This is a genomic window from Sabulicella glaciei (assembly GCF_026183895.1).
Classification (GTDB): Bacteria; Pseudomonadota; Alphaproteobacteria; order Acetobacterales; family Acetobacteraceae; genus Roseococcus; species Roseococcus glaciei.
Genome location: NZ_JAPFQI010000008.1, coordinates 1 through 55,411 on the forward strand (window position 1 = coordinate 1; position 55,411 = coordinate 55,411).

General features: G+C 70.4%; 53 protein-coding genes (1 of these 53 cut by a window edge). 16 read left to right on the forward strand and 37 right to left on the reverse strand.

Features of this window, described 5'->3' with window-relative positions:
• From OF850_RS11535 to OF850_RS11550, 4 genes are all read right to left on the reverse strand, one after another.
• Positions 1 to 937 (reverse strand): ferredoxin reductase family protein (locus OF850_RS11535; RefSeq protein ID WP_301590257.1); only part of this gene is annotated, 937 nt, incomplete at its 3' end.
• 3 nt (positions 938 to 940) lie between these two features.
• Entirely contained in the window at positions 941 to 1,093 is a 153-nt protein-coding gene (locus OF850_RS11540) for a hypothetical protein (protein WP_301590259.1), read from the reverse strand.
• Between the two features lie 952 nt (positions 1,094 to 2,045).
• Positions 2,046 to 2,900 carry a universal stress protein gene (locus tag OF850_RS11545; RefSeq protein ID WP_301590260.1) on the reverse strand — a complete coding sequence of 285 codons (855 nt, stop codon included), beginning with the start codon at positions 2,898 to 2,900 and terminating at the stop codon, positions 2,046 to 2,048.
• 17 nt (positions 2,901 to 2,917) lie between these two features.
• On the reverse strand, positions 2,918 to 4,396 hold the full coding sequence (locus OF850_RS11550) for a SulP family inorganic anion transporter (protein ID WP_301590261.1): 1,479 nt from the start codon (positions 4,394 to 4,396) through the stop codon (positions 2,918 to 2,920).
• A 1,043-nt stretch (positions 4,397 to 5,439) separates the two neighbouring features.
• Between OF850_RS11550 and OF850_RS11555 the strand changes: the two genes are divergently transcribed.
• The 3 genes from OF850_RS11555 to OF850_RS11565 all read left to right on the forward strand — a co-directional run bounded on the left by OF850_RS11555 (position 5,440) and on the right by OF850_RS11565 (position 10,466).
• On the forward strand, positions 5,440 to 6,456 hold the full coding sequence (locus tag OF850_RS11555; protein ID WP_301590262.1) for a TRAP transporter substrate-binding protein: 1,017 nt from the start codon (positions 5,440 to 5,442) through the stop codon (positions 6,454 to 6,456).
• 8 nt (positions 6,457 to 6,464) lie between these two features.
• Entirely contained in the window at positions 6,465 to 9,137 is a 2,673-nt protein-coding gene (locus OF850_RS11560) for a bifunctional diguanylate cyclase/phosphodiesterase (protein WP_301590263.1), read from the forward strand.
• 306 nt (positions 9,138 to 9,443) lie between these two features.
• Positions 9,444 to 10,466: an amino acid ABC transporter substrate-binding protein gene (locus tag OF850_RS11565; RefSeq protein ID WP_301590264.1), complete on the forward strand. Its 1,023-nt coding sequence runs from the start codon at positions 9,444 to 9,446 to the stop codon at positions 10,464 to 10,466.
• Between the two features lie 167 nt (positions 10,467 to 10,633).
• Here the strand turns inward: OF850_RS11565 and OF850_RS11570 are convergent, their stop codons facing one another.
• The 9 genes from OF850_RS11570 to OF850_RS11610 form a co-directional block, all read right to left on the reverse strand.
• The gene (locus OF850_RS11570; protein WP_301590265.1) at positions 10,634 to 11,602 is read right to left on the reverse strand and encodes a Bug family tripartite tricarboxylate transporter substrate binding protein; all 969 of its coding nucleotides are present in this window, start codon (positions 11,600 to 11,602) and stop codon (positions 10,634 to 10,636) included.
• Between the two features lie 304 nt (positions 11,603 to 11,906).
• The gene (locus OF850_RS11575) at positions 11,907 to 12,560 is read right to left on the reverse strand and encodes a DUF1028 domain-containing protein (RefSeq protein WP_301590266.1); all 654 of its coding nucleotides are present in this window, start codon (positions 12,558 to 12,560) and stop codon (positions 11,907 to 11,909) included.
• A complete protein-coding gene (locus OF850_RS11580) occupies positions 12,557 to 13,636 on the reverse strand; it encodes an ABC transporter ATP-binding protein (RefSeq protein ID WP_301590267.1) in 1,080 nt (359 codons plus the stop codon). The genes OF850_RS11575 and OF850_RS11580 overlap by 4 nt, the downstream gene beginning before the upstream one ends.
• A complete protein-coding gene (locus OF850_RS11585) occupies positions 13,626 to 14,423 on the reverse strand; it encodes an ABC transporter permease (protein WP_301590268.1) in 798 nt (265 codons plus the stop codon). Before OF850_RS11585 ends, OF850_RS11580 begins: the two co-directional genes overlap by 11 nt.
• A complete protein-coding gene (locus OF850_RS11590) occupies positions 14,420 to 15,289 on the reverse strand; it encodes an ABC transporter permease (protein WP_301590269.1) in 870 nt (289 codons plus the stop codon). Before OF850_RS11590 ends, OF850_RS11585 begins: the two co-directional genes overlap by 4 nt.
• Positions 15,290 to 15,292: 3 nt before the next feature.
• The gene (locus tag OF850_RS11595; protein ID WP_301590270.1) at positions 15,293 to 16,336 is read right to left on the reverse strand and encodes an ABC transporter substrate-binding protein; all 1,044 of its coding nucleotides are present in this window, start codon (positions 16,334 to 16,336) and stop codon (positions 15,293 to 15,295) included.
• Between the two features lie 86 nt (positions 16,337 to 16,422).
• Positions 16,423 to 17,409 (reverse strand): Bug family tripartite tricarboxylate transporter substrate binding protein, encoded by a 987-nt coding sequence (locus OF850_RS11600; RefSeq protein ID WP_301590271.1) that lies wholly within the window; start codon positions 17,407 to 17,409, stop codon positions 16,423 to 16,425.
• A 62-nt stretch (positions 17,410 to 17,471) separates the two neighbouring features.
• On the reverse strand, positions 17,472 to 17,885 hold the full coding sequence (locus tag OF850_RS11605; protein WP_301590272.1) for a Rid family hydrolase: 414 nt from the start codon (positions 17,883 to 17,885) through the stop codon (positions 17,472 to 17,474).
• Positions 17,885 to 19,360, reverse strand: a complete 1,476-nt coding sequence (locus tag OF850_RS11610; protein WP_301590273.1) for a 4-hydroxyphenylacetate 3-hydroxylase family protein — start codon at positions 19,358 to 19,360, stop codon at positions 17,885 to 17,887. The genes OF850_RS11605 and OF850_RS11610 overlap by 1 nt, the downstream gene beginning before the upstream one ends.
• A 99-nt stretch (positions 19,361 to 19,459) precedes the next feature.
• Here OF850_RS11610 and OF850_RS11615 point away from each other — a divergent pair, with 99 nt between their 5' ends.
• Positions 19,460 to 20,377, forward strand: coding sequence for a LysR family transcriptional regulator (locus OF850_RS11615; protein WP_301590274.1), 918 nt, complete (start codon positions 19,460 to 19,462; stop codon positions 20,375 to 20,377).
• Here the strand turns inward: OF850_RS11615 and OF850_RS11620 are convergent.
• From OF850_RS11620 to OF850_RS11640, 5 genes are read right to left on the reverse strand one after another with little or no spacing between them, the layout of a single operon-like run.
• Complete coding sequence (locus OF850_RS11620) at positions 20,374 to 21,288, reverse strand: 2-hydroxyacid dehydrogenase (protein ID WP_301590275.1); 915 nt, start codon at positions 21,286 to 21,288, stop codon at positions 20,374 to 20,376. The two genes, OF850_RS11615 and OF850_RS11620, sit on opposite strands and share 4 nt — an antisense overlap.
• Positions 21,285 to 21,722, reverse strand: coding sequence for a type II 3-dehydroquinate dehydratase (locus OF850_RS11625; RefSeq protein WP_301590276.1), 438 nt, complete (start codon positions 21,720 to 21,722; stop codon positions 21,285 to 21,287). Before OF850_RS11625 ends, OF850_RS11620 begins: the two co-directional genes overlap by 4 nt.
• Positions 21,723 to 21,725: 3 nt before the next feature.
• Positions 21,726 to 23,012, reverse strand: coding sequence for a M28 family peptidase (locus tag OF850_RS11630; RefSeq protein ID WP_301590278.1), 1,287 nt, complete (start codon positions 23,010 to 23,012; stop codon positions 21,726 to 21,728).
• On the reverse strand, positions 23,009 to 23,986 hold the full coding sequence (locus tag OF850_RS11635) for a Bug family tripartite tricarboxylate transporter substrate binding protein (protein WP_301590280.1): 978 nt from the start codon (positions 23,984 to 23,986) through the stop codon (positions 23,009 to 23,011). The genes OF850_RS11630 and OF850_RS11635 overlap by 4 nt, the downstream gene beginning before the upstream one ends.
• A gap of 29 nt (positions 23,987 to 24,015) precedes the next feature.
• Positions 24,016 to 25,152 carry a CaiB/BaiF CoA transferase family protein gene (locus OF850_RS11640; RefSeq protein WP_301590282.1) on the reverse strand — a complete coding sequence of 379 codons (1,137 nt, stop codon included), beginning with the start codon at positions 25,150 to 25,152 and terminating at the stop codon, positions 24,016 to 24,018.
• A 130-nt stretch (positions 25,153 to 25,282) separates the two neighbouring features.
• Here OF850_RS11640 and OF850_RS11645 point away from each other — a divergent pair, with 130 nt between their 5' ends.
• The 4 genes from OF850_RS11645 to OF850_RS11660 all read left to right on the forward strand — a co-directional run bounded on the left by OF850_RS11645 (position 25,283) and on the right by OF850_RS11660 (position 31,977).
• Positions 25,283 to 25,768 (forward strand): MarR family winged helix-turn-helix transcriptional regulator, encoded by a 486-nt coding sequence (locus OF850_RS11645; RefSeq protein ID WP_301590283.1) that lies wholly within the window; start codon positions 25,283 to 25,285, stop codon positions 25,766 to 25,768.
• A 2-nt stretch (positions 25,769 to 25,770) separates the two neighbouring features.
• A complete protein-coding gene (mdlC, locus tag OF850_RS11650; RefSeq protein WP_301590285.1) occupies positions 25,771 to 27,384 on the forward strand; it encodes a benzoylformate decarboxylase in 1,614 nt (537 codons plus the stop codon).
• 77 nt (positions 27,385 to 27,461) lie between these two features.
• The gene (locus OF850_RS11655; protein WP_301590287.1) at positions 27,462 to 28,439 is read left to right on the forward strand and encodes a Bug family tripartite tricarboxylate transporter substrate binding protein; all 978 of its coding nucleotides are present in this window, start codon (positions 27,462 to 27,464) and stop codon (positions 28,437 to 28,439) included.
• A gap of 1,171 nt (positions 28,440 to 29,610) precedes the next feature.
• A complete protein-coding gene (locus tag OF850_RS11660; protein WP_301590289.1) occupies positions 29,611 to 31,977 on the forward strand; it encodes a PAS domain S-box protein in 2,367 nt (788 codons plus the stop codon).
• Between the two features lie 6 nt (positions 31,978 to 31,983).
• Here OF850_RS11660 and OF850_RS11665 read toward each other — a convergent pair whose 3' ends face one another.
• From OF850_RS11665 to OF850_RS11725, 13 genes are all read right to left on the reverse strand, one after another.
• Positions 31,984 to 32,442 (reverse strand): hypothetical protein, encoded by a 459-nt coding sequence (locus tag OF850_RS11665; RefSeq protein ID WP_301590291.1) that lies wholly within the window; start codon positions 32,440 to 32,442, stop codon positions 31,984 to 31,986.
• A 3-nt stretch (positions 32,443 to 32,445) separates the two neighbouring features.
• The gene (locus OF850_RS11670; RefSeq protein ID WP_301590293.1) at positions 32,446 to 33,951 is read right to left on the reverse strand and encodes a hypothetical protein; all 1,506 of its coding nucleotides are present in this window, start codon (positions 33,949 to 33,951) and stop codon (positions 32,446 to 32,448) included.
• Positions 33,952 to 33,998: 47 nt separating this feature from the next.
• A complete protein-coding gene (gene serS, locus OF850_RS11675; RefSeq protein WP_301590295.1) occupies positions 33,999 to 35,252 on the reverse strand; it encodes a serine--tRNA ligase in 1,254 nt (417 codons plus the stop codon).
• Positions 35,253 to 35,296: 44 nt separating this feature from the next.
• On the reverse strand, positions 35,297 to 36,094 hold the full coding sequence (tatC, locus tag OF850_RS11680) for a twin-arginine translocase subunit TatC (RefSeq protein ID WP_301590297.1): 798 nt from the start codon (positions 36,092 to 36,094) through the stop codon (positions 35,297 to 35,299).
• A gap of 15 nt (positions 36,095 to 36,109) precedes the next feature.
• Positions 36,110 to 36,667, reverse strand: a complete 558-nt coding sequence (gene tatB / locus OF850_RS11685; RefSeq protein WP_301590299.1) for a Sec-independent protein translocase protein TatB — start codon at positions 36,665 to 36,667, stop codon at positions 36,110 to 36,112.
• 66 nt (positions 36,668 to 36,733) lie between these two features.
• Entirely contained in the window at positions 36,734 to 37,801 is a 1,068-nt protein-coding gene (locus OF850_RS11690; protein ID WP_301590301.1) for an ABC transporter ATP-binding protein, read from the reverse strand.
• Entirely contained in the window at positions 37,798 to 38,376 is a 579-nt protein-coding gene (scpB, locus tag OF850_RS11695; protein ID WP_301590302.1) for an SMC-Scp complex subunit ScpB, read from the reverse strand. The genes OF850_RS11690 and scpB overlap by 4 nt, the downstream gene beginning before the upstream one ends.
• Positions 38,363 to 39,118, reverse strand: coding sequence for a segregation and condensation protein A (locus OF850_RS11700; RefSeq protein WP_301590304.1), 756 nt, complete (start codon positions 39,116 to 39,118; stop codon positions 38,363 to 38,365). Before OF850_RS11700 ends, scpB begins: the two co-directional genes overlap by 14 nt.
• On the reverse strand, positions 39,115 to 39,795 hold the full coding sequence (locus tag OF850_RS11705) for a site-2 protease family protein (RefSeq protein WP_301590306.1): 681 nt from the start codon (positions 39,793 to 39,795) through the stop codon (positions 39,115 to 39,117). The genes OF850_RS11700 and OF850_RS11705 overlap by 4 nt, the downstream gene beginning before the upstream one ends.
• Positions 39,795 to 40,727 (reverse strand): beta-N-acetylhexosaminidase, encoded by a 933-nt coding sequence (gene nagZ / locus OF850_RS11710; RefSeq protein ID WP_301590308.1) that lies wholly within the window; start codon positions 40,725 to 40,727, stop codon positions 39,795 to 39,797. The genes OF850_RS11705 and nagZ overlap by 1 nt, the downstream gene beginning before the upstream one ends.
• Positions 40,724 to 41,458 carry an SPOR domain-containing protein gene (locus tag OF850_RS11715; RefSeq protein WP_301590310.1) on the reverse strand — a complete coding sequence of 245 codons (735 nt, stop codon included), beginning with the start codon at positions 41,456 to 41,458 and terminating at the stop codon, positions 40,724 to 40,726. Before OF850_RS11715 ends, nagZ begins: the two co-directional genes overlap by 4 nt.
• Positions 41,459 to 41,471: 13 nt before the next feature.
• Complete coding sequence (gene argS, locus OF850_RS11720; RefSeq protein ID WP_301590312.1) at positions 41,472 to 43,256, reverse strand: arginine--tRNA ligase; 1,785 nt, start codon at positions 43,254 to 43,256, stop codon at positions 41,472 to 41,474.
• A gap of 50 nt (positions 43,257 to 43,306) precedes the next feature.
• The gene (locus tag OF850_RS11725; RefSeq protein WP_301590314.1) at positions 43,307 to 44,494 is read right to left on the reverse strand and encodes a deoxyguanosinetriphosphate triphosphohydrolase; all 1,188 of its coding nucleotides are present in this window, start codon (positions 44,492 to 44,494) and stop codon (positions 43,307 to 43,309) included.
• On the opposite strand from OF850_RS11725, the gene OF850_RS11730 reads away from it, so the two are divergent.
• Positions 44,493 to 44,840 (forward strand): HesB/IscA family protein, encoded by a 348-nt coding sequence (locus OF850_RS11730; protein ID WP_301590316.1) that lies wholly within the window; start codon positions 44,493 to 44,495, stop codon positions 44,838 to 44,840. The genes OF850_RS11725 and OF850_RS11730 overlap by 2 nt on opposite strands.
• Positions 44,807 to 45,607, forward strand: coding sequence for an exodeoxyribonuclease III (gene xth, locus OF850_RS11735; protein ID WP_302474310.1), 801 nt, complete (start codon positions 44,807 to 44,809; stop codon positions 45,605 to 45,607). The genes OF850_RS11730 and xth overlap by 34 nt, the downstream gene beginning before the upstream one ends.
• A gap of 120 nt (positions 45,608 to 45,727) precedes the next feature.
• Here the strand turns inward: xth and OF850_RS11740 are convergent, their stop codons facing one another.
• From OF850_RS11740 to OF850_RS11755, 4 genes are read right to left on the reverse strand one after another with little or no spacing between them, the layout of a single operon-like run.
• Complete coding sequence (locus tag OF850_RS11740; RefSeq protein ID WP_301590317.1) at positions 45,728 to 45,892, reverse strand: hypothetical protein; 165 nt, start codon at positions 45,890 to 45,892, stop codon at positions 45,728 to 45,730.
• Between the two features lie 45 nt (positions 45,893 to 45,937).
• Complete coding sequence (ltnD, locus tag OF850_RS11745) at positions 45,938 to 46,834, reverse strand: L-threonate dehydrogenase (protein ID WP_301590318.1); 897 nt, start codon at positions 46,832 to 46,834, stop codon at positions 45,938 to 45,940.
• Positions 46,831 to 48,060 carry a flavin-dependent oxidoreductase gene (locus OF850_RS11750; RefSeq protein ID WP_301590319.1) on the reverse strand — a complete coding sequence of 410 codons (1,230 nt, stop codon included), beginning with the start codon at positions 48,058 to 48,060 and terminating at the stop codon, positions 46,831 to 46,833. The genes ltnD and OF850_RS11750 overlap by 4 nt, the downstream gene beginning before the upstream one ends.
• On the reverse strand, positions 48,057 to 49,313 hold the full coding sequence (locus OF850_RS11755; protein ID WP_301590320.1) for an amidase: 1,257 nt from the start codon (positions 49,311 to 49,313) through the stop codon (positions 48,057 to 48,059). The genes OF850_RS11750 and OF850_RS11755 overlap by 4 nt, the downstream gene beginning before the upstream one ends.
• Before the next feature lie 67 nt (positions 49,314 to 49,380).
• Between OF850_RS11755 and OF850_RS11760 the strand changes: the two genes are divergently transcribed.
• From OF850_RS11760 to OF850_RS11785, 6 genes are all read left to right on the forward strand, one after another.
• Positions 49,381 to 49,842 (forward strand): hypothetical protein, encoded by a 462-nt coding sequence (locus tag OF850_RS11760; RefSeq protein WP_301590458.1) that lies wholly within the window; start codon positions 49,381 to 49,383, stop codon positions 49,840 to 49,842.
• A gap of 8 nt (positions 49,843 to 49,850) precedes the next feature.
• Positions 49,851 to 50,198 (forward strand): hypothetical protein, encoded by a 348-nt coding sequence (locus tag OF850_RS11765; protein WP_301590321.1) that lies wholly within the window; start codon positions 49,851 to 49,853, stop codon positions 50,196 to 50,198.
• Positions 50,199 to 50,200: 2 nt separating this feature from the next.
• Positions 50,201 to 51,433: an MFS transporter gene (locus OF850_RS11770; RefSeq protein WP_301590459.1), complete on the forward strand. Its 1,233-nt coding sequence runs from the start codon at positions 50,201 to 50,203 to the stop codon at positions 51,431 to 51,433.
• Complete coding sequence (locus tag OF850_RS11775) at positions 51,434 to 52,408, forward strand: Gfo/Idh/MocA family protein (RefSeq protein WP_301590323.1); 975 nt, start codon at positions 51,434 to 51,436, stop codon at positions 52,406 to 52,408.
• A gap of 43 nt (positions 52,409 to 52,451) precedes the next feature.
• Positions 52,452 to 52,802, forward strand: a complete 351-nt coding sequence (locus OF850_RS11780; RefSeq protein ID WP_301590324.1) for a RidA family protein — start codon at positions 52,452 to 52,454, stop codon at positions 52,800 to 52,802.
• A 329-nt stretch (positions 52,803 to 53,131) separates the two neighbouring features.
• Positions 53,132 to 53,848, forward strand: a complete 717-nt coding sequence (locus OF850_RS11785; protein ID WP_301590326.1) for a CHAP domain-containing protein — start codon at positions 53,132 to 53,134, stop codon at positions 53,846 to 53,848.
• A gap of 98 nt (positions 53,849 to 53,946) precedes the next feature.
• On the opposite strand, the gene OF850_RS11790 is transcribed toward OF850_RS11785, so the two are convergent.
• Together OF850_RS11790 and OF850_RS11795 are read right to left on the reverse strand one after the other, a co-directional pair.
• Positions 53,947 to 54,534, reverse strand: coding sequence for a cysteine dioxygenase family protein (locus OF850_RS11790; RefSeq protein ID WP_301590328.1), 588 nt, complete (start codon positions 54,532 to 54,534; stop codon positions 53,947 to 53,949).
• A protein-coding gene (locus OF850_RS11795) for an amidohydrolase (RefSeq protein ID WP_301590329.1) crosses the window boundary here: on the reverse strand, positions 54,531 to 55,411 show its 3' portion. The gene runs 271 nt beyond the window's last position; 881 of the gene's 1,152 nt are visible here — the last part of the coding sequence; its start codon lies off the right edge, out of view; it ends in the stop codon at positions 54,531 to 54,533. The genes OF850_RS11790 and OF850_RS11795 overlap by 4 nt, the downstream gene beginning before the upstream one ends.

A 55,411-nucleotide genomic window follows, 5' to 3' on the forward strand; every position in this document is an offset into this window, starting at 1 on the left:
TGCCCACGAAGCCGGGCGCCTCCCGATGGCGGTCGATCGAGAAGACGCCGTAGGGCGCGTCCAGCCAGGCCCGCTCGCCCGGGCGGATCCGTGCGACCTCCGCGCTGAAGTCGCCCAGCGCCTTGATGCCCAACTCCACGCGCGGAAGCGCCTCGGGCGCCGAGGCGATGGTATAGGGATGCTCGCGCAGGCCAAAGGGCGAACCACGCAGCGTCAACCAGGCAAACTGGCCCGGCATGAAGCGCCGAAGCCCCTCATGCCCCTCGGGTTCCAGCGCAAGAGTCACGGTGTCGTTGCGCTCGGGCCTCACCTCCACCACGCGCCAGGGCTGGCGGCGCTGGCGCCATGGCCTCACCACCCGCACCCAGATGACCAGCAGCGCCCAGGCGAGCGTCACGGACAGCCACAGGGCGCGCTTGCCCGGTGCGGCGGTGAAGTGGCCCACGCCGATGATGTGCGCGACCGCGGCCGCGAAGCCCAGTGTCGCCAGCGCGACATGGGCGTAGCGCCACAGTCCGTACTCAAGGCGGAGCAGCTGGCGCCATTCCGATGTCACGACGGCCAGGGCGAACAGCAGCAGCGCCGCGCGCCCGGCCGTCAGCTCCCACGGCGCCACGCGCGGGTCGATGGTTGGGCCGAGCGCCTCGGTTTCGAACAGCCAGAGGATCGCGAAATGCGCCGCCACCAGGACCAGCGCGATCCAGGCGAGATAGCGGTGAAACAGGTAAATCACGTCGATGCCGAAGGGAGCGCTGAGACGCCGGAAGCGCGCGGTGAGCGCGAACTGCATGGCCATCATCGCCATGCCCGCAAAGCCGAGCGCAACCGACAAGTCGAACCAGAAACCCCGGCTTGGAGGCAATTCGCCCCACAGCAGCGCCGCAAAGGGCGCAGCCACCAGCACCAGGTAGAGAGCAATCCATCGCGCGGCGTGCATTGCCTAGGCTTCCGCACCGCTTGTGGTGTGGCCCTTGCCGCGAAGCGCCGTCGCACCGCCGGCGGCCTGCAATCCGAGCCGCCGTGCAAACTGTACCACCATCGACATCGGCTGCGGACGGTCCAGCCCCATCTCGAACCCGGTCCTGGTCAGCATAGGGACTCCTGCAAGGCGGATCGGTCCATTCCGATCCTGGCTAGGGGAAAACTTGAGTGAAGATGAACGGTTGTTCATTTCTTTCCAGTCAATGCGGATTGCCGCTCGGCCGTGGGATCGGTCGGGTCTTGCAGCCCTCCGCAAGCGTCATGACCCGGCGCTGTCCACTGCTGCGAGCGAGACCGACAGGAAGATCGATGCCGGTCGGCTCGCGTCACGCGCCCGACCGGCAGCGTCTCCATTGCGGGAGCGTCCTCTCGATCATTGGGGCGAGGCTTGGACGCCGAGGCAGCCACTCGATCTTCAGCCTGACCGTGCGGACCTAACCTCCGAGCGAGGCTCCCAGGATGTGCGGCCATCCCGATATTTGATGACGGGCAGTGGCTCCAACTGGAGCGAGTCTTCGAACCGTCCAGTGGGCGATGCCGTCGATCAAGCGCACCTCGTCCTGTGAAGCGCCCAGACATGTGTCCGCAGCTCGACCTGGCAAAAAGCAGGCCCATCCGCGTGCTCGTCCAGGTTCGCCAAAAGGTGCAAGATGCGCTGTCTTGCCCTCCATGCATACGGGCAAGGTCTTGTGCAACCGACGCGCCGGGGGCGGCATCAACCTCTTCACATCCAAGAAAGGGCCGATGTTCCAACTATTGGCATCTGCCGACCGCTGCCTGATGCGCCTATTCGCTTGCTTTTCGGATCGGTCAGAACGATTGGCCGAATTCGGACCGCATGAGGCGCCTGAACGGTTCGGCCGCAGCACCTAGCATTCGTCAGCCAGCGCTCGCGTCCACGAACTTCTTCAAGAGCCCCAGCGGATGGCGGCGGTGGCACCTCCAACCGGCCGGACTGACGGCCCTCTCCTCCCTTCGGTCCCTTCGCACTGGCCGCGGCGCTGTCCCATCTGGGCCTCGGCCGCTAGTGCCCTCCCGTGGGGCGGCGGGACCGCGACAACCCTTCAGCGCGCCACCAGCACGGGAATGCGGCAAGCGCGCAGCAGCGCCGTGGTGGTGGACCCGAGCATCATGGCGCGCAGCCGTCCGTGCCCGTAGGCGCCCATGACGAGCAGGTCCATTTCCGCGGCGGAAACGTGGGCGGCGATGGCCGCGTCCACCTCGCCGCGCAGCACAGTCACGGTCGCGGGCTTGCCAGCGCGCGCCAGGACGGCGGCCGGCGTCGCCAGAAGCGTCTCGCCCGCGCCGCCCGCCGGGGCAACGGTGATGAGGTGGCACTCCAATCCATCCAGTGCAGGGTGCTTCGCGACGAATTCCACCACCTTGAGTGCGGTCGGCCCACCATCATAGGCAATGGCGAAGCGACGGATGGAGCGGAAGGCACGCGAGGCCACCAGCACCGGCCTGGGGCTCGCGCGCAGCACGCGTTCCAGGTTGGCGCCGAGGTGGCCCGTGGCGAAATCCGCGCGGGCTCCCCGCTTGCCGATCACCACCAGATCGGCCCCCGCCTCATGCTCAATAATCGTGTCCACCAGGGAACCGTGGCGCTGGGCCGTGGAAGAATGAGCCACGCCGGCCGCGCGCAGCCGCGCCTCGGCCGCGTCGAGCATGGCGCGGCCCCGCTGGAGCGCGAGGCGACCGCGCTGCTCATCCAAGGCGGCGAGTTCACGCAACAGCGCATCGGCGGCATCCACGCCGAGGGCGCCGGAATGGTCGGCCGACGCTTCATTGGGCTGGCGGCTCAGCACGTGCAGCACGTGGACGGCCGCCCCGCCCAAACGGTCAGAGGCCCAGGCCGCATGGTCCAGGACACTCTCGTTGTAGATCGAGGCATCGATGCAGGCGAGGATGGTCGTCATGGTGCATGTCCTCCCGGTCAGTGCAGGGCCGAGGCGGAGGCACCCGGCTTATCGAAGGTGCCCAGCCGGTCAACGATCCGGGTGGAGGACTGGTTCATGCCAAGGATCTCCACCTCCGTCCCTTCCCGGCGGAACTTCAGCACCACACGATCCAGCGCCGCCACGGCAGTGAGATCCCAGATCTGCGCATCGGAGACGTCGATCACCACCCGGCCCACCGCCTCGCGCAGGTCGAAGCTGTCGATGAAGCTCTCTGACGTGGCAAAGAAGACCTGGCCGGCGACGCGGTAGATGCGCATCCTGCCATCTGTCGAAAGCTCGGAGGAAACGGTGAAGAAGCGCGACACCTTGCGCGCAAAGAACAGACCCGAGAGCAGCACGCCGACGCCCACACCCTGGGCGAGGTCGTGCGTCCATACCGTCACCGCCACAGTGGCGATCATGACGATGGAGGATTCCGGCGGGTGCACCCGGAGGTCCCTGAGCGACTTCCAGGAGAAGGTGCCGATGCTGACCATGATCATCACCGCGACCAGGGCCGGCATGGGAATCACCCGCACGAAATCCGCCAGCAAGAGGATGAGGATCAGCAGGAACAGTCCGGCCCAGAAGGTGGAAAGGCGCCCGCGCCCAGCCGATTTCACGTTGATCACCGACTGACCGATCATCGCGCAGCCGGCCATTCCGCCGAAGCAGCCCGCCACCATGTTGGCGATGCCCTGCCCGACGCCCTCGCGCCCCTTGTCCGAGGGGGTGTCGGTCAGCTCGTCCACGATGGAGGCGGTCATGAAGGACTCGAGCAGCCCCACCACAGCCAGGGTGAGCGACGTGGGCAAAATGATCCGCAGCGTCTCGAAGGTCAGTGGGATGTCGGGAAGCAGGAAGACCGGCAGGCTGGAGGGCAGCTGGCCCATGTCGCCGACAGTGCGCACATCGAGACCCAGCGCCCAGGCGAGGGCCGTCAGGACCACGATTGCCACAAGGGGCGACGGCACGGCGGTGGAAAGGCGCGGCAGCAGGTAGATGATCACGAGCCCGGCCGCGACCAGGAGGTAGCTGACAGGCGTCACGCCGGTCAGTTCCGGCAGCTGCGCCATGAAGATCAGGATGGCCAGCGCGTTGACGAAGCCGGTCATGACCGAGCGGGACACGAAGCGCATCAGCACGTCGAGGCGGAGCAGCCCCGCGCCGATCTGAATGATCCCGCACAGCATCGTCGCAGCAAGCAGGTATTGCAGGCCGTGGTCACGCACCAGCGTCACCATCACCAGTGCCATGGCGCCCGTCGCCGCAGAGATCATGGCTGGCCGTCCGCCCGCAAAGGCGATCACCACCGCGATGCAGAAGGAGGCGTAGAGGCCGACCTGCGGGTCCACGCCGGCGATGATGGAGAACGCGGTGGCCTCGGGAATGAGGGCGAGGGCGACCACGGTGCCGGAAAGCAGCTCGCGCGTCACGCCTGCCGGTGCCCACTGGGCACGCAGGTGATCCAACATGGAAAGGGACTTTCAAGAAGCGGGGGAACGAAGACGGCGCGCGAACTCAACCCGCGCGCAAGGCGCGCCAGGAGAGCGAAACAGAGCGGAGCTTCAGGGCGGCGTCGTGGTCACGAAGGGGCAGGTAGCGCATCGATCCGTGGCGCGCAACGCAAGCCCATAGCGAGCCCTGGGACAAACCGCCCGGTCGAAAGCGCATCGATCGGTGGCAACGATCCCTGAAGACGGAAGATCTGGAGACGACCGGCTATACCAGCGGGTGGACGATGGAAGTCAGGACAGCGCATGCGCGTGACACGGAGCCTGGCCGAAAAGGCAGAACTTGTTCACCGGCTGCCCGCAGGCCGCACAGCAGCGCAGCCACGCGAACGGCCTGACACCTTTGTCATCATGTGGCGTACGGATCGGGCCAAGCCTCAAGTAGGCGAAAAGAAAGCCGGCCCCTGCATCGAACCGACCGCCGGTGAGGCGAAAAGCCGATCATACCGCTCGGATCTCCCGTCCTGCCATGCGGATTCAGACCACCAAGTCCGGCGCCGCGGTGCCAAATGTGCCGGGACCGATCAACTTGCATCAGCGATCCAGGAAGGTGCCGGACGCGCGTGGCGCTCGAAGCCGCCTTGATGGACCATGCGTCCTGCATCGTTCCCAAGGACCACGAGCCGCTTCGACCGGTACCTTCCCACGGGCCCACCACACCCGCAGCGTTCTCCTAGGCAACCGCAGGGAGCGGGACGCAGGCGCCAAAACGCCGCGAAGGGGTGATCCCATCCTATCTTCTCAACGTTCTGCACCCTAGGTTGAAATTAGCTCTATTGCAGGAACTTATAGTGGAACAAGCGGTCTTTCATGTTACGTTCACTCGCATCGTCATAAGTAAATGTCCTTACCCCAGACATAGCGCTTTCTGACCGAACATACGTCGATTGGAAGTTTGCTCCTTGAACATCTCTTTGTTCGCGAAGTGCTCGAAATGGCTTTGCAGGCAGCCAGCGCGAAAGGCGCCAATGCGTCCGAGTCATCGACTGGCGTTTCTGAGCTTCATGGTGATGTTCGTCCTCGCTGCGTGGCCTGCAGGGGCTGATTCCCTGCGGATGCGCGTGATCGGTGGTCTGCCGTCAGTCAGCCAGTACACGGACCACGAGGAACCGTTCTGGCGTCGCATAGTGCCCGAACTCACCGGCGGGCGGTTGCTCCCGGAGATCATACCGTTTCCGGCCACCGGCATCGGTGGCCAGGAGATGCTGCCGATGATCCGTAGCGGGGCGATCCCTTTTGGGACTGCCATCCTTCCGGTGATCGGCGCCAATGAGCCGGAGTTCGAGGCGCTGGACCTTCCGCTCCTGAACCCGACCTTGGCCGAACTGCGCCGCACCGTCGCGGCATTTCGTCCCTTTCTCACCGAGGCGTTGCGCCTGCGCTACGATGCAGAACTCCTCGCGATCTACACCTATCCGGCGCAAGTGCTCTGGTGCGCCCGGCCCTTTTCGTCCTTGTCCGACCTGCGCGGGAGGCGCGTCCGGACTTCCGCTGCGGCCCAGGCCGACCTGGTCACCGCGCTCGGCGGCACGCCAGTGGTCACTCCATTCGGGGAGGTAGTTCGTGCCGTGCGAAGCACCGCAGTGGAATGTGCCATCACTGGCACGCTGTCTGGCATGCAGATTGGCCTCCATGAGGTAACGACGCACGTGCATTCCATGGCGATCAACTGGGGGGTTTCGCTGTTCGCCGCCAACACGCGGGCCCTGCAGGCCCTGCCGGAGGATCTGCGCAACATCCTCCGTACCGGCCTTGCGGATCTGGAACGGCGGATCTGGGAAGCGGCAGACCGGGAAACGGCCCTTGGCCTGGCGTGCGCCGCTGGCGGAGCAGGCTGCGGGCCGGGCCGCCAAGGTACGCTGACCCTGGTGCCGCAGCAGCCGGCGGATGTCCCGGCGCGGCGCGAGCTGTTGCGCGAGGTGGTTCTCGAGCGGTGGATCGACCGCTGCGGCGCGGATTGCGCCGAGATCTGGAACGGCACCATCGGCTCGAGCGCCGGTCTGCCCATTGTGACACGGTGAGCATGACGATGAAGCGCCTGCGCCTTCTTCTCCGGAACGCTTACGCCGCGGTCACGGCCGGCGTCCTCATCCTCCTTGCCGCCATCTGGGGATTGGTCTGGTTCGCGACGGAACGCGCCCGCTCCGATGTCTTGGCGGCCACGACCGCACAGCTCGATCAGATGGCAGGTGCCATCACCGTGTCCTTGAACCGGAGCCTGATCGAGACGGATAACCTGCTGGCGAACCTGCCCAACCTCGTGCGCAACGTTGCCGGAGCATCCGCAGGCGACCGCGCGCTCGTGCAGATCCTGCGTGACCTCAACGGAAGCAGCCTCTTCGTCCGCGACCTCCTGCTGCTGGATGCGGATGGGAGGCCATTCGCGACCGCCTTGCCGACCTCGCGCAGGAGAACCGTGGATTTCGACTGGTTCGGCGGCGAGATGGGTGGGCTCCGGTTCGCTGGTCCGATCCGAAACCCCAGCACACAGGAGTGGTCGCTCTACATTGCCCGCGAGGTCGAGTTCTCGCCGGCCAGAAGGGGCCTCGCCGCTGCCGAGATCGCCGTTGGCACTCTCGCCTCGCTGTTTGAGATGGGTGGACGGACCGCATCCGCAGGAAGCGGGGTGCCCGAGGTCAGGGTCGAAAGCGCGGAGGGCAGGATTCTCGCGGCCCTGCCCCACGATGAGTCACGAATTGGCGCCTCGGCTCCCAGCGACGAACGCCTGGCCGTGCAGCTCTCGCGTCATGGTAGTGGCGTTTCCCTGAGAACTTCCTCCGGTGGCGGGGAGTTCCTTTCCGCTGTGCGCCCGTCTGTTTATCCACATCTCCTGATCGGAACTTCGCTGGATCTCGACAAGACGTTGCGCGTCTGGCGCAGCGATCGGCGGAGCATGGCAGCGGGCGCGGCGGCTTTCTCGGTCCTGGTGGTCTTCTCTGGCTTGCTCCTGCTGAAATGGATGGCCTCCCGCACGGCCGCGGAGCGTGAGCGGCAGCATGGGCGCGCAATGCTCGAGAACGCCCTGGAAAGCATGTCCGACGGCTTCGTGATGTTTGACAAGGATGACCGATTGGTCGTCTGCAACAGCCGCTACCGCGACATGTACCAGATCAGCGCGCCTTTCCTTGTTCCGGGTGCGCGCTTCGAAGAAATCATGCGCCAGGGCGCGTTGCTTGGACAGTACCCGCAATGCGGCGCCGACATCGACGGCTTCGTTGCCGAGATGATGGCTTGGCATCGCGGTAATCACACCCCGATGGAGCGGCTCCTTCCGGACGGCCGCTGGCTGCTGGTCACCGAGCGCCGCACTCCCGACGGTGGGACGGTCGGCATCCGCACGGACATATCAGCGCTGAAGGCTGCCGAGGCGAAGGCGCGCCGTCGCGCCGAGGAGGATCCCCTGACAGGGCTGTCGAACCGGGGCGTCCTGCGCACTAGCCTTCAGGCCCTGGCCGGCGCCGCGGGGGCGCGCGCCAGCCTCGTTCTGTTCGACCTCGACCACTTCAAGGCTATCAATGACAGCTATGGCCATCCCGTAGGCGACCAGCTCCTCTGTCAGGTCGCAGAGCGGCTGCGCTCCGTGACGCGACCTGGCGACACCCTGGCGCGCCTCGGCGGCGATGAGTACGCGGTGCTGATTCCGAACCTCGTCGAGCCTACCCAGCTGGCGGAGTTCCTTGGCTGCATGAAGGATGTGATCGAGAAACCCGTTCACGCTGGCGACCGCACGATCCGCCCTTCCCTTTCCATCGGCGCGGCGCGCTTTCCCGAGGATGCCGGAAATCCGGAGAGCCTCATGCAGGCAGCCGACCTCGCGCTGTATGAAGCCAAGCGTCAGGGCCGCAACCGGTGGGCCTTCTTCGACAAGGGCAGCGCGGACGCGCTGCGGCGCCGGAGCCTCCTGGCCGAACAGCTCAAGGTCGCACTCTCCGAGGACAGCATCGAGATCGTCCTGCAGCCCAAGCTGCGGCTTTCGGACAGGCAGGTGGTCGGCTTCGAGGCCCTGGCGCGCTGGCGAGAGGATGGGGTTCTGGTTCCGCCTTCCGAGTTCATTCCCTTGGCGGAGGAACAGGGAATTGGGCTCCAGCTCGGATTGACGCTTCTGCGGAAGGCACTCTGTGCCCAGCGGGCGATGCTTGATGCCGGGCTCGAGCCGGGCCGCATGGCCGTGAACTTCACCACCTCCCAGCTGCTGGACGGCGACCTCGTCGCAACATTGGCCACCGAATTGCTGCGCGCCGGGCTGACCACCCAGCGACTGGAGGTGGAGATCACGGAGACGGTCCTGCTCGATCGCTCGGCGGATGTGGTGAACGCGGCACTCCACGCGATTGCCAAGCTGGGAATTGGTATCGCGCTCGATGATTTTGGTACCGGCTACGCGTCGCTTTGCCACTTGGCGAAACTGCCGGTTTCTCAGCTGAAGATTGACCGTTCGTTTGTGACGGAATTGGTGGAAGGCGGTCGCGGAGCCGCGATCGCGCGTTCGATGATCGCACTTGCGCGCGGTCTTGGCATCGAGACAGTCGCCGAGGGCGTCGAAACTGCCGACCAGTACGAGATCCTCGCCAATGAAGGATGCGATGTCGTCCAGGGCTACCTGATCAGTCGGCCTTTGTCCGTTGAGATGGCAACAGCCTGGTTGCGTCAGCACCAGCGTCAGAGCCAAGTGTCACATTTGTCGATCTCCGTGCTTCGGTGAGATCAGAAGCCAGCATGAATGCCCCGGGTTACTGCTTATCTGCTTTGGGCCAGGTCGGATAAAAGGGGCAACGGGGGTGGCTGGGCTTTGCCCAGGCGAACCGCGAGGCCGATCGCCGGAAGCCGCCCGCCGCGTCTCTTGATCGACGGCGCTTGACGAACGGGAAGGCGACCCTGCTGGAATAGTGCTGCGCTGGAAAGTCTCGCACCACCGGCAAAGAAGGCGCGCAGGGACGAAGGCGGGCTGGGAACAGGTGGGCCGCGATGGCGGCCTCACCGCGGGCAGACGATCAAGGAGGCTGAGTACATGACCATTCGTAGCGCCATTGTGGCGACCCTGGCAGCATGCCTGGCCTGGGCCACACCCGCCGCGGCGGGGCCGACGCTCGACGGCGTGCGGCAACGCGGCATCCTGGCCTGCGGCGTCAACGTCGGCGTGGCAGGCTTCTCCCTTCCCGACAGCCAGGGCACTTGGCGGGGCATGGATGCCGATCTGTGCCGCGCCGTGGCGGCCGCAGTGCTTGGCGACCCAGGCAAGGTTCGCTTCGTGCCCCTGACGGCGGTGCAGCGCTTCACCGCCTTGCAGGCGGGCGAGATCGACGTGCTGATCCGCCAGACCACCCTGACCATGGTCCGGGACACCAACCTGGGCATGCGCATGGTGGGGGTGAACCTCTATGACGGGCATGGCTTCATGGTTCGCCGCGATGCGAACATCCGGTCCCTGCGCGACATGGATGGCATGACCATCTGCCTCTCGCCGGGCACCACGAACGAGCTGGTGACGGCCGACGCCTTCCGCGCCGAGAACATCACCTTCCGCCCCGTGTTGCAGGAGCGCATGCAGGATAACGCCTCTGCGCTCCAGGCCGGACGGTGCGACGCCATCGGCACGGATGCAACCCAGCTCGCCGCGCTGCGCTCCCAGTTCACGCGGCCCCAGGACTTCGTGATCCTCGACCAGCGCTTCTCGAAGGAGCCCTACGGCCCGGTGGTGCGCCGTGACGATCAGGAGTGGTTCGACGTGATCCGCTGGGTGCTCTTTGGCCTCATCGAGGCGGAAGAGCTGGGCGTCACCAGCCAGAACGCCGAGCAGCTGCGCGCCTCCAGCCCCAATCCCGCCATCCGCCGCCTGCTCGGCGCGGTGCCCGATCTCGGCCAGGCCGTGAAGCTGCAGCCCAGCTGGCTTTTCGACGCGATCCGGGCCGTCGGGAATTACGGCGAACTTTACGAGCGGACCATCGGCCCGAACACGCCCATCGGCCTGCCCCGCGGCATCAACGACCTTTGGACCCGCGGCGGGCTGATCTACGCTTGGCCGCTGCGCTGAACGAGGCGGGAGGTGAGGGAGCCGGTGCAGTTCTCGATGGCATCGGTTCCTTCGTGATCTGCCGAGCTTGGCAAAGGAAGCCGACGACCTGATCCTATGGCGGCCCGCTGGTCCGGGCGGCGTGACCTTCGTCGGCCAGCGGGCCACGCTGTGAGACCGGCGCGCGGTCAGTCCGCCCGAACGCGGGCCTCCTGCACCACGCGCCCCCATTTCTCGATCTCGGCAGCAAGGAAGCTGCGGAACTGCTCAGGCGTGGATGGCGTAGGCTCGCTGCCCTCCCCGGCCAGCCGCGCCACCAGCTCATCCTGCCGAAGGGCACGCACCACCGCCTCGTTCATTTGCGCCAGCACGCTCGGCGGCGTGCCGATGGGTGCGACGATGCCCGTCCAGTTCACCGCATCGAAGCCGGGAAAGCCAGCCTCCGCGACGGTCGGCACGTCGGGAAGGATGCGCATCCGCTGAGCGGAGGTGACGGCGATCGGACGCAGTTCCCCCGAATCAAGCAAGCCCTTCACCGCCAGGGGATTGGCGGAATACAGATCCAGCCGGCCCGCCAGCAGGTCCGTGACCAGCTGTGCGGCACCGCGATAGGGCACGACGGTCAGCTCGACCCGCGCGGCCAGGGCAATCATCTCGGTGCTCAGGTGCCCCACCGTGCCGTTGCCGGGATGGCCCGCGGTCAGCCGGCCCGGACGGGCACGGGCCGCTGCCGTCACGTCCGCGAGGCTGCGATAGGGCGAGTTCCGCGCCACCACGAAGACATTCGGCTGCGACGCAACGAGGGAGACGAGCGCGAGGTCCCGCAGCGGCTGGTAGGGAATGTTGGCGCCATAGAGCGTCGGGTTGATCGCCAAGTTGGAAGTCTGACCCATGCCGATGGTATGGCCATCCGTCGCCTTGGCCACCGCGTCGATGCCGACATTGCCGCCAGCGCCCGGCCGGTTCTCCGCAACGATGGTCCAGCCGGTGAGCGCGGCCAGGCGCGACGCCATCTCGCGCGAGATCACGTCCGTCCCGCCGCCGGGCGGGTAAGGAACGATCAATCGGATGGGGCGGCTCGGCCAGGGCTCCTGGGCAGCGGCACCGCGCACAGCGGCAAGGCCAAGTGCAGTCACGACAACGGCACGTCGGTTCATGGCCTTTTTCTCCCATTCTCTGCGCCACGATCGGTCGAAGACATTCGACCTCACGCTCCTCGAAGCACAAGCCCCGTCGCGCTCCCGCGCGAGGAGAGCTGGGAGAAGCCTATCGGCAGGAGGTCGCTTCAACCAACCAGGGCGTTCAGTGCAGAGGATTGCCGGGATAAAGGGTCGCTGAACCAGTGACAGTCTGGCCCCGGTTCGGGACTGGCCGTGCGACGGTGCGACCGCAAGCGACGTCCCATGCACCGCAGGGGTTCGCGCGACGAAGCTGCTTGCGCGCTTCCCTCTTTAACGCGCTTCAGAAGGCGGGCGCCTCGCGCGGATCGAGGAAGCGCGAAACATAGGCAGCCTGCTGCGTCCGGTAGCGCTCCCACAGGCTCCGCAGCGCCGCCACCGGCGCGTCATCCCAGTCGACGCGCAGATCCACCACCGGCCAATCATGCACCTCGTGGACGAGGAGGCCTGCCCCGTGCTCGTCGTCGAACTCGCCGCCGGCCTCCAACCCCGCCTCCAGCGCGCGAACGAGGCGCTCCGCCAGCGGTTCCTCCGGCGAGGCGGCGAAGGCTGACACCATGGCCGCGGGCACCTCCTCCTCGGCGAGGAGGTTGCCCATGGCGATGCAGTCCTTTCCGCTCGCCTGGCCGGTCTTGGGCATCCCGCTTTCGCCCATGTGAAAGGCGCAGCGACCGTGCCGGTCCACGACAGCCACCTGCCGGTGCTCCGGCGCCGTGGTGCTTTCGAGCAGGAGGCGCAGCACCGCCTGCGCGCCCAGCCCCTGCCGCAGCAAGGTGAGGCCCAGAGGCGCCAGGGCGGGGTCCGAGAAGTTCTGCGTCGCCACCGCGCCCATCGGCCCGGTTCGGATGCAGCGCGCCGCCGTGGCGACGGAGGAGGAGGTGACGACGGCCCCGAAGGCGCCCGTGCGGGCGCAGCGGCCGATCAGCGAATAGGTCATGCAGGTTCCTCGGCGGGAAAGGCGGCGCAGCGGGAGGGCCCCGCCAGTTCGAGCACGCTCCCCGCGGCCAGGCCGGAGGCGAGCATGGGGGCAAGGCGCGCCACGGCGCGGCCCCCGGCGGCTTCGGCGCAGGCCAGGTGCACGTCCACGTGCCCGCCCTGGAACACGACGGAGCGCACCTCGCCGGAGAGCAGCGCGGGACCGCCGGGGGACAGGGTCTCGGGCCGCAGGAAGGCATCCACCGGCGCGCCTTGCGACAGGCCTCGCAGCGGCGCGGCATCGGCTTCCAGCACCGCCTGCCCCACCTCGATCCCGGCCGTCCCACCCATCAGGCCACGCAGCCGGCCGCGCAGCACCGTGGCATCGCCCACGAAGCCGGCCACGAAGCGGTCCGCCGGGCGGGCATAGACCTCCTCCGGCGTGCCGACTTGGTGGATGCGACCGCCGCTCATCACCGCGATGCGGTCGCTCATCGCCAGCGCCTCGTGCTGGTCATGCGTCACGAAGAGCGTGGCGACGCCCGCCGCACGCTGGATCTCCCGCACCTCCACCTGCAAACCGCCGCGTAGCGCGCGGTCCAGGGCCGAGAAGGGCTCGTCGAGCAGGAGGATGCGCGGCCGGATCACCAGTGCCCGGGCCAGCGCCGCGCGCTGCTGCTGCCCGCCCGAAAGCTGGCGCGGGCGGCGGTCCTCCAGCCCCGAGAGGCGGACCATGCGCAGCGCCTCGGCCACGCGGCCCATCGCCTCGACCTTCGGCATGCCGCGGGCGCGCAGCCCATAGGCCACGTTCTCCGCCACGTTCATGTGCGGAAAGAGCGCATAGGACTGGAACACCATGCCGATGTCGCGCTTCCACACCGGCACGCGCGTCACGCTCTCGCCGCCCAGGAAAATCTCGCCCTCATCCGGGGTCTGGAACCCGGCAACGAGGTTCAGCAGCGTCGTCTTGCCGCAACCCGAGGGGCCGAGCAGCGTGACGAACTCGCCGGGCGCGACCACCAGCGACGCGCCATGCAGCGCCGTCACCGCGCCGAAGCGGCGCGTCACGCCATCCAGGCGCAGTGCCTCAACGGCCACCCGGCACCTCCGTCCCTAGGACGCGTGAAAGGCCGAGCCATCGGTCGGCGGCGAGGATGAGCAGCATGGTCGTCACGATCCAGATGGCGGAAAGCGCCGCGATGGAAGGGTCGGCATATTCACGCACGTAGTTGTACATGGCCACGGGCAATGTCTGCGTGCGCTGCGTCGAGACGAAGAGGCTCGCCGAGAACTCGGTGAAGGACAGGATGGCGGCGAAAAGCCAGCCTCCCGCAAGACCCGGCAGCAGCAGCGGAAGTGTCACCTGCCGCAGCACGCGGCTCGGCGGCGCCCCGAGCGACAGCGCCGCGTCCTCCAGCCGCCCGTCCAGCGACTTCAGCGAGATCCAGACCGAGCGCACCACGAAGGGCAGCACGAGTACGACATGGCACAGCACCAGCAGCGGCAGACCGCGCGGCAGGCCGGATTGCGCGAAGAGGGTCAGGAAGCCAAGCCCGACCACGAAATGCGGCACCACCAGCGGCGCCATCACCAGCGCCTCCAGCGTGCGCTTGCCGCGGAACTCCAGCTTCTCGAGCGCCAGCGCCGCCCCTGCCCCCAGCAACGTCGCGATGACGGAGGCCGAGATCATGACGAGCAGGCTGTTCCAGGCGCCGTCTCGGAAATCCGGATAGGTCATCGCCCGCTCGAACCAGCGCATGGACCAGGCCTGGGGCGGGAAGTTCAGGATGGAACGCGCATCGAAGGCGACGATGCAGGCGACGAGCGCCGGCATGGCGATGAAGGCGAGCAACAACAGGACCAGGAGGCGCAACCACCAGCTCACAGCCGTTGCTCCACCCGCCGCGTCACCAGCGAGAGCGCGGCCAGCGAGACGGCGGTGAGCGCGAGGCCCGAGACCGCCAGCGCCGCGGCGAAGGGAAAGTTGAAGGAGGCGAAGCCGAGCTGATAGACGAGGTTCGAGATCATGTTCACCTTTCCCCCGCCCACCAGCTGCGGTGTGGCGAAGGCCGAGAAGGTCCAGGCGAAGGCCGTGGTTCCCGCCGCAAGGATGCCTGGCAGGCTGAGCGGCAGGGTGACGGTGAAGAACCCCCGCGCCGGCGTGGCGCCGAGCGACTGCGCCGCGCGCTCCAGCTCCGGCTCGATATGGGCGAGGCCGGCGGCCAGCATGATGACGACGATGGGCAGCGTCACGTGCACCAACGCCGCCAGCACTCCGCCCGTGGTGAAGAGCATCTCCGCCCGCCCCAGGCCGAGCCACGCCAGGGCCGCGTTCAGGAAGCCGCTATTGCCCAGCACCACGATCCAGCCATAGGTCCGCACGATCTCGCCAAGGAAGAGCGGCGTGATGACGATCGCGAGGATCATGGACCGCGCGAGGCGTGACCGCGTGCGCAGGATTGCCCAGGCCAGGGGATAGCCCGCTAGCAGCGACAGGATCGCCGTCCCGGCGCAGAGCAGCAGCGTGTCCCAGAACACGCCGATGTAAAGCGGATGCGCCTGAGCCACGAAATTCTGCAAGGTGAAGCCGCCCGGCTCCAGTTCCCCGGGGACGTGGGCGCGGAGTGCGTACTGGAAGACCGCCAGCAGCGCCGCCGCGAAGGCCAGGCCGCACAGCCAGGCAGGCAGCGCCAAGCCTCGGAGGAGGCCCGGCGCGCCTTGGCCCAGCGCGGTGGATTTCTCGCCAGCCATGCGTCAGCGGGCGATGATGTTCTCCTGGAACCAGCGTCGCCACTCATTGGTCTTCTCGGCGCGCAGGCGGTGGTCGATGATCAGGGCCTGGCTGCTCCACTGCTCGGGCGTGGTGAAGACGCCGGGCAGGCTGGCGACATTCTGCGGCAGCTGCACGCCGGTGACGGTGGGGCTGCCCTTCTTGTCGGCAGCGATGCCGGCCTGCACCGCGGGGTCGAGCGCCATGTCGATGAAGCGCCACGCCGCTTCCTGATTCCGGCTGCCCTTCATCACGGCCGCCGTGTCCACGCCCAGCACCGCGCCTTCGCGTGGGATGGCGAGGCGCAGATTGACCCCCTGCCCCGCGATGTGGTGCGCGTTCATGGAAAGGATGACCTGCACGGGCGTGTCGCCGCTGGCGATCAGCTGCTGGCTGTTGGCGTCGTTGGTGTAGAAGGCCCGGAAATTGGGGCGCAGCGCACGGAGCCGATCCTGGCCGCGCTCCCAATTCGCTGCATCCGCGCCTTCGAGCTTCGCGGCGACCGCGATGAGGTGCGACGGGTCGAAGTCGGGCGCGGCGAGGCGGTTCCGCAGCTCGGGCTTCCAGAGGTCCTCCCAGCTTTCGAAGTTCATGTTGGGCAGCAGGTCGGGACGCCAGCCGATGGTGTAGACGTAGGCCCAGGTGCCGACATGGAAGGGCGAGATGCGCGCCTGCTCCACGAGCCGCGACGCGTTCGGCACCTTGGCGGCGTCGAAGCGCTCGTACAGGTCGTCATTCGCGTAGAGCCAGCCGATATGGCTCGTCGTGAAGGTGATGTCGCTCTCGGGCGCGGATCGGGTGAGGCGGGCGCGGTTCAGGCGGTCGATGGTGCCGCCGGTCTGGTACTCGACGGGGATGCCGGTGGCCTGGGTGAAGCGGCGGCCGATCTGCTCGCTCACCAGGTCGCGCCACGAACCGCCCCAGACGCTGATCCGCAGCGGCTGCCGCGACTGCGCCAGGGCGGGCGCGGCAAGCGCGGCGGCCCCGAAGGCCATCATTCCGCGGCGAGTGGTGTTCACATGGCTCATCTCACGCCTCCGTTGGCAACCCTGCGGGGGATTATGCTTGGCCCCGCCGCCCTTCCCCCTCAGCGGGCGGCGAAGCAACCCGGATCCTAGCCGGCGGTCACGCCCGCCACGCGCACCACCTCGCGCCAGCGCGCGACCTCGCCGGCCACGAAGGAAGCGTATTCGGCGGCGCTGGACCCGCCCTCGGCCTGGAGGCCGAGGCCCAGCAGGCGCTCGCGCATCGCGGATTCAGACAAGATGGTGCGCAGCGCCCCGTTCAGGCGCTCCACCACCGGCGCCGGCAATCCGGCCGGGCCGCAGACGCCGAACCAGGCCGCTGCGACAAGGTCCGGATGCCCCTGCTCGGCATAGGTGGGCACATCGGGGAAGTTCGGCAGCCGCGCCCGCGAGGCGACGGCCAGCGCGCGCAGGCTGCCCGTGCGCACGAGCTCCGCATGGGCGGAAAGGTTGTCCGACACGGCGGCGATGGTCCCGGCGAGAAGATCGGCTTGCGCCGGGGCGGAGCCGCGATAGGGCACGTGCTGCATCGGCAGGCCCAGCGACCGGGCCGCGAGCTCCCCCGTCAGGTGGCCCAGGCTGCCATTGCCGCCGGAGCCGAAAGGAACCGGCCGCCCCGTGGCGCGCCCGGCCGCGACGAAATCGGCCAGGGTGCGGAACGGCGCATTTGCCGCCACCAGCAACGCCACCGGCCCGCTGGCAACGAGACCCACATGCGTGAAGTCGCGCACCGCGTCATAAGGCTGATTGGGATTGAGCGCCGGGCCGACGCCATGTGCGGCGGAGGAGGTGAAGAGCAGCGTTTGCCCGTCCGGCTGGGCGCGGGCCACGTATTCGGTACCGATCTGCCCGCCTGCCCCCGCGCGGTTCTCCACGACGACGGGCTGTCCGAGCGCCGGCTCGAGCCGCGCGGCGACGATGCGCGCGACGAGGTCGGCCGGCCCGCCCGCCGCGAAGGCGACCACGAGGCGCACCGGGCGCGTCGGCCAACCGGGCTGCGCGCGCACCGGCAGGGCGAACGCCGCTGCGGAAGCCGCCAAGAGGCCACGCCTCGACCCCGCCATTCCCATCTTCATCTCCCGTCCTCGCCTGCCTCGGTCCATCTTTGCCGTGAGCCCCCTGCACGGCAAAGCAATCCTCATGCCGCGGGCGTGATCTCCGCCACGATGTCGATCTCCATCAGGTATTCGGGCTTCGCGAGGCCCTGGACGATCAGGCCGGTGGAGACGGGAAACACCCCCTTCAGCCACCGCCCGACCACACGATACACCGGTTCGCGATAGGCGCGGTCGGTGATGTAGATGCGGATGCTCACCACGTCCTGCAGCGTGGCGCCTGCCTCTTCCAGCAGCACCTTGGCGCAGCGCATGGCGTTCTCCGTCTGCGCCGCCGGGTCGCCGATTCCGACGATGGTGCCGTCGAAATCCATGGCGGTCTGGCCGCGCAGATAGACGGTGTTTCCCGCGCGGACTGCCATGCACACGTCGTTGTCGAGCGTCTGCTCTGGATAGGCGTCCTTGGTGTTGAACTTGCGGAAACGCTGGACGTGCATCAGGCGGCGGCCTTCCCGACGGGTTTCACGGACGCGCCATCGACCTTGTCGGAGAGGCTGGCGGCGCGCTTCACGAAGTCCAGTGGACCAGAGAAATCGAAGCTCTTGTAGACTGCCGCGAGGTGATTGAAGTGCGGTGCCTGCGCGAACTGCACAAAGGCGAGGCGGTGCCCTGCATAGCCGCTGTTCAGGAGGTCGCGCGCATAGGCCAGCAGCTTGCGCCGGTCATCCGCGTCCCACTGATCGTTCAGCGTGTAAAACTTCCGCAGCCACTGCCCGGCCTCGCCGTCGAACTGCGCGGCGTCGGGGGTGACGCAGATCTGCCCTCCGATCAGCTCGCGCGCCGCGTGCATCATCACCGGGAGCTGCGAGCAGGCCATGACGCGGCCGGCGTAGAGGATGGACTGGTTCGGCATCAGCAGCCCGGCCGGCGAAGGCTCGGCCAGGGCGATGGAGGCGGCGAGATGCGCACGGATTCCCTCGCGGTAGCAGACGAGGTCGGCGAGCTTCTCCTGCACGGCCTGGAGCTTCTCGAGACCGGTCTGCCGCGCGTTCCACATCGCCACCCCGATCATGGCGTCGGCGACGTAGAGCAGGCGCAGCACGTAGGGAAAGGCGCTGTAGCGGTGCAGCGTGGCGCGTACCTGCTGCGCGGCGCGGGTGTGGCGGTAGAAGAACACGTCCTCCCATGGGACCAGCACGTCGTCGAACACGACCAGCGCCTCCACCTCGTCGAAGCGGGACGCGATGGGGTTGTCGCGCGGGTCGCCCACATGGGCGAAGCCGGCGCGGCAGATGTGCTTCACGCCGGGCGCGCCCATGCGGACGATGCAGCCGACGGCGTGGATGCTTTCCTTCTCGTCCGTCCAGGCGCCGACGGTCGGCTTCAGATAGGCCTGGTCGGCATAGGGCGCCGCGGTCTCGAACTTGGCGCCGCGGATGATGACGCCCTTGTCCGTTTCCTTGGTGACGCGGATCATCATGTCCGGGTCGCGCTGCTCGATGGGGCGGGAGCGGTCGCCCTTCGGGTCGGTGTTGGCCGAGACGTGGAAGGGGTCCTTCACGATCACGTCGCGGATGTGCCGGTCGATGTTGTCGGCGAAGCGCGGGTCGATCCCGGCCAGAATGTCGCGCCCGTCCTGCAGCGACCACATCTCGCCGATCGTCTCGTCGCCCATGCGGGTGGCGACGCCGCCGAGATCCTGCAGCAGCAGGTCCAGCGCCGCCCATTTGCGGTGCCAGTCCTCCTGCGTGCGGGGGGGCTGCTGGAAGACGCTGTGGATGCCGTCCGCGTCGCTGTAGGTGAGCTTTGGGGCGGCCTCGGCCTCGTGGTGCAGGTCGTACATGCGGGCCTTGGCCGCCACGATGGGCGCCAGGGCGGGGTGGGACGCGACGTCCTTCACCCGTTCGCCGTCGATATAGACCTCGCGGCCGTCCTTCAGCCCTTCCAGGTATTGCGCGCCGGTGCGGATCATCGCGGCCTCCAGTTCATGCTTCGCCCGGAAGGATGTCAGGCGGCCTGCATCGGCGAAACCAGTTTATTCCAGGGCAAGGCATCGGTTATTCCGATACCCATGCGCCTGTCCCTCCGTGCCCTGCGCTACGCCGTCGCCGTTGCTGACCAGGGCTCCGTTTCCGCCGCCGCCCGGCGCCTCCACGTATCCCAGCCCGCGGTGAGCGAGGCGGTGGCGGCGCTGGAGGCGGAGTTCGGCTTCCCCCTCTTCGTCCGGCATCATGCGCGCGGCGTCACGCCCACCGTCGCCGGGGCACGGGTGCTGGCGGAGGGCCGCGCCCTGCTCACCCACGCCGAGGCCTTCGATGCCCAGGCCCGCGCCATGGGGCAGGAACCGGCCGGCGAGGTGACGCTGGGCTGCTTCCTCACAGTCGCGCCGCGCTTCATCCCGGCGCTGCTGGCCGGGTTCGGGCAGAGCTTTCCGCAGGTGACGGTGCGGCTGGAGGAGGCGGACCATGCCGGAATGCTGGATGCGCTGGCCGAGGGGCGGACGGAACTCGCCCTGGGCTACGATTACGGCCTGCCGGCGGGGGTGGTGGCGGAGCCCCTGGCCAGGCTTCCCGCCCAGGCACTGCTGCCGGCCGGGCACCGCTTGGCCCGCCGGGCGCGGCTTTCCCTCCCCGACCTGGTCGAGGAGCCCTTCCTGCTGCTCGACCTGCCCATCTCGCGCGAATACTTCCTGGGGCTGTTCCGCGCGGCGGGGCTGTCGCCGCGCATCGGCTTCCGCTCGCGCGGGATCGAGATGGTGCGCGGCATGGTGGCGGCGGGCCATGGCTGGTCCATCCTGAACGTCGTCCCCTCCTCGCCGCATTCGGCGGATGGGAAGCGTCTCGTCGCCCTGCCGCTCACCGATGCCGTGCCCGTCCGCCTCGTTCTCCTGCGTCCGGCGGACCGACCCGAGCGCCCTGCGGTGGCGGCGCTGGCCGGCTTCATCCGCGACGCCTTCGCGGCGGGCGGCCTGTTCGATCCGGCCGCCTAGTAGCCCCGTCCCGGGTCCACCTGGTGCAGCGGCGCTTCGCCACGCGTGACCCGGCGGATGCTTTCCGCCACGTCCACCGCGGCCTCCTCCGGAACGGTGATGCTGGCGAGGTGCGGCGTGATGACCACGTTCTCCATCGCCCAGAAGGGATGGCCCGGCGGCAGCGGCTCCACGGCGAAGGCGTCCAGCGTCGCCTCGGCGATGTGGCCGCTGCGCAGCGCCTCGATCAGCGCCGCCTCATCCACCAACGCGCCGCGGCTGGCATTCACGAGGCAGGCGCCGCGCGGCAGGGCGGACAGCGCGGCCGCATCCATCACGCCACGCGTTTGCGGCGTCAGCGGCAGCAGCAGCACGCAGATGTCGGTCTCGGCCAGGAATTCGCGCAGCTCGCCCGACTGACAGCGGACGCCCGGGATCTCCTTCGGCGTGCGCGACCAGCCGCGCACATCGTAGCCCATGGTGGCGAGGAGGCGCGCGGCCGGGGCACCCAGTTCACCCAGCCCCAGCACGCCGACGCGGAAGCGGGAAAGCGGGCGCGGGTGGATGTAGCGCCACTCGCCCCTTCGCTGCGCGACCGCGAACTTCAGCGTGTCGCGCGCATGCCCCGTCACCGCCCAGGCGATCCAGGAGGACATGAGCCGCACCATGCCCTGATCGTTCAGCCGCGAGACCGGCACGGGCGGCAGGTCGTCGCGCGCCAGCAGCTTGTCCACGCCAGCCCCGAGATTCACCACCAGCCGCAGCCGCGACATTCCGGCGAAGAAGCCGGGCGGCGGCTGCCACGCCAGCACCACCTCCACCTCCTCCGCTGGGCCGTCCAGGCGGAAATCGAGGCCGGGCAGAAGAGGCCGCAAGGCGCGCTCCCACGCCACCGGGTCGTCATGCGCCGAGAAGAAGCGCAGCACCGTCATTCGGAAAGCAGCCGCGCCATGGCGATGACCGCGAGCTCGTAGCCCAGCGCCCCCAGCCCGAAGATGCCGCCCTTCGCGCCCTTGCTGGTGAAGGTGCGGTCGCGGAAGGGCTCGCGCCGATGGATGTTGCTCATGTGGACCTCCAGCACCGGCCCCTCGAAGAGCAGCAGCGCGTCCAGCACGGCGACCGAGGTGTAGGAAAGCCCGGCCGCGTTGATCAGCAGCCCCTGCGCCTCGCTCCGCGCCTGCTGGATCCAGGTGACGAGTTCGCCCTCGTCATTGGTCTGCCGCATGTCGAGCTCGAGCCCGTGCGCCGCCGCGACATCCAGGCAGCGCTCGCGGAGCTGCGGCCAGGATTCGCGCCCATACGTGCCCTTGGCGTCGAGGCCGTAGAGATTGGCGTTAGGACCGTTGAGAAACCAAGCGGCGGGCATGCGTCACTCCTGCGGGGGAAGCGGGGAGAGGATGCGGACCGCCGCGCGCGCATCGGCCGCGCCCTCCCGCAGCGCCGCCATCGCCGCGGCGTCCCGCTCCAGCAGCGCCCACAGGATCGCGCCTGCCACCTTAGCGGCCGCTTCCAGCTGGCCCTGCGGCACGGCGTCGCGCCGGTCCCCGGCGGTGAGCAGCCGCGCGACGGGACTATCCGGCTCGTTGAAGCCGGCGATCAGGCGGAGCGAGGGAATGCCGAGCGCCGCGAAGTTCGCGTGGTCGGAGTTCACCATCAGCGTCTCGTGAATGCCCATCTCGGGCCCGGCGACCTGCCGCACCGCTTGCGACAGCGCCGGAAACCCCGAGGTCAGCGCGGTGAGGCGCGCACTGCCCACCACCGTGTCGAGGTTGAGGTTCGCCCCCATCGCCGCGACCCGGTCCCGCGCGAGCCCGGCGAGCCAGGCGCGCGAGCCGGACAATGACCATTCCTCCGCGCCGAAGATGCAAAGCGTCAGACCATGCTCGAACGCGCTCAGGAAGGGCCGCGCCGCCCGTCCGAGCGCGAGCAAGGCGGCGACGCCCGACGCGTTGTCCATGGCGCTTTCCCCGGGCGCATGGCCATCGAGATGCGCCGAAAGCACGACACGCCCCGGCCCGCGCCCCGGCAGGTCGAGGATCAGGTGCCGCGCCGTCGCGATGCCATGCGTGCCGGACTGAAGGAACCGCGCCCGCCCGGCGGCGAGCATGGCCCGCGCGCCCTCGACCCCGACGCCGAAGCCGGGCAGCGGGCAGTCATTCGCGCCACCCGTGACGGGGCCGATGCCGGGAAGCGGCTGCACCATAATGGCGGCCGCCGCTCCTGCCTCCTCGGCCACGCGCAGCTTCACGCGGCGATGCACGGTGTCGGTGCCGAAGGGAAACTCGTGGCGCAGCAGGACGGCGCGGCCGCGCGGCGCGTCGCCAGCGCGCCTGAAATCCTCAGGCAGGCCGCGGCTCAGATCCAGGATCTCCCAATCGCGCCACTCGCCACCCGTTCCGGCCGCTCCGTTGAGGGGCAAACAGGGGATGGCCTCGCCACCCGCCTCGATGCGGGCCTCGCCGGGGGTCCAGCCCATGTAGCGCGTCCGCGCCACCTCGACCGGGCCAAGCTGGCCCAAGCGTTCCGCCACGAGGTCGAAGGCGCGCTCGCAGGACTCGCTGCCCTGGAGCCGTCCGCCGATTCCGCAGATCGCGTCCCAATCCGCGCGCAGATCAGGGTCGGCGCCGAGCCGGGCGAGAAACGCGTCGCGGCTCAAGGCGCGCGCACCCCGGCCGCACGCGCCACCTGCGCCCAGTTCCGGAACTCCGTGTCCAGCAGCGTCGCCAGGGGCGCCGGGCCGGCCGGCCGGCGCTCGACGCCGAGCGTGTCCAGCCGCTCGCGCACAGCCGCATCGGCAAGGCTCGTCTCGAGAGCCGCGGCCATCCGGGCAAGGACGGGCGGCACCGCGCGCGACGGCGCCAGCACGCCCCACCAGTTGCTGCACACGAGGTCCACCCGGTTCTCCCGGAAGCTCGGCACCTGCGGCAGGGTCGCGACGCGCTCCGGCGCTGCCACTGCGAGGGCCCGCACCGCGCCGTCGCGCAGCTGCCCCGAGGCGGAGAGCGTGGAGGAGAAGATCGCGTCGATCTGCCCGGCTGCCACATCCAGCAGGGCGGGACCCGAGCCGCGATAGGGCACGACGGTGAAGCGCGCCCCGGTCAGCTGCCCGAGCCATTCGGGCAGGAGGTGCGTCAGGCTGCCCACGCCCGAGGAACCGAAGGTGACGGATTCCGGTCGCGCCAGCGCGCCCGCGAGAAAGGAGGCGAAATCCGTGGCCGGATGCCCGGCGCGCACCATCAGCACCATGGTCACTGCCCCCAGCAGCCCGACCGGCGCGAAATCCGCCGCCGCGTCGTAGGGGACGCGGGGCTGGACGGCCGGGATGATGGTGTGCGGGCTGTCGGCGACAAGAAAGCTGTGCCCGTCATCGGAACGCGCGACGGATTCCGTGCCGATCACCGCGCCACCGCCGGGCCGGTTCTCCACCACGACAGGCTGGCCCAGCGCGGCGGAAAGCGGGTTTTGCACCGTGCGCGCGATGATGTCGGACGGCCCACCCGGCGCGTAGGGCACGACGAGGCGAACGGGCCGGGTCGGCCAGCTGGGCTGCGCCAGGGCCGCGGGCGACAGCGCCGCGACGGGAACCCCTGCCAGCACGGCGCGGCGGGGGAAGGCGGGAACCGGTCGCATCGTCTCGATCTCCTCTCTGTGGTGGCGCGTCAGTCGCGGCCCAGCACCTCGCGATTATGCTGGCCAAGGCGCGGCGCAGCGCGACGCGGCTTCGGGCGCCGGCGATCGAAGGACATGGGCAGCCCCACCACCTTCGGTCCTTGCTCGGGCAGCGGCAGGATCAGGTCCATCGCGGCCATCTGCGCGGAATCCGTCACCTCGCCGATGTCGTTGACGGGGCTGCAAGGCACGCCCTGCGCTTCCAGCGCCGCGATCCACTCGTCGCGCGGGCGCTTCGCGAACTCGGCGGCGAGAAGCGGGATCAGCACGGCCTTGTTGCGCACGCGGTCGGCGCCGCGCAGGAAGCGCGGGTCCTCCGCCCATTCGGGGTGACCCAGCACGGCGGCGGCACGCGACCAGAGACGATTGTTGCCGGCGGCCAGCACCAGCGGCTGATCCGCCGTCTGGAACACCTGATACGGCACGATCACCGCGGCGCCCGTGCCGTGGCGCTTCTGCACCTGCCCGGTGGCGACGTATTGGTTGATCTGCCCCTCGACCCAGAAGGCCGCACTCTCGAAGAGCGAGGTGTCGAGGATGCAGCCCTGCCCCGTCGCCTCACGCTTCCGCAACGCCGCCAGTGCGCCGATCACGGTGAAGAGGCCGGTGGCCTTGTCGTTGATCGAGGCGCCGGCGAAGTTCGGCGGGCCGTCGGGCTGGCCGGTCACGCTCATCATGCCGCCATAGGCCTGCAGCAGCGGATCGAAGCCCGGGCGCATCTTCATCGGCCCGCGATCGCCGAAGGCCCAGATGGAGCAGTAGATCAGGCGCGGGTGGCGAGCACGCATCGCATCGGGGCCGATCCCCATCTCCTCCACCACGCCGGGGCGCAGGTTCTGGATCAGGATATCCGCCTCCTCGCAAAGGCGGTGCAGCGCCTCCAGGTCTTCCGGCTTCTTCAGGTCGAGGGTGATGCCGCGCTTGGAGCGGTTCTGGCCGTGGAAATACAGGCTCGTCTCGCCATCCGGGCCGAAGGGAGGCCCCCATGTGCGCGCATCGTCGCCGCCATCGGGCCGTTCGACCTTGATCACGTCGGCGCCCAGGTCGGCCAGGATGGCCCCCGCGAGCGGCGCGGCCAGGGCCTGACCCACCTCGATCACACGCACGCCTTCGAGCGGCAATTCCATCCGACGAATCTCCCGGTTCCTGTGGGGACGATAGGCCCGGCGGCTGCGCATGCGAAGGCTTGCAACGGAAAGTTGGAATTCCTACGATTTCGCGAGGGCCGCGAAGTGCCCTTCAGGAGGAAGGCCGCCCGTGTCGCAGCTTTACGCGGAAACGGACCACGCGCCGACGCTTGCCAAGCCCGATGGCGTCCGCCTCGGCGCGCTGGACGAGTTCGTCGGCTTCACCCTTCGCCTCGCGCAGGAAGCCTCATTCGCCGCCTTCGCGCGCCGCACCGGCGAGGCGTCGCTGCGCCCGGGCCGCTTCGCCATCCTGGTGCTGATCGATGCCAATCCCGGCATCTCCCAGACCGAACTCAGCGCGGCGGCGGGGCGCGACAAATCCACCCTCACCCCGGCCCTCGCGGATCTGGAGCGGCGCGGCCTCGTCGAGCGGCGGCGCGCGCCGAGCGACCGACGCTCCTACGCGCTCACCCTCACCGATGCGGGGCGCGAGGTGCTGCGGACCTTGTCGGAACACGCAGCGGCGCATGACCGCCAGCTCGACGCGCTGGTCGGCGAGGAGAACAAGGCCGCCTTCCTCGCCACGCTGCGCCGCATCGTCGCCGGGTTGTCCTGAGCATGGCCAAGCCCTCCCCCCAAGGCCGGACCACAGTGCGCGAGGCAGTGCTGGACCTGCTGCGCGATTGCGGCATGACCACGGTGTTCGGCAATCCCGGCTCCACCGAGCTCGGCTTCCTTGATCGCTGGCCGTCGGATTTCCGCTACGTGCTGGGCCTGCAGGAAGCCTGCGTGGTCGGGATGGCGGACGGGCATGCGCGCGCGACGGGCAACGCGGCCTTCGTCAACCTCCACTCGGCGGCGGGCGTCGGCCATGCTCTGGGCAACGTCTTCACCGCCTTCCGCAACCAGGCGCCGCTGGTGATCACCGCCGGGCAGCAGGCGCGCTCCCTCCTGCCCAACTTCCCCTTCCTCGGCGCCAGCGAGGCAGCCAGCTTCCCGCACCCCTACGTGAAGTTCAGTGTGGAGCCGGCGCGGGCGGAGGACGTGCCCACCGCGATCGCCCAGGCATACCGCGTGGCGATGCAGAAGCCCTGGGGACCGACCTTTGTTTCCGTCCCTGCCGACGATTGGTCGGCTCCATGCCATCCGGTGCGTGCACGGCGTGTTTCCGGCGATACGGCACCCGACCCCGCGCTGCTGGAGGAAGCGGCACGCGCCATCGCGGCCGCGCGCCGCCCGGTGCTGGTGGTAGGCCCGGAGGTGGACGCGGAAGGCGCGGGCGAGGCGGTGGTCGCGCTGGCGGAACGCATCGGCGCGCCGGTGCTCACCAGCCCCTTCTCCTCCCGCCTGTCCTTTCCCGAGGACCATCCGCTCTTCGCCGGCTTCCTTGCCGCCGCGCCGCAGGCCGTGTCGGAGGCGCTGATGCCGCACGACCTCGTGCTGGTGGTCGGCGCGCCGGTCTTCACCTTCCACGTGAAGGGCGAGGCGGGAATCTTTCGCTCGGACATCCCCATCCTCCACCTGACCATGGACGGCGCCGCCGCCGCTTCCGCGCCGTGGGGGACCAGCATTCTCGGCAGCCTGCGCCTCGCCCTGCCGGCGCTGGCGGCGCTGCTTCCCGACGGAAGGCGCCCCCTGCCCGCACCCAGGCCGCGTCCGGCCCCGCCCGCCGCCGCGCATCCCATCCCCCCCGCCTTCCTGCTGCACCGGCTGCGCGAGGTTATGTCCGACGACGCCATCCTGGTCGAGGAGGCGCCGTCGCACCGCCCGGCCATGCAGGCGCAGATGCCCATCCGGCGCTGGGGCGGCTTCTTCACCATGGCGAGCGGTGGGCTCGGCTACTCGCTGCCCGGCGCGGTGGGAATCGCCCTGGCGCGGCCGGAGCGGCGCGTGGTCTGCCTGATCGGCGACGGCTCCATGATGTATTCGCCGCAGGCGCTCTGGACCGCCGTGCAGCACCGCCTGCCGCTGGCCGTCGTGGTCATCAACAACGAGGGCTACGGCGCCATGCGCTCCTTCGGGCAGGTGATGCAGGTGCGCGACGTGCCGGGCATCGACCTGCCGGGCCTCGACTTCGCCAGCCTCGCCCACAGCATGGGCTGCCCCGGCCGCCGCGTGTCCCGCGCCGAGGAGCTGGACGACGCGCTGGCCGAGGCGCTGGCGGCGGAGGGGCCGATGCTGGTCGAGGTGGTCGTGGATGCCGCCGTGCCCACCCTCTACGGCAAGGCCTGATCGCCAAGCGCGTTGGCGCGGCGCGTTGATCTCCATTCCGGCGACGGGCCGGGACGCCAAAGGGAGGAACGAACGAGATGACGCAGTTCAGGCTTTCCCGCCGACTCCTGCTGGGCACGGCGCCGGCCGCGCTCGTCGCCCCTGCCCTCGCACAGCCGGCCTGGCCCACGCGTCCGGTGCGCGTCGTCGTTCCCTTCCCGCCGGGCGGGCTGGTGGACGTGCTCGCGCGCTCCGTCTCGCAGCGGCTTTCCGCGCAGCTGGGGCAACCCGTGGTGGTGGAGAACCGCGCCGGGGCGGGCGGCAACATCGGCGCCGATGTCGTCGCGAAGGCGGAGCCTGATGGCTACACGCTGCTGGCCAGTTCGCTCGGGCCGCTGGCGGTCAACCAGTTCATCTACCGCACCATGCCCTTCGACGCGCAGGCCGCCTTCACGCCCATCACGCTCCTCGCCACGACGCCCAAGGTGATGTGCGTCGCCAATGCGCGTCCCTGGCGCACCGTGGGCGAGGTGGTGGCCGCCGCGAAGGCAGCGCCGGGGCGGCTCACCGGCGGCTCGGCCGGGCCGGGCACCAGCCTCCACCTCGCGTTGGAGCTGTTCAAGCAGCGCGCGGGCATCGACATCAGCCACGTGCCCTATCGCGGCGCTGCGCCCGCGGTGACGGATCTCGTGGCCGGGCAGATCGACCTCGTCATCGACAACGTGCCCAACATTCTCGGGCAGATCCGCGGCAACGGGGTGCGCGCCGTGGCGGTGGCCACGGAGGAGCGCCTGCCGCAGCTTCCAGGCGTGCCCACCATGAAGGAGGCCGGGGTGGATTTCGCCTTCGGCACCGCCTTCGGCCTAGTGGCCCCGGCCGGCACCCCGCCCGCCATCGTCAACCGCCTCGCCGAGCTGGTCGGCGCCGCGCTGCGCGATCCCGAGATCGGCGGGCGCCTCGCCGAGCAGGGCGCCATCCTGGGCGGCAGCGGTCCGGCGGAGTTCGCCGCGCTGATCGAGCGCGAGCGGCGGACGCTGGAGCCGGTGATCCGCGCGGCGGGCATCCGCGCCGAGTAGCCTTCCATCCCCCTTGTATCGACCCCGCCGCTGGGGCTGATGTGGCCGGTGGAGAGCAAATCGGCGGGCGCCATGGACGCGGGACGAGTCGGGGCGAAGGGGCCCGGTGCGCTGGCGCGCGGGCGCAGCCTGAGGGCGATCCTCGTCGCCCTGGTCCTGGCCCTGGTGCTGCCCTCCGTCGTGGCGGGCGCCGTCACCTCCTGGCGACTGACCGCCGATGCGCGGCGCGTCACGGAGGCGCGGCTGCAGGACACCGCCCGCGCCCTGGCCCTGTTTATCGAGAGCGAGGTGGACACCAGCATCTCCGTCGCCCGCACCCTCGCCGCCTCGCCCCTGCTCGCGCCCGGAGCCGAGCTTCCGGTCTTCGAGACCTGGGCACGCGCCCTCGCCCCCGCCATCGCGAGCTGGGTCGTGGTGCATGACGCGGCGCCCGGCTTCCCGCAGATCCTCAACACCGCGCTGCCGCCGGGCGCGCCCCTTCCGCCTCCCGCCGCGCCCGGGCAGGGCGCCTTCAACGTGCTGCGGCGCGCAACGGAAACGCGCGACGTCGCGCTGTCCGGCTTCCTGATCGGCCGCGGTTCGGGCCGGCCCGCCGTGGTGATCACCGCGCCGGTCCTCGGCCCCGACGGGGCCGTCGCGCGGCTGGTGGTCATCGCGCTGGACCCGGCGCAGGTCGCGGAGAAACTCCGCGCCCGCGCGCCAGAAGGTGCCTTCGTGTCGGTCGCCGACATGGATGGGCGCATCATCGCCCGCTCGCAGAATCACGAGCGGCTGGCAGGGGCGGTGCCGCCCAGCCGGTCCGTTCCCGAGGCGGAGCGGGCGCGGCGGGTGTTTCGCGCCGTCGCCGTGGAGGGGTATCCGGCGCTGTTCTCGGCGCAGCCCATCCGAAACGCGGCCGGCTGGTCCCTCGTGGTCGGAATGCCGGAGCAGGGCTTCGTCCGGCGCCTGGTGACGCCGCTCCTCGCACAGATGGCCTTCGGCCTCGCCATCCTCCTCGTCGGGACGGCGGCCGCCCTGCTGCTGGCGCGCCGCATCCTCCAGCCCATCGCGTCGCTGGTCGCGCAGGCGCACGCGGTGACCGAGGGCGGCCCCCCCTGCCCCTCCGCCCGGTCCCAGCGGCATCACCGAGTTCGAGGCGCTGGGCCACGGTTTCCGCGAGGCCCAGGCGGCGATGGAGGCGCGCGGCGCAGCTCTGGCGGAAAGCGAGAACCGCCTCCGCCTCTTCGTCGAGCGTGCGCCAGCGGCCATCGCGATGTTCGACACGGAGATGCGCTACCTCGCCGCGAGCCGGCGCTTCCTTGCGGATCTCGCACTGGACGAAGCCGGACCCGAAAGCCTGACCGGCCGCAGCCACTACGAGTTCTTCCCCAACATCCCCGAGCATTGGCGGGAGGCGCATCGCCGCGCCCTCCTCGGCGAGACGCTTTCGGCCGACGAGGATCCGCTCGTTCTCGCCAATGGCCGCACCGAATTGTTCCGCTGGGAACTGGTGCCCTGGCGGCGGGAGGACGGCACGATCGGCGGCGTGATGCTCTCCTCGGAGGTGGTGACGGAGCGCGTCGAGGCGAGGCTGCGACTCGCCGCCAGCGAAGCGCGGTTCCGCGCCATGGCGGACAACGCCCCCGCCCTGATCTGGACCACGGACGAGAATGGCTGCTGCACCTTCCTGAGCCGGCCCTGGCGGGAATTCACGGGCCAACCGGAGGTGGAGGGGCAGGGGCTCGGCTGGCTCGACGCCGTGCATCCGGAGGACCGCGAGCGCACGCAGGCCGTGTTCCTCGACGCCAACGCCCGCGGCGCGCCCTATCGCGTCGAGATGCGGCTGTGGAACGCGACGCGGGGGGACTGGGCCTGGGTCATCGACGCGGCGAGCCCATGGCTCGACCCCGACGGGCGCTTCCTCGGCTATGTCGGCGCCGCCGTGGACATTTCCGAGCGCCGCGAGGCCGAGGCACGGCTGGCCGCGAGCGAGGCGCGGTTCCGCGTAGCCGTGCGCGCGGTCAGCGGCATCCTCTGGACCAACAATGCGCGCGGCGAGATGGAGGGCGAGCAGGAAGGCTGGGCCGCCCTCACCGGCCAGACCTTCGAGGAATACCAGGGTCATGGCTGGGCAAAGGCGGTGCATCCCGACGACGTCGCGCCGAGCGTCGCCGCCTGGGCCGAGGCGGTGCCAAAGGGCGAGGTGTTCCATTTCGAGCATCGCGTTCGCCGCCATGACGGCGCGTGGCGCCGCTTCGACATCCGCGCCCTGCCTGTCCGCTCCGAGCAGGGCGAAGTGATCGAGTGGGTCGGCGTGCACACCGACGTGACGGACCAGCGCGAGTCGGAGGCGGTGCTGGCGCGCGGCAAGGCTGAGCTGGAACGCCTCGTCGAGGAGCGCACGCGCGACCTGCGCGAGACGGAGGCGCGGCTCGCCCAAGCGCTGAGGGTCGAGGCGTTGGGCCGCCTCGCGGGGGGCATCGCGCATGATATCAACAACGTGCTGCAGGCGGTTCAGGGCGCCGCGGGGCTAATGGAGCGCCGCCCGGGCGACGAGGCTGCGACGCGCCGCCTCGCCCGCATGACCGCCGAGGCGGCGGAGCGCGGCGCCTCCATCACGCGGCGCCTCCTCGCCTTCTCGCGGCTGGGCGATCTGCGGGCCGACGCGATCCCGCCAGCCGATCTGCTGGCCGACATGGGCCACCTCCTCGCCCACACGCTCGGCGACGCCATCACCGTGCGGATTGAGGCGTCGGAAGCGCTGCCACCCCTGCTCGCCGACCGGCGGCAGCTGGAGACGGTGCTGATCAACTTCGCCACCAATGCCCGCGACGCGATGCCGGAGGGCGGCTCGCTCACCTTTTCGGCGCGCGCCGTGGCGGCTCCTGGACAGGACGCACCGCAAGGCCTCGCCGCCGGGCGCTACGTGCGGCTCGCCATCGCCGATGACGGGCCGGGGATGACGCCGGATATCCTGGCGCGCGTCACCGAACCTTTCTTCACCACCAAGCCGCAGGGCCAGGGCACCGGCCTCGGCCTCGCCATGGCCAAGGGCTTCGCGGAGCAATCGGGCGGCGCCCTCGCGATCGAGAGCGCGCCAGGGCGTGGGACGGTGGCGAGCCTGTTCCTGCCCGTCGCGCCGCCCTCCTCCGTGGCTGACAAGCCCGGCGAAGCGCCGCGCGCCCCGTCGCGCGGGCGCATCCTGCTGGTGGATGACGACCTCATCGTGCGCGAGGTGACGGCGGAACAATTGCTCGAGGATGGCTACGAGGTCGTCTCTGCCGCCTCCGGCGCGGCGGCGCTGGAGATGCTGGGGGAGGTGGCGCCCGACCTCCTGCTGACCGACCTTTCCATGCCGGAGATGGACGGCGCGACGCTGATCCGCGAAGCGCGGGCACGGCGGCCGGGCCTGCCCGCCCTCCTGCTCACCGGCTTCGCCGACCGCGCCGCGGACCTCGCCCAAGGAGGCGAGAATGGCTTCGCCCTGCTCCGCAAGCCGGCGACCGCCCAGGAACTCGCCGCCTCCATCACGCTGCTGCTGGAGAAACGCGGCGGCTGAGGCGTTTCAGTCCCGGTAGCCCAGGTCCCGCAGCGCCGCGATGCTTTCCCCGGCCGAGCGGTGGTGGATGAAGGTGCCGCCCTTGCGCTCCCACCCTTCGCGGGCGGAGGCGCGATCATCCACCAGCACGTGGCCGCGGCCCGACCAGCGCGGCTTGTCGCGACTCATGCAGGTGATGACCGGGACATGCGCGCCCAGCATCCGCGCCACCCAGCGGCGCTTCTGCTCCGGCGCCCAGCTCCCGAGCGGCAGGCCGGTGAGGATGGTGGGCTTGTGCGGCGCGCAGAAGCGCCATAGCGCCTCCGCATCCTCCATGAACTCCAGCGTGTCGAAGAAGGCGGGGGCGCGGGATAGCGCTGCCCACATGGTCTTCAGCGGAAGTTCTTCCGGCCGCCGCCCCGTCACCGCCAGAACGCCGCGATCGAAATCCGCCAGCACGCCGTCGAGGTCGATAAACAAGGCCACGGGTCAGACCGTCCCGCCCGGCCAGCACGGGATCGAGCGTTCGGGCAAGGGGCGTGGGTGCGGCACCTGCATCCATCGTTCCAGCGTCGGATCGGGCCAGGGGGCGATGTAGTGCGACCAGTCCGTGGTGTCGCGGAACACGGATTGGCGCGCGGCTTCCAGCACGGTGCAGCGCTCGCTCGCCTCCCAGGGCTCGTGCTCGATCAGCAGGCTCGCTTCCATCAGCGAACCGGCAAAGGCGATGGCCGCCACGCCGCGCAGGAAGTTCCGCCACCCGCCGGGCGGCGCCTGCAGCAGCGCCGCGCCCCCCGCCACGGCGAGGATGGCAAGCGCCGCCTGCGACCCGCGCGAAGCGGCCTCGTTCCCGGGTCCGAAGACATAGAGCGGCACGATGCAGAGCAACGCCGTCGCGCCCAGCAGGATGCGCCCGCGCAACAAGGCCCAGGCCGGAATGGCCCAGGGCAGCACCTCGACCGCCAGGAAGATGGGCCAGCGATACCAGCCATCCTCGCGCATCGCGAACAGGAAGCCATGCGGCACCCGCCCAGCCCCGGCGACGAGGTAGAGGCCGAGCGGCACGAAGAACCCCACCGCGAGCCAGTTGGCGGGCGAAGCCACGGCCTCCCGCCAGCGACCGGCCAGCAGCACGGCGGGGATGGCGAGGGCCGCGGCCCCTGCCGTCGCGACAGGGCTCCAGAAGGCGGCAGAGGCGAGCAAGGGGCCGAGCGCGACGGCGAAGCCCGCAGTGCGGCCATGGCGCAGCAGCATCAGCGCGCACAGCCAGGCCGGCAGGGTGTGGTTGGGCGCCCAGAGCATGGAGGTGACGTGGCCCGGATATTGGAAGGCGCGGTTCCACCACTCGCCGCCCCGCCCCCAGGCGGCGAACGGCCCTGTGCCGAAGCGCCAGTCGAGGACGACGTTGGGCAGGAAGTCCAGCCCACCGAAAAAGACGAAGACCAAGCCCAGCATCAGCGCCGACACCCCGAGGCGCCTGGCAAGGCAGGTGAGCATCATCAGCAGCAGCCCGAGCGCCGCCCCGGTCCAGAGCCAGAGCGCCACCTGCGCCCCCTCGAACCCCACCAGGCGGCCGACCGCGGCGGCGGGAAGGAAATAGCCGAGCGGCGCGCGCAGCAGCCAGATCACCTCCTCGTCATAGGCGACCGGCCAGGCATAGACGGCGAGGTCGCGCAGCACCGCGTCGCGCACCTGCCAATCCGCCGTGGCGTAGAGCCAGTGTGCCGGTCCCGCCGCCCCGGCCCAGACCAATCCGGCGAGGAGGCACAGCAGGGTGGTGCGGCTCCGCAGCGGCCAGGGGCCGCGCCATCCGGGGGCGAGGGCGACGGCCGCAGCCCCGGCCCCGCCGGCCAGCAGCGAGACCCAAAGCTGCGCCCAGCCACCCAGGAACAGCAGTCCCGGCAGGAAAAGGAAAGTCAGGGTGAGGAGGAAAAGCCGGTCTGGCACCTCGCGTCCCAGGGCTTCGTCGAGGCTCATCGGCGCGGGGGCTGTCATGGCTCGTTCCGCGGCACCCGCGCCATTCCTGTGAGGGTTGACCACGCTCAGCCCCGGGCGATGCGTTCTGCCCCCGCCATGAAGGGCCGAAGCACCTCCGGCACCGAGATCGAGCCATCGGGCTGCTGGTGCGTCTCCATCACCGCGAGAAGGGCGCGCCCCACCGCCACGCCCGAGCCGTTGAGGGTGTGGAGGAACAGGTTCTCCTTGCCGCGCCGGAACCGCGCCTTCATGCGCCGCGCCTGGAAGTCGCGCGTGTTGGAGCAGGAGGAGATCTCGCGCCACGCCTTCTGCCCCGGCAGCCAGACCTCCAGGTCATAGGTGCGGGCAGCGCCGAAGCCGGTATCGCCGGCGCACAGGAAGACGCGCCGCCAGGCGAGGCCGAGTTCGGTCAACACGCGCTCGGCGCAGCCCGTCATGCGCTCGTGCTCCGCGTCCGACTGCTCGGGGGTGCAGATGCTCACCATCTCCACCTTGGAGAACTGGTGCTGGCGCAGCATGCCGCGCGTGTCGCGCCCGGCCGCCCCCGCCTCGGACCGGAAGCAGGGGGTGAGCGCCGTGTAGCGCAGCGGCTGTTCCGGCTCAGGGATGATCTGCTCGCGCACCAGGTTGGTCAGCGGCACCTCGGCAGTCGGGATCAGGTAATGCTCGCCCGTGGTGCGGAACAAATCCTCCTCGAACTTGGGCAACTGGTTGGTGCCGAACAGGGCGGGCGCCTTGACCAGCACGGGGGGCGAGACTTCCTCGTAGCCGTGCTCGGACACGTGCAGGTCGAGCATCCACTGGCCGAGCGCCCGCTCGAGCCGCGCCAGCGCCCCCTTCAGCACCACGAAGCGGGAGCCGGACAGGCGGGCGGCGGCCTCGAAATCCATCAGGCCCAGCGCCTCGCCCAGCTCCCAATGCTCCTTGGCGCCCGGGATGTCGCGGGGTTCGCCGTGCCCGCGCAAGACGACATTGGCGGTCTCGTCGCGCCCTTCCGGCACCTCGGGGTCGAGGAGGTTAGGGAGGGCAGCGAGAGCTTCGTCCAGTGCCGCCTCCTCCCCTGACGGGCCGGCGGCGGAGAGGGCCGCGACCTCGGCCTTCAGCCGCCCCGCCTCTTCCTTGTCGCCGCGCTTCATGGCGGCGCCGATCTCGCGCGAAAGAGCATTACGTCGCGCCTGCGCACCCTCGGCAGCGGTGATCGCCGCGCGCCGCGCCTCGTCCAGGGCAAGGAGGCTCGCGGCCTGCGGCGGCAGGCCGCGCCGCGCCATGGCGGCGTCGAAGGCCTCGGGGTTGGAGCGGATGGCGCGGATGTCGTGCATGGCTGCCCCTTACGGCAGCTTGGCGCGCCCGTCCACGAACCGCCTCAGGTCAGATCGGGATCGGGCTTCGGCGCCATCCAGCGCGCCGCCAGGATGCTGATCTCGTAGAGGACGATCAGCGGCAGGGCGAGGCCGACCTGGGAGATGACGTCGGGCGGGGTGATGATCGCCGCCAGCACGAACATGCCCACGATGGCGTAGCGCCGTCCCTTGCGCAGGCTGTCCACGTTCAGAATGCCCACCTTGCACAGCAGCGTCAGCAGCACCGGCATCTGGAAGGCGATGCCGAAGGCCAGGATCATATGCATGACCAGCGACAGGTACTCGCTGACCTTCGCCTCCAGCTGGATCGGGATGGAGGTTTCCCCGGCCGGCGTCTCGAAGGAGATGAAGAAGTGCCAGGCCATCGGGAACACGAAATAATAGGCGAGCGCCGCGCCCAGCACGAACAGGAAGGGCGAGGCCAGCAGGAAGGGCAGGATGGCCCGCTTCTCGCTGCGGTAGAGGCCGGGCGCGACGAAGAGCCAAAGCTGCGTCGCCCAGATCGGGAAGGAAAAGAACAGGGCGCCGAAGAAGGCCACCTTCAGGTAGGTGAAGAAGGCTTCGTACAGCGCGGTGAAGATCATGCGCCGGTCGCCGCCGCCCTGCTCCTGCAGGATGTTGGCCAGCGGCGCGGCCAGGAAGCCGTAGATCTGCGTCGAGAAGTAGTAGCAGACCGCGAAGGCCAGGATGAACGCGCCGATGGACCAGAGGAGGCGCTGGCGCAGCTCCATCAGGTGCTCGATCAACGGCATCGGCTTGTCGTCGATCGGATCGTCGTCCTGGGCGGTGTTGCTCGACATGGGTGGCCTTCTCCCTCAGCCCTGGCGCGGCGCGGCGCTGGACAGGGCGGGGGGCATCTCGGGTTCGGGGGCCACGGGCGTCACGCCGGGCGGCGGGGCCGGGGTGGCGGGTGGGACAAAGGAGGGAGCGTCCGCGGCGGCGGGCTTCGGCTCCTCCACCGGCTTGGGCGGCGCCATGGTCTGGGGCGGGATCATCGCCGGGGCGTCGGCCACCTCGCGCGCCGTGGGCGGCGGCGTCCAGACCGGGGCAGTATTCGTGTCGAGCGGGTTCTCGCTGAAGGTCTTGGTCAGCGTTCCGTCGCCGTCCACGTGCTTCTTGAGCTCGCCCTTCAGGTCGAAGGAGCGGATTTCGTTGATCGTGCCCTTCACCTCGGCGATCTGGTTGCGGACATCCTCGAGATTGGCCTCGCGCACCAGCTCGTCGGCCTGCTGCTGAAAGGAAGCGAGCTGGCGCTTCCCCTTCTTGATGAGGTCAGCGACGCCGCGCACCGCGCCTGGAAGGTCCTTCGGGCCGATGACGACCACGGCCACGACGGCGATCAGCGCGATCTCTGACCAAGCTAGGTCGAGCATTCCATCCCCAGTGCGGAAGAAACGGTGTTCTAACAGCCGGGCGCCCGCCCGCCAATGCAGCCCTACTTAGGGGCTCGTCCGCGCCTTTGCATCGGGGAAGGCGAAGGCCCGGGCCGGGTCGAGGGCGACGGCCACCGCCTCGCCCCGCCCCAGCAAGGCGCCCGGGGGCATGCGGGCATGGAGGTGCAACGCGCCCCCCTCCCCGTCCGGCACCGCCATGTGCACCAGCGTGGTCGCGCCCAGCAGGCGGCAGGCCTGCACCTCGGCCGGGGTCGCCCCCTCCGTTCCGGAGGGCAGGACGCGCAGGCCTTCGGGGCGCAGCAGAACCTCGCAGGGGCTCCCTTCCTCCAGGCCGCGCCCGGGTGCCGGGCCGATCACGGTCCAGGCGAGCCCGTCGCGGATCCGGGCCGGCAGCCGGTTCACCTCGCCCAGAAAGGTCGCGACAAAGGGATCGGCGGGGGCGAGGTACAGCTCCTCCGGCGTGCCGAGCTGGACGACACGGCCCATCCGCATCAGCGCGATGCGGTCGGCCATGAACATCGCCTCCTCCGCATCATGGGTGACGATCAGGGCGGGGATGCCCGCCTGCTGGAGCACGTGCAGCGTGTCGTCGCGCACCTGCTCGCGCAGCCGGGCGTCGAGGCTGGCGAAGGCCTCGTCCAGCAGCAGCACGGAAGGGCGCGGCGCCAGGGCGCGGGCCAGGGCGACGCGCTGCTGCTGCCCGCCGGACAACTGGTGCGGCCAGGATTCGGCATAGGCCTCGAGGCCGACCCGGGCCAGCGCCTCCGCCACGCGCCAGCCGCGGTCGCCGCGCGGCACGCGCTTCAGCCCGAAGGCCACGTTCTCCCCCACGGTCAGGTGCGGGAACAAGGCGTAGTCCTGGAAGACGAGGCCCACGTTGCGTCCCTCGGGCGGGACGGCGCGCCCCTTCTCGGCCAGGGGGCGCCCGTCCAGTTCGATCCTTCCGTGCTGCAGGGATTCCAGCCCGGCGACGAGGCGCAGCAGCGTGGTCTTGCCGTCGCCGGAGGGGCCGAGCAGGCACAGGATTTCGCCCTTCGCCACTTCCAGCGAGACGCCGCGCAGCACCTCCCGCTCGCCAAAGGCGTGGCGGATGTCGGAAAGGCGGAGGCTCATGCGGCCTCGGGCGGGGTCTCGGCCGCTTGCGGCGCGGACAGTTCCAGCACGGCGAGGTCCTGGCTCACCAGTTCCTCCTTGCGCGGCAGCTCGCCCAGGGATTTCAGCCCGAACTGGTCCAGGAAGCGCGGCGTGGTGCCCCAGAGCGTCGGCCGCCCGGGCGTTTCCCTGCGGCCGCGCGGCGCGACCAGCCCGGCTTCCAGCAGGGAATCGAGCGTGGTCTGCGCCAGGGCCGCGCCGCGGATCTCCTCAATCTCGGCGCGCGTCACAGGCTGGTGGTAGGCGATGATGGCCAGCGCCTCCATCGCCGCGCGCGGCAGGCGGCGCGGCACCTCGACGACGCGGGTGATGGCGGGGGCGAGGTCGAGCGCGGTGCGGAAGGCGAAGCCGCCCGCCACCTCCACCAGCTCCACCGCCGCCCCGGCGGTGCGGGCGGCGAGCGCGGTCAGCACCGCCTGCGCTTCGACCCCCGGCGGCAGGGCCAGCTGGACGCGCGCGGCGGGAACCGGCTTGTCGGAGGCGAAGATCAGTGCCTCGGCGATCCGCATGGCGTGGAGGAAATCAGGGTCCTGCATGGACGGGCGCTCCGGCACGGAGGCGGATGGGGGCGAAGGGGGCATCCTGCTCAATCTCCAGCCCGCCACCGCGCGCCGCCTCCAGCGCCGCGACCAGGGTGGAGGCCAGCGCCGCCTTGCGGTCGAGCGGCGTGGCCAGGCCCTCGGGCAGGAAGGCGGACAGAGTAGACCAGGCCGGTCCCGCCTCACCGATCAGGGAACGGAGGCGGGACAGCGCCTCGGCCACGCTCCACAGCTTGCGGGGCTTGGGCGTGAAGGGGCGCGTGGCGGCACCGCGCCGCCGCGCCGCGGCATAGGCGCGCAGCAGTCCGTTCAGGTCGAGGGCAAGGCCGGAACGATCCTCGACGCGCAGGGATTCTGGGGCACCACGGGCGAAGGTCTCGCGGCCCAGCTGGGCGCGGCCCGAGAGCCAGCGCGCCGCCTCGCGCATCCGCGCCAGCTCCTCCAGCCGGTCGGTGAGGCGCTGGGCAGCCAGCAGCGGGTCTTCCTCCTCCGGCCCGCGCTCCTCCTCGGGCAGAAGGAGGCGCGACTTCAGCCAGGCGAGCCAGGCGGCCATGACCAGCCATTCCGCCTGCAGCTCCAGCCGCACCCGGCGTGCGCCCTCCACGACCGCGAGGAACTGGTCCACCAGCGACAGGATGGAGATGCGCCGCAGGTCGAGTTTCTGCGCCCGCGCGAGGTCCAGGAGCGCATCGAGCGGCCCCTCGTAGCTTTCCAGCCGGACGAGGAGGCTTTCGCTCACGTCAGCCCGGCCGCACGCAGGATGAAGTTGAAGGCCGGGCGCACCAGCTCGCGGACAAACCAGTCCATGGGGCGGAACCAGGGCAGCGCCAGCGGCAGGAGGAACAGCACGCCGATGACAATGAACAGCCCATGCCGCTCCAGCCGCGCCACGGCCAGGGCCGGCCGCATCGGCAACAGGCCGACCAGGATGCGCCCGCCATCGAGCGGCGGGATAGGGAACAGGTTGAACAGCCCGAGCACGAGGTTGGCCAGGATGGACAGGCCGAGGAAGCGGAACAGCCACTCGCTATCCGCAAGGCCCGCGACGTGCAGCAGCAGCGCGGAGATGAAGGCGAGCAGGAAGTTGGTCGCCGGCCCCGCCGCCGCCACCCACATCATGCCGGTCTTGGGGTCGCGCAGGTTGCGGATGTCCACCGGAACGGGCTTGGCCCAGCCGAACATCATCTCCACCCGCCCCACCGTCAGCAGCTGCGAGATGAGCAGGAATCCCGGCAGCAGCACCGTCCCGATCGGGTCCACGTGGCGCAGCGGGTTCAGCGAGACGCGGCCCAGCCGCGCCGCGGTGTCGTCGCCTAGGCCGAGCGCGGCATAGCCATGCGCCGCCTCGTGCAGGGTGATGGCGATGACGGTGGCCAGCACCGCGGCCAGCAACTCGGGAAGCACGGCGGGATCCATCAGGCGGCCAGCTTCGCGTCCTGCGCGGCGTGGCGCGAGGCCGCCAGCCGCCGTTCCGCCGCCGCATGGAGGGGGCGGCTGCCCGCGAGCACCGCCGCGCTTTCCTCCAGCACGCCCGAGCAGTGCAGCGCCACGTCGCACCCGGCCGCCAGCGATGCCGCCGCCAGCTCCGTGAGGTCGCCGCGCAGCGCCTTCATGGCAAGGTCGTCGGAGATCAGCAGCCCGCCGAAGCCGATCGCGCCCCGGATGTGCCGCCCGATCACAAGAGGGGACAAGGTGGCCGGCAGCGCCGCATCCAGCGCGGGGTAGAGGATATGCGCGGTCATCGCCCACAGGTCGTCGGCGGCGAGCACCCGGAAAGGCTCCGAATCCGCCGAAACGTCGCCCTCCACCACCGGCAGCGCCTCGTGGCTGTCCAGCGTGGCGCGGCCATGGCCGGGAATGTGCTTGATGACGGGCTGGGCGCCCGCCTCGCGCAGCCCCGCGACCGTGGCGGCGCCGAGACGCGCGACCTCCTTCGGGTCGGCGGAAAAGGCGCGGTCGCCGATGACGTCGTGCGCGCCGGGCAGGCGGAGGTCGAGGAGCGGCGCGCAGACCACGTCCAGCCCTTCCGCCACGCACATGGCGCCGAGCGCGGCGGCGCTGCGTCGCGCCGCCTCGGCCGGGCCGTTCTCGAACTGCGCGGGCGGTGGAAAGGCGGTCCAGTGCGGCGGTCGCAGCCGCGCGACCCGCCCGCCCTCCTGGTCCACCAGGATTGGCGCCTCCGCGCCCAGCTCCTCGCGGATGGCGGCGGTCAGGGCGCGAAGCTGGGCGGGATCCACGACGTTGCGGGCGAAGAGGATGACGCCCAGCGGCCGCCGCTCACGCAGCAGCGCCGCTTCCTCGCGGGACAGGACCGGCCCGGACAGGCCGATGATCGCGGACAGCGTCACCCGGCGGCCGCAACGTTGCAGGCGACGTTGCGGACACGCAGCGATTCGCAGAAGGACCGGGCAGCGGCGGCATCCGGGAAGCCCCCGGTCCGGACCCGGAAGATCGGCGGCTGCCCGGCGCCTGAATCGACGCGCAAGATGACGGGGCTGCGTCCCTGCAATTCGGGTGCGCGCCGTACGAGGCGATCCCATTCCGCCCGCGCGCCCTCCTCCGACCGCGTCGCGGCGATCTGCACCATCACGCGCCCGGTCGCGACCGGCGCGGCGGCGCGTTCCGGCGCCGGGGTCGGGGCGGGCGCAGCCACAGGCGCGGCAAGGCGGGGCTGTGCCGATGGCGCAGCCGTCGCGGGCGCGGAAGGCGTAGCGGGGCGCGGCTCCTGCTGGGCGCGCAGCACCTCGAAACGCGGCGCTTCCGGCCCCGGGGCCAGGCGCGCAACGGCGGCATTCTCGCCGGGACGGGAGGAATGGCGCTCGAAGATGCGCTCGCCCTGGTTCGGGACGACGATGCCGCCGGGATTGTCGGGACGCACCTTGAAGGGGCGACCATCCGGCTCGATCACGGGGATGCCCCGCGGCCCCCATTGCCCGACCAGCCAGATGATCAGCGCGGCCAGCGCCACGGAGGCGCAGAGCCCCCCGCCGATCATCCACAGCCGGGGCGGAATCCCCAGGCCGGACCTCGTCCTCTCCGGCGGGCGCACCCGCCAGGAAGGAAGCATCGCATCACTCATGTTCGCAGGCCCCCTAACGCATCTCCTCCACCGGCGTGACCCCCATCACGCCGAGGCCGGAACGAATGACGACCGCCATGGCAGAAACCAGGGCCAGCCGGGCCTTCGTGGCCTCCGGCGCGGCATCCTGGATGAAACGCAGGGCGGTGTCGTCCTTCCCCTTGTTCCATAATAGGTGAAAATCCCCCGCGAGGTCATTCAAAAAGAACGCGATTCGATGCGGTTCCCGCGCGGCGGCCGCACCCTCGACCACGCGCGGCCAGGACGCCATGCGGCGGATCAGCCCCAGCTCCGCCGGGTCGGACAGATGCGACAGGTCGGCGCCTTCCAACTCGGAGGCCGCGGGGTCGCCCGCCGCGCGCAGCACCGAGCGGGCGCGGGCATGGGCGTACTGGACGTAGAAGACGGGATTGTCGCGCGATTGCTGCACGACGAGGTCCAGGTCGAACTCCATCTGCGCGTCGCTCTTGCGCGTCAGCATGGTGAAGCGCACCGCGTCCTTGCCCACCTCCTCGATCAGGTCGGCCAAGGTGACGTAGGTGCCGGCGCGCTTGCTCATCCGCACCGGCTGTCCGTCCTTCACCACATGGACGATCTGCGCCAGAACCACGTCGAGCGGCACCTCGCGGCTGGAAAGGGCGGCGACGGCGGCCTGCATCCGCCGCACATAGCCGCCATGGTCTGCGCCCCAGACATGGAGAAGCTGGGTGAAGCCGCGCTCCAGCTTGTGGAGGTGGTTGGCGATGTCGTTGGCGAAGTAAGTGCCGCTGCCGTCCGACTTGCGCAGGGGCCGGTCCACCTCGTCGCCGAAATCGGTCGCGCGGAACAGGGTCTGCTCGCGCGGCTCCCAATCCTCGGGCGTCTTGCCCTTGGGGGGTTCCAACACCCCGCGATAGATCAGGTTCTGGGCAGCAAGCCGGGCTTCCGCCTCCTCCAGCTTGCCGGCCTCGATCAGCGCGGCCTCGCTGACGAAGACATCGTGCCGGACGCCGAGCGCGGCGAGGTCGGCCCGGATCTCCTCCATCATCCGCTCCACCGCGAAGCGGCGGATCAGCAGGAGGTTGGCCTCGCTCGGCTCCAGCAGAGCCGATCCGTGCGCCTCGGCCAGGGCTTGCCCGACCGGGAGGAGGTAATGCCCGCCATACTGGAGTTGGACCCCATAGCGCGCCTCGACCGCCGCCTTGCGCGCAGCCTCGTCCGCCCCTTCCTCCCACAGCCCGTGGGCGTCGCGTGGCAGCGCCTCCAGGTAGCGCCAGAAGGAGGCCCATGCGAGGGCCTGAACCTGCGCGCCCGCGTCGTTGATGTAGTACTCCTTGGTGACGTCAAAGCCGGCCTTGCTCAGGAGCCCGGCCAGCGCGTCCCCCACCACGGCGCCGCGGCAATGGCCGACATGCATCGGCCCGGTCGGGTTGGCGGAGACGTATTCCAGGTTCACCCGTCCCGGCTTGGGGGCGCCCTCGCCGAAGGCCTCGCCCCGGCGCAGCACCAGCGGGACCACGGCGCGGAGGAAGCCCTCCTCCAGCCGGATGTTCACGAAGCCCGGCCCGGCCGGCGTCGCTTCCGCCACCTCGGGCAGGGAGGCCAGGGCCTCGGCCAGTTGCGCGGCCAGCTTGGGCGGCGGCAGCTTTGCGGCCTTGCCCACCACCAGCGCCGCATTGGTCGCCATGTCGCCGTGGGAGGCCTCGCGCGGGGGCTCGACCACCACCTTGCTGAAGGCCTCGGCGGGCAGGTCGGGCAGGATCCGGCCCAGCGCGGCCACGATGAGGCCGCGGAGATGGGCGAAGATGTCGTCGTTCATGGCCCGCGCCTCTTGGGCCGGGCGCGGCCCTTCGGCAAGAGGGCCCGCCCCTACCCAACCGCGTGCGGGTCGGTGAGGCGGCGGTACTCCTCCAGGGCGAAGCGGTCGGTCATGCCGGCGATGTAGTCGCACACCACCTGGGCGCATTCCGGCGTCCCGGCGCGTCCGGCCCAGCCGCGCCAGGGATCGGGCAGCATCTGCGGCCCGCCGTGGAGGAGCTGGAACAGCACCTGGAGCGCGCGCTTCGACTTCTGGGTCGCGCGATTCACGCGGAAATGCCGGTACATGCGCTCGAACAGGAACTCGCGGATCTCGCCGTTGCGCCGCGCCATTCCCTCGCTGAAAGCCACGACCGGCGTTTCCGCGGCGCGGATCTCGTCCGCGTCGCGCGGGTTCAGCGCGGAGATGCGGCGCGTCGCCTCGGCCGCCACGTCGGCGATCATGGCCGCGATCACCCGCCGCACCATCTCCGGCGCGGCGCGGTCCCGTGGTAGGTCCGCGTGGGCGAGGCGCGCGGCGTGCAGCGCCTCCCCGGCCAGGGGAAGCTCCTCGACATCCTCGAGGCTGAAGATGCCGGCGCGCAGCCCGTCCTCCAGGTCGTGGTTGTTGTAAGCGATGTCGTCCGAAAGCGCGGCGACCTGCGCTTCCGCGCTGGCATGGGTGCCGAGGTCAAGCGGGTGCAGCGCGTCGTAGTCCCGGATAAAGCCCGTCGGCCGCCGCACCGGGCCGTTGTGCTTGGCGAGGCCTTCCAGTGTTTCCCAACACAGGTTCAGCCCATCGAACCCGGCGTAGCGACGCTCCAGCCGGGTCACGTGCTTGAGGGACTGGGCGTTGTGGTCGAATCCGCCATGCGGGCGCATGCAGGCGTTCAGCGCCTCCTCCCCCGCATGGCCGAAGGGCGGGTGGCCGAGGTCATGCGCCAGGGCCAGGGCTTCGGCCAGATCCTCGTCGAGGGACAGCATCCGCGCCAGGGAGCGGGCGATCTGCGCCACCTCGATGGAATGGGTCAGGCGGGTGCGGAAATGGTCGCCCTCGTGGAAGACGAAGACCTGCGTCTTGTATTGCAGCCGCCGGAAGGCGCGGGAATGGATGATGCGGTCGCGGTCGCGCTGCCAGGGCGTTCGCGCCGGATCCTCCGCCTCGGGATGGAGGCGGCCGCGGGTCGCCCGCACCGCATGGGCGGCCTTCGGGCGCGGCGTGTGGAAATCATCGGGCATCGCCCCTAGATTGGCAGACATGGACAGCGCAAGCACCCCCGGCTTCGGCGTGACAGAACGTGCGGCGACGGAGATCGCCGCCATCGCGGCGCGGGAAGGCCGGCCCGAGGCCGGGCTGCGCGTCAGCGTCTCGGCGGGCGGGTGCTCCGGCCTGCAATACGGCTTCGCGCTGGAGGACAAGCGCGAGCGGGACGACCTGGTCGTCGAGGTCGCGGGAACGCGGGTCTACGTCGACTCCGTTTCGCTCGACTTCCTCGGCGGTGCGGTGCTGGACTGGCACGACAGCCTGATGGGCAGCCATTTCAAGATCACCAACCCGCAGGCGGTCAGCGGTTGCGGCTGCGGCACCTCCTTCGCCGTCGCGTGATCCTCGCCAGCTTCAACGTCAATTCGGTACGGCGGCGCACGCCTCACCTCCTGCGCTTCCTCGAGCGCGCGAAGCCGGATGCCGTGGTGCTGCAGGAACTCAAGTGCCGCACCGAGGAGTTCCCGCGGCTGGAATTCGAGGCCGCCGGGTGGAAGCTCCACGTCGTCGGCCAGCGCGGCGGGCGCAACGGCGTCGCCCTGGTCACCCGCCACGATTTCGAGGTGATCGGCGAGGAGCTCCCCGGCGAGGCCGAGGACGACCATGCCCGCTTCCTTGCGGTCCGACTGAACGGCATCGTCCTGGCCGGCATCTACCTGCCCAACGGCAACAGCGGCGGCGAGGCCGGGCTGGAATACAAGTGGCGCTGGATGGAGCGGCTGCGCGAATGGGCCGCCGCGCGGCTGGACCATTTCGAGCCGCTCGCCATCCTCGGCGACTTCAATGTTTGCCCCACCGACGCCGACCTCGCCCCCGGCGCCCTGCCGCCCACGGATGCGCTGGTGCATCCGGGCAGCCGGGCGCGGTTCCGGGCGATGCTGCATCTGGGGCTGACGGATTCGCTGCGCGCCCTCCATCCGGACGATGCGCCTTTCACCTACTGGGATTACGGCGCCGCCTTCGAAAGCAATCGCGGCCTGCGAATCGACCACGCACTGCTTTCCGCCGATCTGGCGGAGCGGCTTCAATCCTGCGAGGTGGACACGATGGCCCGGTCGGAGGAAAGCCCTTCGGACCACGCGCCCGTGCTGGTGCGGCTTTCCGCCTGAGACCAACCCGCCGGGGCAGGTAGCGCCCGCCTTCGGCGAGAGGCGAATGCACGACCACCGGCGCCGGTGAGGCGCCGAGTCAGCCGCATCCCGCCAGCAGCAGGGAGGCGGCCAGCGCCGTCAGCCAGCCAGGAACCCTGCCGCCACGAGGCCGAGGGACAGCCCCGTCATCGCTGCGAGCGGCAGGGACTGCCAGCGCAGCAGCCGCGGCGACGCATACAGCGTGATGCGCAGCGGCTTGGGAGGAATGCGAAGCTCGTCGTCGGTCCAGGTGTTCGCGCTCATGAGGAGAGCGAACCATGAACAAACTCCGAACGCAAGAGGCTTTGTTCACTTCTCGTTCGCGGCTTCTCCGGGCAGCGAGATTCCGGTGAGCGCCTGCCAGACGCGGATCACGAAGGCGTCGTCACGCCCTCCCTGCCCGAGCCCGCGCTGCGCGACGAAGAGTTGCAGGGCCTGGGCGGCGAGCGGCACGGGCATCGCCGCCTCGCGCGCCATCGCTTCCACGAGGCCGAGATCTTTCACGAAGATGTCGCCGGCGGAGAGCGGCGTGTCGTCGCCCTCCAAAACATGCGCCATGCGGTTGCCGAACATCCAGGAATTGCCGGCCGCGCTCGTCACCACGTCATAGACGGTGCGCGGCTCCAGCCCGGACCGGATCGCCAGCGCCATGGCCTCGGCGGCAGCAGCGATATGCACGCCGGCCAGAAGCTGGTGCACGACCTTCATGGCGGCGCCCTGCCCCGGCTCCGTGCCCAGCCGCCATACCTTGCCGGACACCGCTTCCAGCAGTGGCCTCGCCGCGGCGAAGGCTTCGTCGCTGCCGCTCGCCATCACGGTCATGCGGCCCTCGCGCGCCGCCACCGCGCCGCCCGAGACCGGCGCGTCCAGGTAGAGCAAGCCGCGCGACTCCGCTTCCGCCGCCAGCGCGCGCGCCTCGGCCGGCGACATGGTGGCGCTGACCACGAGCACGCCGCCGGGCGCCACGCGCGGCGCCGCGCCCGCTTCCCCGAACAAGGCCTGCCGCGCCTGGGTCGCGTTCACCGTCAGCACCAGCACCGCATCCTGGCCCGGCTCCAGGTCGCTGCCGCGCGCGACGGCGCGATTGCCGAAGGCGGCGCGGGCACGTTCGGACGGGTCCACCCCCGTCACCTCCAGCCCGGCGCGCAACGCGCTCTGCGCCGCGCCGCCACCCATGCTGCCCAGGCCGATCACCGCCGCCTTCATGCCCCGATGCTCCAGCTTTCGCGCGCATTCAGCGCAGTCGGGTCGAACCCGGCCAGCTTCTTGTACTCGGCCGCCACGCGCTCGAGTTCCGCCTGGGTGATCACGGATTCGAGATCGCCGAACCCGTCCGGGGCGCGGCGATGCACTTCCTCCAGGATCAGGTCCGGTCCGAGTTCGCGATTGGCCAGGGTCAGCTTCGCCGTCGGCGGGCGGCGCGCTTGTTCATAGGCGAGCAGCCCGTCCTCCACCCGCTCATGGCGTGCGATGTTCAGGGCCAGCTGCCGTGCATCCAGCACCGCCTGCGACGCGCCGTTGGAGCCGATCGGGTACATCGGGTGCGCCGCGTCGCCCAGCAGGGTCACGCGGCCTTCGGTCCAGCATAACAGCGGGTCGCGATCCACCATCGGGTATTCCAGCACCCGCTCGGCGCGGCGGATCAGGCCTGGGACATCCAGCCAGCCCCAGTCCCAGGATTCGTAGTGCGGTAGGAAGGCGGCGCGGTCGGCCTCGCGGTTCCAGTCCTCGCGCCGGAAGCCCTGCGAAGGGTCCACCTTCATCTCTGCGATCCAGTTGGTCAGCACCGTCCCGTCGGGATGATGGGCGATGGGATAGACGACGAATTTCTGGCTGTGGTGCCCAGCCTGCACCATGGTCGCGCCGCCCAGGAAAGGCGGCGCCACGGTGGTGCCGCGCCACAGGATGGCGCCTTGCCAGGAAGGAGGCCCCTCATCCGGCGCGAAGTGGCGGCGGATGGCGGAATGGATGCCGTCGGCGCCGATCAGTGCCTCGCCGCGCGCCTCGCCGCCCGCCTCGAAGACGAGGGTCACGCCGTCCGCATCCTGCGCGAAGCCTGACACGCGCCGTCCCGTTTCGGCCGTGATGCCGCGTTCCCGCGCCACCTCCAGCAGCATCATGTGCAGGCGGCCACGGTGCACGGAGTATTGCGGCCAGCGATACCCGGCGGCGAGGCCGCGATCCTCCCGCCAGATCAGCTGGCCGTGCGCGGAGACGTAGCGAAGCTCCCGCGTCGCCACGCCGATCCCGGCCAAGCGCTCACCCAGCCCCAGCTCGGTCAGTTCCCGCACTGCGTGCGGAAGGAGGTTGATCCCGACCCCCAGTGGGCGGATTTCCTCCACCGCCTCGAAGACGCGGCAAGGGCGGCCGGCGGCGTGCAGCGACAACGCCGCGACCAGCCCGCCAATCCCGCCCCCGGCGAGAAGGATCACAGCGCCGCCTCCACCCACGCGGCCCAGCGCAGCGCCTCTCCATCCTCGGCCGCGACCACCTGCACGCCGAGCGGCAGTCCCTTCGGCCCCTCCCCGGCCGGCACGGTCACGCAGGGCAGGTGCAGCGCGGTCCAGAGCGAGTTGCAGCCCGGATCGCCGGTCCAGCCGATGCCTTCCGGCGCTTCGCCGGGCGCGGAGGCGGTGAGCAGCGCGTCGAAGCCCTCCATCGCCGCCGCCATGGCGCGCCGCGCCGCGACAAAGGCCGCGCGCCCGGCGACCAGCTTCGCCGGGTCGGCCGCCATCGCGTCCTCCATCTTCTCCCGCAGCACGGGCGACAGCAGGGAGCGGGCGTGATCCATCTCCCAGGCCAGGGCGTCGTGGGATTCCATGTTCATCACGAAGGGGTGCAGCGCATTGGCCTCGGCGCATTCCGCCGGCATGGCGAAGGCTTCGACCGTTGCCCCTGCGCAGCGCGCGGCCTCCTCGACGCGGCCCAGCAGCGCGCGCGTCTCCTCGCCGCAGAGGGACTCGCCCGGCCCCATCGTCACGCCGATGCGCGGGGCGCGGCCCGGCCGCTCGGAGGGGCGTCCGTGGTCGCGCCCGGTCAAGGCCTGCATCCCCAGCGCGATGTCGTCCAGCGAGCGCGCCATCAGCCCGATCGTATCCAGGCTCTCGCTCATCACCTTCATGCCGCCGCGATGGATGGCGCCGAAGGAGGGCTTGAAGCCATGGACCCCGCAGAACGCCGCGGGCCGAATGACGCTGCCCCCGGTCTGAGTGGCGATGGCAAGCGGAAAGAACCCCGCCGCCACCCCCGCCGCCGAGCCCGAGGAAGAACCGCCCGGCGTGTGGCGTGGGTCATGCGGGTTCGTCGTCGGCCCCGGGAAGCGCGTGGCGAACTCGGTCGTGACGGTCTTGCCCGCGACGACCATCCCGGCCCGCCGCGCCAGCGCCACCGCCGCGCTGTCCGTGCGCGGCCGGTGCCCGGCCCAGATCGGGGAGCCGTACTGGGAAGGCATGTCCGCCGTATCCAGCACGTCCTTCACGCCGAGATGGATGCCGGCGAGCGGCCCCTTCGCCCGCGCCGCCTGCGCGCGCACCGCCTCGGGGTCGTGCCATGTGAATGCGCGCAGCACGTTCTCGCGTGCCGCCACCGCCTCCAGCAGCGCTTCCGCCACCTCGCGCGGGTCGGTGCGCCCGGATTGGACGCGGGAAAGGGTCTCGGTCGCGGTCAAGCGGGAAAGGTCCGTCATGGGCGCAGCGTAACCATGCGCCGCGGCGCCTGGGAACCATCGGCCGTGGACACCACTTGGGGTGGCGATGGTCACCACCGAGCCCCTGCCCGGCGGCGCGCTGCGGCACGAGGTCGCGGTGGCTGCCGATGCCTTGCCCCCGGTCTCCCCCCAGGCGTTGGAAGCGGCGTGGGAAGTGGCGCGCGCCGCCGCCGATGCCGGGCTCTGGGGCCCGGCGCGGCTCCTGGTCTTCGCCGATGCCGACCCCATCGCACTCACCGACCCCGATGCCGCCTGCTGGGCCGAGGCGATGGCGCAGCATGTCGGGCTGGACACGCTGGGCGGCCTCGCCCTCTGCCTGCGGCTGCTGGCCTTGGTCGAGGTGATGGGCCGTGCGTCCTGGCTGCGCGGCTTCTTCGCCATCGGCCCCGAGGGCGCGGAGTTCCATCCGGCCCTGCTTGCCGCCGCGGCCCGGGCGCCGTTGGACGCGACCGGGCGGTTCGCGGATGCGGCGTTGCGTGGCATGTTGTCGCGGAGCCTTCCCGCTTGAGGATTCCCATGCGCGCCGTCATCCCCCTGCTTCTGCTCGCCGCTGCCTGCGCCCCGCGCACGGAGAGTTTCTTCCAGCCCCGACCCGGCGCACCCGATACGAACCCCCGCGTGGTCGCCGCCTGCCGCGAGGAGGTTACGCGCATCCTCGCCCGGCAGGACCGCTCCCAGCTGATCCGCGAGGATGAGCGCGACGCCCGCCTCGGCGCCGAGGCGACGCCCTTCACCCACCGTGCCACGCAGGACCGCCTCGGCCGCGGCTTCCAGTACGACCGGCTGGTGAATGACTGCATCCGCGAGAACACGCGCCAGACCCAGCGCGCGGCGCCAGCCGCCCCCGCCATGCCAGGGCGCTGAGCCTGGCCTCCTTTGGCGCGCTCGGGCGTGCCCTTTCGCATCGCGACGCGCGCATCTTCTTCGGCGCTTCGCTCACCGCCTGGACCGGGCTGTGGATGCACCGCATCGCAGTCACCTGGCTCGCCTGGGAGCTGACGCGCTCCCCCTTCTGGGTCGGGATGGTCGCGTTCTGCGACTTGGCCCCGGCCGTGGTGTTCAGCCCCATCGCCGGCGCCGTAGCCGACCGAATGGACCGGGTGCGACTGACCATGATCGCCCAGGCGGCCATCGCCGCGCAGGCCTTCTGCGTCGCCCTGCTGACGATGACCGGGCTGATCTCCATCGGCCCGCTGCTGTTCTTCGAGGTGATCGGCGGCATCGCCGCCTCCTTCGCGCAGCCGGCGCGGCAGGCGCTGATGCCAGGGCTGGTGCCTCGCTCCGACCTGCCGGCGGCGGTCGCCTGCAATTCCCTTTGCTTCAACGTGGCGCGCTTCCTCGGTCCCGCCATCGCCGGACCGATGATCGCCGTCTTCGGCGTGGTGCCGGCCATCCTCTGCAACGTCGCCGCCTATGTGATCGCCTGCGCCACCATGCCGCTGCTTCGGCCGGAGGCGGAGCACATCCGCGGCCACGCGCCTGAGGCGTCGCTCCTGGCGGAGATGCTTGAGGGCATCCGCTATGCCGCCACCCATCCCGGCATCGGGCCGATCTTTCTGTTCGCCGGGATCACGGCTGTCCTGCTGCGCGGGGTGCAGGAAATCCTGCCGCCCTATGTGGAGCGGCTGTTCGGCCAAGGCGCACCCGGGCTGGCCCTGCTGACGGCAGCGATCGGCGTCGGGGCGCTGATCGCGGGGCTATGGGTCGCCTCGCGCGGGCGGACCGCGGGCGCGACGCGCCTCGCCGTGGCGGGGGTGGCGGCGCAGGCCGTGTTCATCGCGGGCTTCGTGGCGACGGGCTGGTTCCCCTTCGCCGTGGCCTGCGCCGCGGCCTTCGGGGCCTCGGCCTCCATCCACGGCATTTCGGTGCAGATGCTGGCGCAGTCGGCGGCGCTGACCAAGATGCGTGGGCGCACCCTTTCGCTCTGGGGCCTGATCACACGCGCCTGCCCGGCCCTGGGCGCGCTGGTGCTCGGCCTGGCGGGCGAGGCCTTCGGGATGCGGTGGCCCACCTTGTGTGCGGTTGCCCTCGCCCTCATGGTCGCGCTCTGGGGCGCCACGCGAATCCGCGCATGGGCCAAACACCTGGAAACGACCTGAATGCTGGATTGCGCCATCGTCGGCATGGGCAACTGGGGCCGCAAGCTGGTGGACAGCGTGCAAGGCCGAAACGGAGCGGGGCTGCGCTTCGTCGCCGGCAGCACCGGCACCATCGAGAAGGCACGGCCCTACGCAGCCGAGAAGGGCATCACCCTGCACGAGGGGTACGAGGCGGTGCTGGCCGATCCGCGCGTGCAGGCCGTGGTCCTCGCCACGCCCCACGCCCAGCACGCCGACCAGGTGGTGGCCGCCGCCCGCGCGGGGAAGCATGTCTTCGTGGAGAAGCCCTTTACCCTCTCCCGCGAAAGCGCCGAGGCCGCGGTGGCCGCCTGCCGCGCCGCCGGGGTGGTGCTGGCGCTCGGCCACAATCGCCGCTTCCTGCCCGCCGTGGCGAAGATGAAGGCGATGCTGGAAGATGGCCGCCTGGGCACGCTGTTGCATGTCGAGGGCCAGTTCAGCGGGCCAGGCGGCTTCGCCTACAAGCCCGGGGCTTGGCGCGCCGACCGCGCCGAAAGCCCGCTGGGTGGCATGGGTGGCATGGGCATCCACATGGTGGACATGATCATCAACCTTGCCGGGCGGTTCCGCGACGTTCGGGTGGTGAGCCATGCCCGCGTCCTGCCCACGATCGACGACACGACGGCGATGCTGGCGACGCTGGAATCCGGCGCGACCGTTTCCTTCGCCACCCTGGCCGCCGCCCCGCGCCTGTGGCGCGTCGCCCTCTACGGCACGGATGGCTGGGCGGAGCTGCATGGGCATGAGCGCCTGACCTTCCGCCCGCGCGACGGCGAGGACCAGGTGACCGACTTCCCGCCCACCGACATCGAGCGTGCCGAGCTGGAGGCCTTCGCCGCCGCGGTCGCCGGAGGCCTGGCCTACCCCCTACCGCTGGAGGAGGCGGTCCATGGCGTCAGCGTCTTCGAGACGATGATCTGGGCCGCGAGCTCCGGCAGCGTTTGCCGCGTGGCCTGAGCAAGGCTATCCAACCCGTCGCAACCCCTGGAGCAACCGGACGATGAGCAAGATCAGCCGCTACGGCAGCAACCCGATCCTGTCGGGCGCGGTCGAGTACCACAACTTCGTGTTCTGCGCCGGCATGACCGCCGACGACCTTTCCCTGGACGTGACGGGCCAGACCCGCCAGGTCGTGGCCAAGATCGACGCCGCGCTGGAGAATTTCGGCACGGACAAGACGCGCCTTCTCCAGGCCCAGATCTGGTTGAAGGACATCCGCGACCGCGATGCCATGAACAAGGTGTGGGTGGAGTGGCTGGGCGATGCCGGCCGCCCGGCTCGTGCCTGCGTGGAGGCCAACATGGCCGATCCCCGTCACTTGGTGGAGATCATGGTCACGGCCTGCCGCTGACCGATCACCCTTCCGAAGGGAACGGCGCCCTGGACTGTCCAGGGCGCTTTTTTATTGGGAATCGGCAACCACACCGCCTGACTGGCGTTTTTGCACGCCACGATCTGGTTGTGACATTTTCGCCGCAACACTGTGTCCCATGGCCCGTGGCGCAGGTCAGGCAGGACGATGTTCCTGATCAAAGCGCCAAACCGGTTGGCTATCCGACAAATCACGGTGAGTTTCGCATTGTAACGCAACGGCGGGTTGCAGACCCGATCATGCTCCCGGCTTAGTCCCCTCGCGCCAGACGGGGGGTCCTTCTGGCACCGCGCTCCAGGAGGGATTGCATGCGCCTGAAAGCCGCGCTTCTGACCATGTGCCTCGGCTTTGCCGGGATCACCGCAGCCCCAGTGGCGGAAGCCGCTCGATCCGAGGCAAGGACGCAAAGCGGACAGGCACGGCCAGCCCAGCAATCCCGCCCGACCCGGCCCGCACCGAGCCACCGCGCGAGCCTGCAAACGACGCGCGGTGCCACCCGCGCCGTTTATTCCCCCGGCATCTCCTGCGTGCCCTATGCGCGCAGCGTCACGGGCATGGACATCTTCGGGAACGGTCGCGAGTGGTGGGGCAACGCGGCGGGCCGATATGCCCGCGGCCAGCGCCCCGAATCCGGATCGATCCTTTCCTTCCCCGGCACGGGCGGCATGCCGATGGGCCACGTCGCCGTGGTGTCGCGCGTTCTCCATGGCCGCATGATCGAGATCGACCACGCCAACTGGGGCGGCCCCGGCATCCGCCGCGGGCAGGTCATGCGGAACATCCGCGTCATGGACGTGTCGGACGACAATTCCTGGACGCGGGTGCGCGTGCAGGTCGGCTGGGACGGCACCACCTTCGGCCGCGAGTACCCGACGCACGGCTTCATCCACAACCGCCCTGCCACGACCTACGCGGCGAACGAGGACATGATCCGTCACGTCTCCTACACGCGCGGCGAGACGGTGCGCCCTGCCGCCCCTGCGCAGCGACGTCCGGCGGCGCACACCCAGCAGCGGCGGCGCTAGACCACGCGCCGGGCTCGCGGCGGCGCGGCTCAGACCCTAGTCCCTGGTTTTCGCCCCGGGTTCACCACAGCGGCGCTTCCGCCTCCACGGAGGAGGCGCTAGGCCGCTCGCGAGCGGTCCCAGAGATTGGGCACGAACTCGTTGCTGTAGCCCGAGATGAAGCGGCGCTTCTCGCCGGTTTCCGGGTCGAAGCTGTGGCGCTCCACCGCGCCGATATTGCCGCCATACACGTGGATGGAGATGCTGGGCCGATCGGTCAGCGCGTTCTCTACCCAGTGTGCGTCCTCCTCGCCGGAGCCGACGCGCACCACCTCGCCGGGGCGAAGGCGGTCCACCTGGCCGGCGCGCATCCGGCCCTCCGGCGTGGGGTGCATGGTGACCGACACCTCCTCGCCCCGCAGCATTCCGACCAGGCCCCAGACCTTGTGGTTGTGCACCGGCGTGCGCGCGCCCACGCCCCAGACGAAGCTGACCACGCTGAAGCGCTCCAGCGGGTCGCAGTGCAGCAGGTATTGCCGGTAGCCCGGCCCCGGCTCCGCCATGGCGTCAGGCAGCCAGTCATCCTCGCGCACCAGCGCCTCCAGCAGGGCGCCGCCCTCTTCCAGCCAGCGCGCCTCCTCCGGCGATTGCTCGGCAAGGCGCGTCATCGCCTGGATGAAGCCACGCAGCTTGTCGGTCCCGGTCATGGCTCCCCCAGCGCCCGCCGCGCCGTCTCGGCCAGGAAGCCGCTCGCGACGGGCAGGATCTCGTCGTTGAAGTCGTAATTCGGGTGGTGCAATTCGCGCCCGTTCTCGGCGGGGCCGTTGCCGATCCAGACGAAGGCGCCCGGCACCTCATGGAGGAACCAGGAAAAATCCTCGCCCGTCATGGCCGGGGGCACGTCGCGGCGCATCTCGGTCACGGCGGCGGCGGCGCTCGCAGCCAAGTCGCGCTCCCGCGGGTGGTTCGCGGTGACGGGCACGCCGCGGACGAAGCTCACCTGCTCCTGCAGGCCGAAGGCAATGGCGATGCCGCGTGCCACCTCGCGCATCCGCTCCTCGATCAGGGTGCCGACCGAATCGTCCAGCCAGCGCGCCGTCCCCCGCAGCACGGCGCGGGACGGGACCTGGTTCTGCGCCTCCCCCGCCTCGGCCATGGTGACGCTAACCACGCCGGCCTTCATCGGGTCCACCCCGCGCGCCACGATGGATTGCAGCGCCACGATGGCATGGCCCGCGCCCAGCATGGGGTCGCGCGTCAGGTGCGGCAGCGCGGCATGGCCTGCGTGGCCGTCGAAGGTGATGTCGAAGCGCGCCCCCGCCGCCATCACCGCGGCGTCGTGCACTGCCACTGTCCCAGGCGGCAAGCCGGGCCAGTTGTGCCAGCCGAAGATGCGGTCCATCGGGAAGCGCTGGAAAAGACCGTCGGCAATCATCTTGCGGGCGCCACCCCCGCCCTCCTCCGCCGGCTGGAACACCAGCTGCACCGTGCCAGTCCAGCTTTCGTCGGCCTGCAGCAGCGCGGCGGCACCCAGCAGCGCGGTCGTGTGCCCGTCATGCCCGCAGGCATGCATCACGCCGCGCT

What these genes read in the sequence shown, in the direction of transcription:
- OF850_RS11670 (WP_301590293.1), bottom strand. Translation starts at nt 33,951, where the DNA reads ATGACAGCCCCCGCGCCGATGAGCCTCGACGAAGCCCTGGGACGCGAG.
- tatB (WP_301590299.1), bottom strand. Translation starts at nt 36,667, where the DNA reads ATGCTCGACCTAGCTTGGTCAGAGATCGCGCTGATCGCCGTCGTGGCC.
- OF850_RS11540 (WP_301590259.1), bottom strand. Translation starts at nt 1,093, where the DNA reads ATGCTGACCAGGACCGGGTTCGAGATGGGGCTGGACCGTCCGCAGCCG.
- mdlC (WP_301590285.1), top strand. Translation starts at nt 25,771, where the DNA reads ATGGCCAAGCCCTCCCCCCAAGGCCGGACCACAGTGCGCGAGGCAGTG.
- OF850_RS11560 (WP_301590263.1), top strand. Translation starts at nt 6,465, where the DNA reads ATGAAGCGCCTGCGCCTTCTTCTCCGGAACGCTTACGCCGCGGTCACG.
- OF850_RS11600 (WP_301590271.1), bottom strand. Translation starts at nt 17,409, where the DNA reads ATGAAGATGGGAATGGCGGGGTCGAGGCGTGGCCTCTTGGCGGCTTCC.
- OF850_RS11545 (WP_301590260.1), bottom strand. Translation starts at nt 2,900, where the DNA reads ATGACGACCATCCTCGCCTGCATCGATGCCTCGATCTACAACGAGAGT.
- OF850_RS11635 (WP_301590280.1), bottom strand. Translation starts at nt 23,986, where the DNA reads ATGCGACCGGTTCCCGCCTTCCCCCGCCGCGCCGTGCTGGCAGGGGTT.
- OF850_RS11565 (WP_301590264.1), top strand. Translation starts at nt 9,444, where the DNA reads ATGACCATTCGTAGCGCCATTGTGGCGACCCTGGCAGCATGCCTGGCC.
- OF850_RS11555 (WP_301590262.1), top strand. Translation starts at nt 5,440, where the DNA reads ATGGTGATGTTCGTCCTCGCTGCGTGGCCTGCAGGGGCTGATTCCCTG.
- OF850_RS11610 (WP_301590273.1), bottom strand. Translation starts at nt 19,360, where the DNA reads ATGATCCGCACCGGCGCGCAATACCTGGAAGGGCTGAAGGACGGCCGC.
- OF850_RS11715 (WP_301590310.1), bottom strand. Translation starts at nt 41,458, where the DNA reads ATGAGTGATGCGATGCTTCCTTCCTGGCGGGTGCGCCCGCCGGAGAGG.
- OF850_RS11575 (WP_301590266.1), bottom strand. Translation starts at nt 12,560, where the DNA reads ATGACCTATTCGCTGATCGGCCGCTGCGCCCGCACGGGCGCCTTCGGG.
- OF850_RS11640 (WP_301590282.1), bottom strand. Translation starts at nt 25,152, where the DNA reads ATGGAATTGCCGCTCGAAGGCGTGCGTGTGATCGAGGTGGGTCAGGCC.
- OF850_RS11655 (WP_301590287.1), top strand. Translation starts at nt 27,462, where the DNA reads ATGACGCAGTTCAGGCTTTCCCGCCGACTCCTGCTGGGCACGGCGCCG.
- OF850_RS11660 (WP_301590289.1), top strand. Translation starts at nt 29,611, where the DNA reads ATGGAGGCGCGCGGCGCAGCTCTGGCGGAAAGCGAGAACCGCCTCCGC.
- OF850_RS11765 (WP_301590321.1), top strand. Translation starts at nt 49,851, where the DNA reads ATGCGCGCCGTCATCCCCCTGCTTCTGCTCGCCGCTGCCTGCGCCCCG.
- OF850_RS11760 (WP_301590458.1), top strand. Translation starts at nt 49,381, where the DNA reads ATGGTCACCACCGAGCCCCTGCCCGGCGGCGCGCTGCGGCACGAGGTC.
- OF850_RS11690 (WP_301590301.1), bottom strand. Translation starts at nt 37,801, where the DNA reads ATGAGCCTCCGCCTTTCCGACATCCGCCACGCCTTTGGCGAGCGGGAG.
- OF850_RS11625 (WP_301590276.1), bottom strand. Translation starts at nt 21,722, where the DNA reads ATGCCCGCCGCTTGGTTTCTCAACGGTCCTAACGCCAATCTCTACGGC.
- OF850_RS11785 (WP_301590326.1), top strand. Translation starts at nt 53,132, where the DNA reads ATGCGCCTGAAAGCCGCGCTTCTGACCATGTGCCTCGGCTTTGCCGGG.
- argS (WP_301590312.1), bottom strand. Translation starts at nt 43,256, where the DNA reads ATGAACGACGACATCTTCGCCCATCTCCGCGGCCTCATCGTGGCCGCG.
- OF850_RS11615 (WP_301590274.1), top strand. Translation starts at nt 19,460, where the DNA reads ATGCGCCTGTCCCTCCGTGCCCTGCGCTACGCCGTCGCCGTTGCTGAC.
- serS (WP_301590295.1), bottom strand. Translation starts at nt 35,252, where the DNA reads ATGCACGACATCCGCGCCATCCGCTCCAACCCCGAGGCCTTCGACGCC.
- OF850_RS11775 (WP_301590323.1), top strand. Translation starts at nt 51,434, where the DNA reads ATGCTGGATTGCGCCATCGTCGGCATGGGCAACTGGGGCCGCAAGCTG.
- OF850_RS11590 (WP_301590269.1), bottom strand. Translation starts at nt 15,289, where the DNA reads ATGGCTGGCGAGAAATCCACCGCGCTGGGCCAAGGCGCGCCGGGCCTC.
- OF850_RS11595 (WP_301590270.1), bottom strand. Translation starts at nt 16,336, where the DNA reads ATGAGCCATGTGAACACCACTCGCCGCGGAATGATGGCCTTCGGGGCC.
- scpB (WP_301590302.1), bottom strand. Translation starts at nt 38,376, where the DNA reads ATGCAGGACCCTGATTTCCTCCACGCCATGCGGATCGCCGAGGCACTG.
- OF850_RS11730 (WP_301590316.1), top strand. Translation starts at nt 44,493, where the DNA reads ATGGACAGCGCAAGCACCCCCGGCTTCGGCGTGACAGAACGTGCGGCG.
- OF850_RS11705 (WP_301590306.1), bottom strand. Translation starts at nt 39,795, where the DNA reads ATGGATCCCGCCGTGCTTCCCGAGTTGCTGGCCGCGGTGCTGGCCACC.
- OF850_RS11570 (WP_301590265.1), bottom strand. Translation starts at nt 11,602, where the DNA reads ATGAACCGACGTGCCGTTGTCGTGACTGCACTTGGCCTTGCCGCTGTG.
- ltnD (WP_301590318.1), bottom strand. Translation starts at nt 46,834, where the DNA reads ATGAAGGCGGCGGTGATCGGCCTGGGCAGCATGGGTGGCGGCGCGGCG.
- OF850_RS11550 (WP_301590261.1), bottom strand. Translation starts at nt 4,396, where the DNA reads ATGTTGGATCACCTGCGTGCCCAGTGGGCACCGGCAGGCGTGACGCGC.
- OF850_RS11740 (WP_301590317.1), bottom strand. Translation starts at nt 45,892, where the DNA reads ATGAGCGCGAACACCTGGACCGACGACGAGCTTCGCATTCCTCCCAAG.
- OF850_RS11790 (WP_301590328.1), bottom strand. Translation starts at nt 54,534, where the DNA reads ATGACCGGGACCGACAAGCTGCGTGGCTTCATCCAGGCGATGACGCGC.
- OF850_RS11620 (WP_301590275.1), bottom strand. Translation starts at nt 21,288, where the DNA reads ATGACGGTGCTGCGCTTCTTCTCGGCGCATGACGACCCGGTGGCGTGG.
- OF850_RS11755 (WP_301590320.1), bottom strand. Translation starts at nt 49,313, where the DNA reads ATGACGGACCTTTCCCGCTTGACCGCGACCGAGACCCTTTCCCGCGTC.
- tatC (WP_301590297.1), bottom strand. Translation starts at nt 36,094, where the DNA reads ATGTCGAGCAACACCGCCCAGGACGACGATCCGATCGACGACAAGCCG.
- OF850_RS11725 (WP_301590314.1), bottom strand. Translation starts at nt 44,494, where the DNA reads ATGTCTGCCAATCTAGGGGCGATGCCCGATGATTTCCACACGCCGCGC.
- OF850_RS11605 (WP_301590272.1), bottom strand. Translation starts at nt 17,885, where the DNA reads ATGCACGTCCAGCGTTTCCGCAAGTTCAACACCAAGGACGCCTATCCA.
- OF850_RS11780 (WP_301590324.1), top strand. Translation starts at nt 52,452, where the DNA reads ATGAGCAAGATCAGCCGCTACGGCAGCAACCCGATCCTGTCGGGCGCG.